The organism is Aeromicrobium sp. PE09-221, assembly GCF_002174305.1.
Taxonomy (GTDB): Bacteria; Actinomycetota; Actinomycetes; order Propionibacteriales; family Nocardioidaceae; genus Aeromicrobium.
In genome coordinates, this window is sequence record NZ_MIJB01000003.1 from 170659 (window position 1) to 226000 (window position 55342).

The 55342-nt window shown below is 67.8% G+C and carries 61 protein-coding genes, 3 tRNA genes and 1 pseudogene (2 of these 65 running past the window's edge); 28 read left to right on the forward strand and 37 right to left on the reverse strand.

Annotation, left to right across the window (positions count from 1 at the left end; translation table 11 throughout):
- The 3 genes in view from BHE97_RS01995 to BHE97_RS02005 are tightly spaced (at most 29 nt apart) and all read right to left on the reverse strand, a layout consistent with a single transcriptional unit that may run on beyond the window.
- Positions 1-146, reverse strand: the 5' portion of a protein-coding gene (locus BHE97_RS01995) for a class I SAM-dependent methyltransferase (RefSeq protein ID WP_170931200.1). 613 nt of this gene lie to the left of the window's left edge; 146 of the gene's 759 nt are visible here — the first part of the coding sequence; its start codon is at positions 144-146; its stop codon lies off the left edge, out of view.
- Between the two features lie 29 nt (positions 147-175).
- Positions 176-979 carry a crotonase/enoyl-CoA hydratase family protein gene (locus BHE97_RS02000; RefSeq protein WP_087622337.1) on the reverse strand — a complete coding sequence of 268 codons (804 nt, stop codon included), beginning with the start codon at positions 977-979 and terminating at the stop codon, positions 176-178.
- A 29-nt stretch (positions 980-1008) separates the two neighbouring features.
- Positions 1009-1968 (reverse strand): MerR family transcriptional regulator, encoded by a 960-nt coding sequence (locus BHE97_RS02005; protein WP_087622338.1) that lies wholly within the window; start codon positions 1966-1968, stop codon positions 1009-1011.
- A gap of 134 nt (positions 1969-2102) precedes the next feature.
- On the opposite strand from BHE97_RS02005, the gene BHE97_RS02010 reads away from it, so the two are divergent.
- The 6 genes from BHE97_RS02010 to BHE97_RS02035 all read left to right on the forward strand — a co-directional run bounded on the left by BHE97_RS02010 (position 2103) and on the right by BHE97_RS02035 (position 5025).
- On the forward strand, positions 2103-2387 hold the full coding sequence (locus tag BHE97_RS02010) for a WhiB family transcriptional regulator (RefSeq protein ID WP_087622429.1): 285 nt from the start codon (positions 2103-2105) through the stop codon (positions 2385-2387).
- 16 nt (positions 2388-2403) lie between these two features.
- Positions 2404-2958, forward strand: a complete 555-nt coding sequence (locus tag BHE97_RS02015) for a type 1 glutamine amidotransferase domain-containing protein (protein WP_087622339.1) — start codon at positions 2404-2406, stop codon at positions 2956-2958.
- Positions 2955-3269 carry a DUF4235 domain-containing protein gene (locus tag BHE97_RS02020; protein WP_087622340.1) on the forward strand — a complete coding sequence of 105 codons (315 nt, stop codon included), beginning with the start codon at positions 2955-2957 and terminating at the stop codon, positions 3267-3269. Before BHE97_RS02015 ends, BHE97_RS02020 begins: the two co-directional genes overlap by 4 nt.
- A gap of 46 nt (positions 3270-3315) precedes the next feature.
- Complete coding sequence (locus BHE97_RS02025) at positions 3316-3579, forward strand: GlsB/YeaQ/YmgE family stress response membrane protein (protein ID WP_201791269.1); 264 nt, start codon at positions 3316-3318, stop codon at positions 3577-3579.
- Positions 3580-3977: 398 nt separating this feature from the next.
- The gene (locus BHE97_RS02030) at positions 3978-4328 is read left to right on the forward strand and encodes a VOC family protein (RefSeq protein WP_087622341.1); all 351 of its coding nucleotides are present in this window, start codon (positions 3978-3980) and stop codon (positions 4326-4328) included.
- 217 nt (positions 4329-4545) lie between these two features.
- The gene (locus BHE97_RS02035) at positions 4546-5025 is read left to right on the forward strand and encodes a MarR family transcriptional regulator (protein ID WP_087622342.1); all 480 of its coding nucleotides are present in this window, start codon (positions 4546-4548) and stop codon (positions 5023-5025) included.
- On the opposite strand, the gene BHE97_RS02040 is transcribed toward BHE97_RS02035, so the two are convergent.
- The 7 genes from BHE97_RS02040 to BHE97_RS02070 all read right to left on the reverse strand — a co-directional run bounded on the left by BHE97_RS02040 (position 4994) and on the right by BHE97_RS02070 (position 10641).
- Positions 4994-5812: an ABC transporter ATP-binding protein gene (locus BHE97_RS02040; protein ID WP_087622343.1), complete on the reverse strand. Its 819-nt coding sequence runs from the start codon at positions 5810-5812 to the stop codon at positions 4994-4996. The genes BHE97_RS02035 and BHE97_RS02040 overlap by 32 nt on opposite strands.
- The gene (locus tag BHE97_RS02045) at positions 5809-6762 is read right to left on the reverse strand and encodes an iron chelate uptake ABC transporter family permease subunit (RefSeq protein WP_201791270.1); all 954 of its coding nucleotides are present in this window, start codon (positions 6760-6762) and stop codon (positions 5809-5811) included. Before BHE97_RS02045 ends, BHE97_RS02040 begins: the two co-directional genes overlap by 4 nt.
- 65 nt (positions 6763-6827) lie before the next feature.
- Complete coding sequence (locus tag BHE97_RS02050) at positions 6828-7826, reverse strand: iron ABC transporter permease (protein ID WP_087622344.1); 999 nt, start codon at positions 7824-7826, stop codon at positions 6828-6830.
- The gene (locus BHE97_RS02055) at positions 7823-8854 is read right to left on the reverse strand and encodes an iron-siderophore ABC transporter substrate-binding protein (protein WP_087622345.1); all 1032 of its coding nucleotides are present in this window, start codon (positions 8852-8854) and stop codon (positions 7823-7825) included. The genes BHE97_RS02050 and BHE97_RS02055 overlap by 4 nt, the downstream gene beginning before the upstream one ends.
- Positions 8855-9199: 345 nt before the next feature.
- Positions 9200-10021: a siderophore-interacting protein gene (locus tag BHE97_RS02060; RefSeq protein WP_087622346.1), complete on the reverse strand. Its 822-nt coding sequence runs from the start codon at positions 10019-10021 to the stop codon at positions 9200-9202.
- 121 nt (positions 10022-10142) lie between these two features.
- Positions 10143-10472: a hypothetical protein gene (locus BHE97_RS02065; RefSeq protein ID WP_087622347.1), complete on the reverse strand. Its 330-nt coding sequence runs from the start codon at positions 10470-10472 to the stop codon at positions 10143-10145.
- A gap of 83 nt (positions 10473-10555) precedes the next feature.
- A tRNA-Leu gene (locus BHE97_RS02070) sits at positions 10556-10641 on the reverse strand.
- A 140-nt stretch (positions 10642-10781) separates the two neighbouring features.
- Here BHE97_RS02070 and BHE97_RS02075 point away from each other — a divergent pair.
- From BHE97_RS02075 to pknB, 6 genes are read left to right on the forward strand one after another with little or no spacing between them, the layout of a single operon-like run.
- On the forward strand, positions 10782-11504 hold the full coding sequence (locus BHE97_RS02075; RefSeq protein WP_087622348.1) for a DUF3662 and FHA domain-containing protein: 723 nt from the start codon (positions 10782-10784) through the stop codon (positions 11502-11504).
- An 11-nt stretch (positions 11505-11515) separates the two neighbouring features.
- On the forward strand, positions 11516-12013 hold the full coding sequence (locus tag BHE97_RS02080; RefSeq protein WP_087622432.1) for an FHA domain-containing protein: 498 nt from the start codon (positions 11516-11518) through the stop codon (positions 12011-12013).
- Entirely contained in the window at positions 12014-13321 is a 1308-nt protein-coding gene (locus tag BHE97_RS02085; protein ID WP_087622349.1) for a protein phosphatase 2C domain-containing protein, read from the forward strand.
- Positions 13318-14691 carry an FtsW/RodA/SpoVE family cell cycle protein gene (locus BHE97_RS02090; protein WP_087622350.1) on the forward strand — a complete coding sequence of 458 codons (1374 nt, stop codon included), beginning with the start codon at positions 13318-13320 and terminating at the stop codon, positions 14689-14691. The genes BHE97_RS02085 and BHE97_RS02090 overlap by 4 nt, the downstream gene beginning before the upstream one ends.
- Positions 14688-16154, forward strand: coding sequence for a penicillin-binding protein 2 (locus BHE97_RS02095; protein ID WP_087622351.1), 1467 nt, complete (start codon positions 14688-14690; stop codon positions 16152-16154). Before BHE97_RS02090 ends, BHE97_RS02095 begins: the two co-directional genes overlap by 4 nt.
- Positions 16155-16200: 46 nt before the next feature.
- Entirely contained in the window at positions 16201-17922 is a 1722-nt protein-coding gene (gene pknB, locus BHE97_RS02100; RefSeq protein ID WP_087622352.1) for a Stk1 family PASTA domain-containing Ser/Thr kinase, read from the forward strand.
- An 84-nt stretch (positions 17923-18006) separates the two neighbouring features.
- On the opposite strand, the gene BHE97_RS20940 is transcribed toward pknB, so the two are convergent.
- On the reverse strand, positions 18007-18759 hold the full coding sequence (locus BHE97_RS20940; protein WP_343286109.1) for a DUF881 domain-containing protein: 753 nt from the start codon (positions 18757-18759) through the stop codon (positions 18007-18009).
- Between the two features lie 56 nt (positions 18760-18815).
- Between BHE97_RS20940 and BHE97_RS02110 the strand changes: the two are divergent.
- Positions 18816-19064, forward strand: a pseudogene (locus tag BHE97_RS02110) (cell division protein CrgA); the annotation flags it as partial.
- Positions 19065-19361: 297 nt separating this feature from the next.
- On the opposite strand, the gene BHE97_RS02115 reads toward BHE97_RS02110, so the two are convergent.
- Together BHE97_RS02115 and BHE97_RS02120 are read right to left on the reverse strand one after the other, a co-directional pair.
- Positions 19362-20210: a rhomboid family intramembrane serine protease gene (locus tag BHE97_RS02115; protein ID WP_170931201.1), complete on the reverse strand. Its 849-nt coding sequence runs from the start codon at positions 20208-20210 to the stop codon at positions 19362-19364.
- A gap of 82 nt (positions 20211-20292) precedes the next feature.
- Positions 20293-20811 carry a peptidylprolyl isomerase gene (locus BHE97_RS02120; protein ID WP_087622356.1) on the reverse strand — a complete coding sequence of 173 codons (519 nt, stop codon included), beginning with the start codon at positions 20809-20811 and terminating at the stop codon, positions 20293-20295.
- A 74-nt stretch (positions 20812-20885) separates the two neighbouring features.
- Here BHE97_RS02120 and BHE97_RS20945 point away from each other — a divergent pair, with 74 nt between their 5' ends.
- Together BHE97_RS20945 and BHE97_RS02125 are read left to right on the forward strand one after the other, a co-directional pair.
- Positions 20886-21008: a hypothetical protein gene (locus BHE97_RS20945; protein ID WP_272896889.1), complete on the forward strand. Its 123-nt coding sequence runs from the start codon at positions 20886-20888 to the stop codon at positions 21006-21008.
- Positions 21005-21778, forward strand: coding sequence for an enoyl-CoA hydratase/isomerase family protein (locus BHE97_RS02125; RefSeq protein WP_236757486.1), 774 nt, complete (start codon positions 21005-21007; stop codon positions 21776-21778). The genes BHE97_RS20945 and BHE97_RS02125 overlap by 4 nt, the downstream gene beginning before the upstream one ends.
- A 113-nt stretch (positions 21779-21891) precedes the next feature.
- Here BHE97_RS02125 and BHE97_RS02130 read toward each other — a convergent pair whose 3' ends face one another.
- Genes BHE97_RS02130 through ccrA form a run of 7 tightly spaced genes read right to left on the reverse strand, consistent with a single transcriptional unit; the run spans position 21892 to position 30473 of the window.
- Positions 21892-23481, reverse strand: a complete 1590-nt coding sequence (locus tag BHE97_RS02130; protein WP_087622358.1) for a thiamine pyrophosphate-binding protein — start codon at positions 23479-23481, stop codon at positions 21892-21894.
- Between the two features lies 1 nt (position 23482).
- Positions 23483-24562, reverse strand: a complete 1080-nt coding sequence (locus tag BHE97_RS02135; protein ID WP_087622359.1) for an ABC transporter substrate-binding protein — start codon at positions 24560-24562, stop codon at positions 23483-23485.
- Positions 24563-24589: 27 nt separating this feature from the next.
- Positions 24590-25432, reverse strand: coding sequence for an ABC transporter permease (locus BHE97_RS02140; RefSeq protein ID WP_087622360.1), 843 nt, complete (start codon positions 25430-25432; stop codon positions 24590-24592).
- Positions 25432-26250: an ABC transporter ATP-binding protein gene (locus BHE97_RS02145; RefSeq protein WP_087622361.1), complete on the reverse strand. Its 819-nt coding sequence runs from the start codon at positions 26248-26250 to the stop codon at positions 25432-25434. Before BHE97_RS02145 ends, BHE97_RS02140 begins: the two co-directional genes overlap by 1 nt.
- Entirely contained in the window at positions 26247-28352 is a 2106-nt protein-coding gene (locus tag BHE97_RS02150) for an acetate--CoA ligase family protein (protein ID WP_170931202.1), read from the reverse strand. The genes BHE97_RS02145 and BHE97_RS02150 overlap by 4 nt, the downstream gene beginning before the upstream one ends.
- A complete protein-coding gene (locus BHE97_RS02155; protein WP_170931203.1) occupies positions 28352-29164 on the reverse strand; it encodes an enoyl-CoA hydratase/isomerase family protein in 813 nt (270 codons plus the stop codon). Before BHE97_RS02155 ends, BHE97_RS02150 begins: the two co-directional genes overlap by 1 nt.
- A 34-nt stretch (positions 29165-29198) precedes the next feature.
- Positions 29199-30473, reverse strand: coding sequence for a crotonyl-CoA carboxylase/reductase (ccrA, locus tag BHE97_RS02160; protein ID WP_201791271.1), 1275 nt, complete (start codon positions 30471-30473; stop codon positions 29199-29201).
- A 180-nt stretch (positions 30474-30653) separates the two neighbouring features.
- Here ccrA and BHE97_RS02165 point away from each other — a divergent pair, with 180 nt between their 5' ends.
- Positions 30654-31457 carry an IclR family transcriptional regulator gene (locus tag BHE97_RS02165; RefSeq protein ID WP_087622364.1) on the forward strand — a complete coding sequence of 268 codons (804 nt, stop codon included), beginning with the start codon at positions 30654-30656 and terminating at the stop codon, positions 31455-31457.
- Positions 31458-31461: 4 nt separating this feature from the next.
- Here the strand turns inward: BHE97_RS02165 and BHE97_RS02170 are convergent, their stop codons facing one another.
- The 5 genes from BHE97_RS02170 to BHE97_RS02190 are packed head-to-tail and all read right to left on the reverse strand — an operon-like array spanning position 31462 to position 35707.
- Complete coding sequence (locus BHE97_RS02170) at positions 31462-31821, reverse strand: DUF3817 domain-containing protein (RefSeq protein WP_087622365.1); 360 nt, start codon at positions 31819-31821, stop codon at positions 31462-31464.
- Positions 31818-32543 (reverse strand): SURF1 family protein, encoded by a 726-nt coding sequence (locus tag BHE97_RS02175; protein WP_087622366.1) that lies wholly within the window; start codon positions 32541-32543, stop codon positions 31818-31820. Before BHE97_RS02175 ends, BHE97_RS02170 begins: the two co-directional genes overlap by 4 nt.
- A gap of 53 nt (positions 32544-32596) precedes the next feature.
- Positions 32597-33874 (reverse strand): serine hydroxymethyltransferase, encoded by a 1278-nt coding sequence (glyA, locus tag BHE97_RS02180; protein ID WP_087622367.1) that lies wholly within the window; start codon positions 33872-33874, stop codon positions 32597-32599.
- A gap of 49 nt (positions 33875-33923) precedes the next feature.
- A complete protein-coding gene (locus tag BHE97_RS02185; RefSeq protein ID WP_087622368.1) occupies positions 33924-34553 on the reverse strand; it encodes a response regulator transcription factor in 630 nt (209 codons plus the stop codon).
- A 26-nt stretch (positions 34554-34579) separates the two neighbouring features.
- Positions 34580-35707, reverse strand: coding sequence for a GAF domain-containing sensor histidine kinase (locus tag BHE97_RS02190; protein ID WP_201791272.1), 1128 nt, complete (start codon positions 35705-35707; stop codon positions 34580-34582).
- A 128-nt stretch (positions 35708-35835) separates the two neighbouring features.
- Between BHE97_RS02190 and BHE97_RS02195 the strand changes: the two genes are divergently transcribed.
- The 6 genes from BHE97_RS02195 (at position 35836) to BHE97_RS02220 (ending at position 40107) form a co-directional block, all read left to right on the forward strand.
- Positions 35836-36282 carry a universal stress protein gene (locus tag BHE97_RS02195; RefSeq protein ID WP_170931204.1) on the forward strand — a complete coding sequence of 149 codons (447 nt, stop codon included), beginning with the start codon at positions 35836-35838 and terminating at the stop codon, positions 36280-36282.
- Positions 36283-36310: 28 nt separating this feature from the next.
- Positions 36311-36850 (forward strand): hypothetical protein, encoded by a 540-nt coding sequence (locus BHE97_RS02200; protein ID WP_087622369.1) that lies wholly within the window; start codon positions 36311-36313, stop codon positions 36848-36850.
- 211 nt (positions 36851-37061) lie between these two features.
- A complete protein-coding gene (locus BHE97_RS02205; RefSeq protein WP_087622370.1) occupies positions 37062-37955 on the forward strand; it encodes an oxygenase MpaB family protein in 894 nt (297 codons plus the stop codon).
- A 73-nt stretch (positions 37956-38028) separates the two neighbouring features.
- On the forward strand, positions 38029-38622 hold the full coding sequence (locus tag BHE97_RS02210) for a YtxH domain-containing protein (protein WP_087622371.1): 594 nt from the start codon (positions 38029-38031) through the stop codon (positions 38620-38622).
- A gap of 70 nt (positions 38623-38692) precedes the next feature.
- Positions 38693-39844, forward strand: a complete 1152-nt coding sequence (locus tag BHE97_RS02215) for a benzoate/H(+) symporter BenE family transporter (protein WP_087622372.1) — start codon at positions 38693-38695, stop codon at positions 39842-39844.
- Positions 39845-39861: 17 nt separating this feature from the next.
- On the forward strand, positions 39862-40107 hold the full coding sequence (locus BHE97_RS02220; protein ID WP_087622373.1) for a helix-turn-helix transcriptional regulator: 246 nt from the start codon (positions 39862-39864) through the stop codon (positions 40105-40107).
- Between the two features lie 446 nt (positions 40108-40553).
- Here the strand turns inward: BHE97_RS02220 and BHE97_RS02230 are convergent, their stop codons facing one another.
- Complete coding sequence (locus BHE97_RS02230) at positions 40554-42002, reverse strand: MFS transporter (protein ID WP_170931205.1); 1449 nt, start codon at positions 42000-42002, stop codon at positions 40554-40556.
- Positions 42003-42080: 78 nt separating this feature from the next.
- On the opposite strand from BHE97_RS02230, the gene BHE97_RS02235 reads away from it, so the two are divergent.
- Positions 42081-42407: a hypothetical protein gene (locus BHE97_RS02235; RefSeq protein WP_087622375.1), complete on the forward strand. Its 327-nt coding sequence runs from the start codon at positions 42081-42083 to the stop codon at positions 42405-42407.
- Between the two features lie 134 nt (positions 42408-42541).
- On the opposite strand, the gene BHE97_RS02240 is transcribed toward BHE97_RS02235, so the two are convergent.
- Positions 42542-43018 carry a MarR family winged helix-turn-helix transcriptional regulator gene (locus BHE97_RS02240; protein ID WP_087622376.1) on the reverse strand — a complete coding sequence of 159 codons (477 nt, stop codon included), beginning with the start codon at positions 43016-43018 and terminating at the stop codon, positions 42542-42544.
- Between the two features lie 92 nt (positions 43019-43110).
- On the opposite strand from BHE97_RS02240, the gene BHE97_RS02245 reads away from it, so the two are divergent.
- The 4 genes from BHE97_RS02245 (at position 43111) to BHE97_RS19980 (ending at position 45296) form a co-directional block, all read left to right on the forward strand.
- Positions 43111-43758, forward strand: coding sequence for an NAD(P)-binding domain-containing protein (locus BHE97_RS02245; protein ID WP_201791273.1), 648 nt, complete (start codon positions 43111-43113; stop codon positions 43756-43758).
- A gap of 57 nt (positions 43759-43815) precedes the next feature.
- The gene (locus tag BHE97_RS02250) at positions 43816-44853 is read left to right on the forward strand and encodes an LLM class flavin-dependent oxidoreductase (RefSeq protein WP_087622378.1); all 1038 of its coding nucleotides are present in this window, start codon (positions 43816-43818) and stop codon (positions 44851-44853) included.
- A gap of 147 nt (positions 44854-45000) precedes the next feature.
- Positions 45001-45159 (forward strand): hypothetical protein, encoded by a 159-nt coding sequence (locus BHE97_RS19975; protein WP_170931206.1) that lies wholly within the window; start codon positions 45001-45003, stop codon positions 45157-45159.
- The gene (locus tag BHE97_RS19980; RefSeq protein ID WP_170931207.1) at positions 45156-45296 is read left to right on the forward strand and encodes a hypothetical protein; all 141 of its coding nucleotides are present in this window, start codon (positions 45156-45158) and stop codon (positions 45294-45296) included. Before BHE97_RS19975 ends, BHE97_RS19980 begins: the two co-directional genes overlap by 4 nt.
- A gap of 12 nt (positions 45297-45308) precedes the next feature.
- Here BHE97_RS19980 and BHE97_RS02260 read toward each other — a convergent pair.
- From BHE97_RS02260 to gyrB, 6 genes are all read right to left on the reverse strand, one after another.
- A tRNA-Ala gene (locus tag BHE97_RS02260) sits at positions 45309-45384 on the reverse strand.
- A gap of 10 nt (positions 45385-45394) precedes the next feature.
- Complete coding sequence (locus BHE97_RS20555) at positions 45395-45502, reverse strand: DLW-39 family protein (RefSeq protein WP_236757487.1); 108 nt, start codon at positions 45500-45502, stop codon at positions 45395-45397.
- Between the two features lie 20 nt (positions 45503-45522).
- Positions 45523-45597: transfer RNA gene (locus tag BHE97_RS02265), tRNA-Ile, on the reverse strand.
- Positions 45598-45652: 55 nt separating this feature from the next.
- Positions 45653-46648, reverse strand: a complete 996-nt coding sequence (locus tag BHE97_RS20560; RefSeq protein ID WP_236757488.1) for a DUF3566 domain-containing protein — start codon at positions 46646-46648, stop codon at positions 45653-45655.
- Entirely contained in the window at positions 46641-49190 is a 2550-nt protein-coding gene (gene gyrA / locus BHE97_RS02275) for a DNA gyrase subunit A (RefSeq protein ID WP_087622380.1), read from the reverse strand. Before gyrA ends, BHE97_RS20560 begins: the two co-directional genes overlap by 8 nt.
- An 80-nt stretch (positions 49191-49270) precedes the next feature.
- A complete protein-coding gene (gyrB, locus tag BHE97_RS02280) occupies positions 49271-51295 on the reverse strand; it encodes a DNA topoisomerase (ATP-hydrolyzing) subunit B (RefSeq protein WP_087622381.1) in 2025 nt (674 codons plus the stop codon).
- A 229-nt stretch (positions 51296-51524) separates the two neighbouring features.
- Between gyrB and BHE97_RS02285 the strand changes: the two genes are divergently transcribed.
- Positions 51525-52352, forward strand: coding sequence for a phosphatase PAP2 family protein (locus BHE97_RS02285; RefSeq protein ID WP_170931208.1), 828 nt, complete (start codon positions 51525-51527; stop codon positions 52350-52352).
- Between the two features lie 21 nt (positions 52353-52373).
- On the opposite strand, the gene BHE97_RS02290 is transcribed toward BHE97_RS02285, so the two are convergent.
- The 4 genes in view from BHE97_RS02290 to dnaN are tightly spaced (at most 56 nt apart) and all read right to left on the reverse strand, a layout consistent with a single transcriptional unit that may run on beyond the window.
- Positions 52374-52925: a DciA family protein gene (locus BHE97_RS02290; protein ID WP_087622383.1), complete on the reverse strand. Its 552-nt coding sequence runs from the start codon at positions 52923-52925 to the stop codon at positions 52374-52376.
- Positions 52922-54046 carry a DNA replication/repair protein RecF gene (gene recF, locus BHE97_RS02295; protein WP_087622384.1) on the reverse strand — a complete coding sequence of 375 codons (1125 nt, stop codon included), beginning with the start codon at positions 54044-54046 and terminating at the stop codon, positions 52922-52924. The genes BHE97_RS02290 and recF overlap by 4 nt, the downstream gene beginning before the upstream one ends.
- Positions 54047-54102: 56 nt before the next feature.
- The gene (gene gnd / locus BHE97_RS02300) at positions 54103-55017 is read right to left on the reverse strand and encodes a phosphogluconate dehydrogenase (NAD(+)-dependent, decarboxylating) (protein ID WP_087622385.1); all 915 of its coding nucleotides are present in this window, start codon (positions 55015-55017) and stop codon (positions 54103-54105) included.
- A 26-nt stretch (positions 55018-55043) separates the two neighbouring features.
- A protein-coding gene (gene dnaN, locus BHE97_RS02305; RefSeq protein ID WP_087622437.1) for a DNA polymerase III subunit beta crosses the window boundary here: on the reverse strand, positions 55044-55342 show its 3' portion. Its footprint extends 844 nt past the window's final position; 299 of the gene's 1143 nt are visible here — the last part of the coding sequence; its start codon lies beyond the right edge, outside the window; the stop codon is at positions 55044-55046.

The following is a 55342-nucleotide window of genomic DNA, read 5'->3' on the forward strand; positions in this document are numbered from 1 at the left end:
GCGGCGGCCTCGAAGCGCTGTCCGTCCAGCAGCCGACGGATCGCGATCTCCTCGGCGGCGTGCTCGTAGTCCCGGTTGTCCCAGTACTTGGTGTAGTCGTAATCGCGATCGTACTGGTCGGCGACCTTCTTGCGCTTCTCACTCACGGCTCCCACCCTACCGGGGCCCGGACGACTCAACCGAACGTGCGGGGACCGAAGACCGGAGCCTCCTTGGCGGTGCCCGCGCGCCGCGCCTCGCGTGTGTTGGCCGATCGCATCATCGCCTGCTGGAAGCGGCGTTCGAGACGGAACGCCCGACGTGGGGTGGACCGGCGTGTGCGGTCCATGAGCCGCTTGCCGGCCGCGACCGCGTCCGGCGAGCGCTCCAGGATCTGACCGACCAGCGCCTCGGCGGGGACCGCGGGATCCTCGTGGACCCCGGAGGCGATGCCGTAGTCGGCGGCCTTCTCACCGGAGAAGACTTCGCCGGTGAGCACGAGCCGCTTGGCGAGATCGGCGGGCACCAGCTCGCCGAGCGGGACGGTGCCGCTCATATCGGGGACGAGGCCCCACTTGGCCTCCATCACCGACCACTGACAGTCCGGCGTGGTGAAGCGGAAGTCCGCCGCGAGCGCCAACTGGATACCGCCGCCGAAGACATGGCCGCGGGTCAGGGCGATCACCGGGACCGGCAGTTCGCGCCAGGCCCAGAGCGGGCGCTGGAATCCGTTCGTGCCGCGGAAGGGGTTGGCGAGGAAGCGTCGGGCGACCTCCCGCTTGCGGGTCAGGACCGAGCCGAAGTCGAGACCGGCGCAGAAGGAGGCGCCGCGGCCTTCCAGCAAGACCGCCCGGACGCCGCGCTCGCGTTCGATCGTGGCGGCGGCGTCGACCAGTCCGTCGAGGATGTCGAAGGTGATCGCATTGAGCTTCTCGGGCCGATTGAGCCACACCCGCGCGATCGGGCCCTCGATCTCCGTCTCCACCTGTCGCTCGCTCATGCCGCCACCCTAGGCCGTGTCGCGGTCGGTCAGGAGGCCAGCACCCGTGAGAGAACGACCTCGACGGTGTCGTGCAGGCCCTTGACGGTGGCGACATCGACCGGCCACCCCGGCCCAGCGAGCACGACGGTGGTGTCCGCTGCCAGCCGGTCGAGCACCGCGATCACGGGGTCGCGGGGGGGCCTGGCCATCGATGCCCAGAGGAACAGCACCTGCGGACGCACCGTCGTCAGCACCGCCTCCAATGCCGAGGCGGGCAGTCGCGCGCCGAGCTCTATCGAGCTGATTCCGTGTTCGCACAGCGCGGCCTCGAGGGCCACCACGGGAAGCTTGTGCTGGTCGTCCTCCGCGCTCGCGACGATGACCGATGCGGGGCGATCGAGCTCGGGGAGCGTCTGACGGCGTGAGTGGGCACGCAAGGCGCTGAGGACGCTGGAGCTGGCGAGATGCTCGCCCTCCACCCCCAGTCGTCCGTCCGCCCAGCGCTCGCCGATCTCCACGAAAGCCGGGACGAATACGTCGTCCCAGGCTTCGACGGTGCCGAGGGTGTCCAGTGCGGTCGCCGCGACCTGATGCAGGGTGGGGGCGTCGAAGGACTGGGCCGCCTCGACGAACTGCTCGGCGAGGCGGCGATGGTCGGGTGTGGGGTCGTCGGAGGGGAGGATCTCCGGCGTGGCCGCCTGGTCGCCGACAAGGCGCTTGGCGACCTTGGCCGCCTCCTGTGCGGTGACTCCGCGTGCCAGCAGACGACGCATCAGGTCGACACGGTCGATGTCGAGGGCGGAGTAGCGGCGGTGCCCGCCGCTGGTGCGCAAGGTGGGGCCGAGGCCGTAACGCCGCTCCCAGGTACGGAGGGTCGAGGCGGAGATGCCGAGTCGCTCGGAGACCATGCCCACGCTCCAGGTCACGTCGGCAGCACCGCGCCATTGCGCCGTGGCCTCGGTCTCGTCGGGATCCGCGGGAGGGGGCGGGTCGGGGGTCATCACCATCTCGATCAGTTTAGAACTTGTTCACGGCCTTGCCATGTGAATAGGTTATGAGTAGGTTTATCGGCACGTCATCACTCGGGGTTGAGCAAGCAGCCGCGACGTCCCACAGTTCGCACGTGGAAGGCAGCAGCAGCATGGTGAACATCAAACGTCTCCCGTCCCCCATCATCGAGTCGTACGCCTGGCAGTGGGAAGGCGCCTGCATGGGTGCCGACTCCTCGGTGTTCTTCTCCCCCGAAGCAGAACGCGGCGCCAAGCGACATCGTCGCGAAGAGGCGGCAAAGGCCGTCTGCGCTACCTGCCCGGTCATCGATCAGTGCCGCGAGCATGCCCTGCGCGTCCAGGAGCCCTACGGCGTGTGGGGCGGTCTGACCGAATCCGAACGATCCAAGCTGCTCGAGCAGCGGATCGCCAGCTGACGACGAAGGGAGGACCATGTCTTTGGAAGGCAAGTCCATCGCGATCATCACCTCACAGGTCGGTGTCGAGAAAGTCGAGCTCACGTCCCCCCGCGACGCCATCATCTCGGCTGGGGGTCGGGCCGTCCATGTCGCCCCCGCCTCGGACGAGGTCCAGTCGATGGTCGGCGATGTCGACAAGGACGAGACGTTCACCCCCGATGCGACCATCGCCGATCTCTCGGTCGACGATTTCGACGCGGTGGTGATCCCCGGTGGCACGGTCAACGCGGACACCCTCCGCCTCGATGACAACGCACTCGGGGTCATCAAGGCCTTCGCCGCCGCCGGCAAGCCGATCGCGGCGATCTGCCACGGCCCCTGGGCCCTGGTCGAGACCGGTCTCACGCGAGGCAAGACACTGACCTCTTATCCGAGCCTGCGCACCGACATCGTCAACGCGGGAGGCCAGTGGGTCGACGAGACCGTCAAGCACTGCACCGCGGAGGGTTTCGATCTGATCACCTCGCGCAATCCCGATGACTTGGAGGCCTTCAACGCCACCATCGTGGACGTGGTGGGTCAGCGATGAGCGGCAAGGATTTCGCGGGAGTCGAGGCCGAGGCGAGCACCTCGGCCAAAATCCTCTACAAGCCCGTCGGCATCGTCAGCTCGATCATCGCCGGCGTGGTGGCCGGATTCGCCTTCAAGCAGATCTGGAAGCGGGTCAGTCCCAATTCCGCGGGCGACGCTCCCGGTCCTCTGGAGTCGGAGTTCCCGCTCAAGGAGATCCTCTTGGCCGCCGTACTGCAGGGGGCGATCTTCTCCGTCGTCAAGGCCCTCGTCCAACGTCAGGGCGCGCGTGCGTTCCAGAAAGCCACCGGCGAGTGGCCCGGCAACTGATTCCTCTTTCCTTCCTCCCCTTCCCCCATCACGAAAGGCAATCATCATGTGGAGTCTCCTCGTTTTCCTTCTCGTCGGCCTCGTCGCCGGTTTCATCGCGCGCGCTGTCGTCCCCGGTGACGACAGTATGGGCGTGATCGGCACGATCATCCTGGGCGTCGTCGGCTCCTTCGTCGGTGGTTCGATCGGCTCACTCATCAGCGGCGACGGCTTCGACATCGGCAACACCGCGGGCATCATCGGGTCGGTGATCGGCGCGATCATCGTGCTGATCGTGTTCAACGCGGTCACGGGTCGCAAGAAGGCCTGACCCGTACCAGGACAAAGGCCGCCGACCACCCGGTCGGCGGCCCCCGTCGTGTCCACCAAGAATTTCTCAAAAACTAGTACGCCGACGTTGCCTGCTCGGGTTGCGGTTCAGGCAGCCCCGCCGCCGGGATCAGGAAGCTGGCAACGGTCGCGGCGGCTGCACCATCGCGGTATCCGGCCGAGTTCTCGTCCCCCCACGCTTGCGAGCCCACGACTGGTAATGCCGCTGGAACGTCCGTCCCGTCACCAGCTGCGCCAACACCGACCCCACCGAGCCATGGGTCATCACCGAGGCACACCGCGGAAGATCCTCATGCCCTCTCATCACAGAAGGGCAGTCCGGGTTACGTGGGCTCTGCTCACCGCGATCTGTCGGTGGCGCGGCCTAGGGTTCCGTCCATGAGCCTGCGACCCGTGATGATCACCTGCGACTCCACCGACCCGCTGCCGCTCGGGCGCTGGTGGGCCGACCAGACCGGTGGCGAGGTCATCGCCGAGAACGACGGCTGGTTCTCGGTGGTGCAGCTGAGCAGCGGTCCCCGGTTGGCCTTCCAGAAGGTCGACGACCCCACACCCGGCAAGAACCGTGTCCATCTGGACCTGGAGGCCGAAGGCGATCTCGACGCCGAGGCCGAGCGGCTCGTCACGTCAGGCGCAGAGCGGCTGAACGAGCAGACCATGGGCGGTTTCCGCTGGATCGTCATGGCCGACCCGGATGGCAACCTGTTCTGCATCTCGAGCGCTCACTGACAGTGCGTGGGTGCAGACGGGGCGGGAGGATGGCCGGCTGCAGGTCCCCGTGAATCTACAGCGCGCCACCGGGCCCCATCGCCCGTCCTCGAGACGCACACTCACGGGGCCGATCAGCACAGGTCGCGGATCAGCGCTGCATAGACGCCCCCCAGCAGGCCACGATCACTGGGGAGCTGCGTCCCGTGAGGCGGTCACCGATGATCTAATCGAAGCTATGCACGCTGAGGTTCCAGGGGCGAGGAGAGAGTTCATCGAGCGTTTCGCCGATCACTGGGCGGCCGTCGGCGCGTCGCGGCTCGAAGGCCTGATCGCCGGATATCTGCTGCTCGACGAGTCGGACGGCGTCGGCGCCCTGGAGCTATCGGACGAACTGGGGATCAGCAGGGGCTCGGTGTCGACGTACACACGTCAGCTCGTGGAGCGAGGGTTCGTGCGGCGGGTGCGCAAACCAGGCGAACGGGCACATTTCTTCGTGATGGATAACGATGTGTGGGCGGGATTCCTGGCCGCGGAACAGGAGTACCTCCACAACCAGCGCCGCCTCGCGGAGACCACGCTGCCGCTGGTGCGGGAGGGCGGCCGTTCCTGGGAGCGTGTCCGCAACATGCGCGACTACATGACGTGGTTGATCGAGGCACGCCTGCCTAGCGCGTGGGAGCAGTTCAAGAAGGAACGCGACGATCCCGCACCGTGATCATCGGCGCACCGCTCTGGGAGTCCCGCTCGATGATGCCGTCGATACCGAACACATCGGCTACGACCTCCGCGTCGAGCACATCACCAGGCGCGCCCTCACGGACGATCTCGCCATCGTGCATCACGACCAGATGCGACGCATATCGGGCCGCCTGGTTGATGTCGTGGAGCACAGCGACCACGGTTCGCCCGTCGGCACGCATGTCCTGGCACAAGTGCAGCAATTCAACCTGATGCGCCAGGTCGAGGAAGGACGTCGGTTCGTCGAGCAGCACGTAGTCGGTCTGCTGCGCCAGGACCATGGCGATCCAGACCCGCTGGCGTTGTCCTCCGGACAGCTCGGTGAGGAGCCGGTCCGCGTAATCGGCGACCCCGGTCGCGGCCATCGCCGCATCCACGATCTCGGCGTCCCCGGGATGCCACTGCCGCAGGAGAGAGTGATAGGGATGCCTGCCGCGCGCGACGAGATCGCGCACGCGGAGGGACTCGGGCGCGACGGGATGCTGCGGGAGGGCGGCGATGCGGCGAGCGACGGCCTTCGGCCGGAGGGTGCGCACATCCACGCCGTCGACGATGACCTTCCCCGCCAGGGGCTTCAGGGTGCGGGCCAAGGCCTTCAGGAGAGTCGACTTCCCGCAGCCATTGGGGCCGATGATCGCGGTGAACTCGCCTTCTCGGACGCTGAAGTTCAACCCGTCGCTGACGATCCGGCCGTCGTAACCGAGCCGCGCGTCCTGAATCCGCAGCCCGTCGGCAGGATTCTCGAACCGGGTGGCGGTGGTCATAGTCGTCCTTTCGAGTGCTCACGCACGAGGAGGTAGCCGAGGTAGATGCCGCCGACGCCGAGGGTGAGCACACCGACCGGAAGCCCTTCGACGAACGGGACCTGCTGCGCGGCGAGGTCGGCGACGGCAAGGACGAGCGCCCCGGTCAGCGCGGCGGGGACGATACTGACATGGGATGTTCCGATAACTCGGCGGGCGATCTGCGGCGCGGTCAGAGCGACGAAGGAGACGGGCCCCGCGGCGGCGACCGAGGCGCCCGCGGCGAACACGGACAGGATCACCGCGATGGTCCGGGTGCGGTTCGGATCGATTCCCACCCCCGACGCCGTGTCATCGCCCATCTCCAGCATCGACACATCCCGGGAGAATGCGATGGCCGCGGGGAGAATGACCCCGAGGGCGATGCCGGTGACGACGACATCCTGCGCGTTCACGGCGTTCAGGGAACCGACCAGATAGGCGGCGAGCTGGGAAGCCGCGTCGCGCAGGTGCGTGCTGACGACATACTGCGTGATGGCGTAGGACAACGCGGCGACGGCGATGCCGGCGATGATCGTGCGTGCGGGTGAACGAAATCCTCTGCCCGTGCACACGTACACCAGAACGGTCGCGAGCCCGGCGCCCAGCACGGCTCCGATTGAGGACGGGATCAACGGGAAGACGAGGCTGATGACGGCGACCCCGGCACCCGCTCCGGCACCCAGGCCGATGACATCGGGGCTGCCCAGCGGATTGCCGGTCACCGTCTGGAAGAGCGCCCCGGAGATCCCGAGCAGCGCTCCGGCGATGATCGCGGTTGCCAGCCTCGGTCCGCGAAGCCTTTCGAGGACGAAAGCGGATGTGCCTTCCGCACCGCCCGATAGCGCGGAAGGGATCTCCGCGAGGGGGATGCCGAGTTCTCCGAGGGTGAGCGTGAGAGCGGAGACGAGGACCAATGCCGCCGTCGTCACCAGGCAAAAGAGGACGGCAGGGCGGTGCACCGGAAACGCCAGTCGTCCTACCCTGATCACCGTGCTCACCGCGCGGCCCATCCCTTGCGCACGGCGAACAACAGGAACGGCGCCCCGACGAGCGCGGTGACGATGCCGACCATGATCTCCTCCGGACGAGCCGCTATGCGCCCGATGATGTCGGCCACCACGAGCAGCGCAGCCCCGAGGATCGCGGCGACTGGCACCCGCCAGCGGTGGTCGGCGCCGATGATCGAGTGGGTGAGATGCGGCACGACGAGCCCGACGAAGGCGATCGGTCCGACCGCAGCGGTGGCCGCGGCGGCCAGCAACGCGGACGCGAGGATGCCCGCGGCGCGCACGAGCGCCACCGGGGTGCCGAGCGAGGTCGCGACATCCTCGCCGAGGGCCAGATTGTTCAGCGAGGGGGCCAGCAGCAGCGCGAGCAACATTCCCGCGATGAGTGCGGGGGCGATGGCGGCGGCGACCTCGGCATCCCGCCCGCTGAGCGAACCGATCACCCAGAACCGGAACGAGTCGAAGATGCCGGGGTTGGTGAGGATCATCGCCTGGATGTAGGCGGTGAGCACGGCCGACACGACAGCACCCGTCAGCAGCAGGGAGACGACGCTTCCCGAAGCCGAGCGTGCGCCCACCGCGTACACGATGACGACCGTGACCAGCGCCCCGGCGAAGGCGACCCACACGGAGCGGCCCCCGATCCCGGCGCCCGTGACGGCGGAGACCGAGACGACCGCGGCCGCCGAGCCCACGGTCACGCCGAGCAAACCCGGGTCGCCGAGCGGGTTGCGCGTGATCCCCTGGATGATCACCCCCGAGACGGCCAGGGCCGAACCGCACAGCACGCCCATCAGGGTTCGATCGATGCGCGCATCGAGCACTGCCTCCAGGTAGGGGTTCGCCGCGCCAGTGAGGACGGCCAGCACTTCACCGGGCCCGGTGACCTTGCCGCCGAGGAAAAGACTCGCGAGGGTGGCGAGCGCGAGCCCCGCTGCCGCGAGAAAGAGAATCCCCGCGCGGGCGAGGCTCGCGCCGCGTGTCACCGGTCGAGCTTCGCGACGGCCTCGTCGATGAGCGGGACGAAGCGCTCCAAGGTCCACGGCACGGTCAGCGGGTTGATGATGGACGAGCCGGTCACGAACGGCTGATCCGTCGGCGCGACCACCGAGCCGCGGGCGATCGCCGGAATCTGCCGGTACAGCTCCTGGCCCTCGATCTCCGCACGACTCTCCTCATCGGAGTAGAACGTGAAGATCAGATCGGAGCCAGCGAGTTTATCGGCATTCTCCAGACCGATGGACGCGGAGTCGGTGCCTTCGACCTCGTACTCGCGCAGCTCCTCGATCACCGGGTCGACCGTGAGTCCCAGCGCGCGGACCATCGCCACGCGCTGCTCGTCCTCGAAGAACACCCCGAGGGTTCCCGGGCCGCTGTTGTAGATATAGGAGAAGGTGATGTCCTCATACTCCTCGCGGGCAGCGGAACTCAGCTGCTCGTCGATCTCCTCGATCAGCGCCGCGGCCTCATCGGGTTGCCCCATCGCCTCGCCGATGACCTCGATCTGCTCCTGCCAGGTGATCACCCACGGCTCTTCCTCATAGGCGACCGTCGGCGCGATGTCAGTGAGGATGTCGAACTGCTCCTGTGTCACGCCCGACCACGGCGCGAGGATCAGATCCGGCTCCAGCTCGACGATCGCCTCGATATCGAGCTCGGTACTGCCGGTGAACTGCGCTGGCAAGTCCGCCCCTTGCTCCGTTACCGCTTCGTGGATCCACGGCAGATACCCGCTCTCATCGCTGCCCCAGGGGTACTCCTCGATGCCGACGGGAATCGTCCCCAAAGCGATCGCCGTCTCCGCCGACCCCTGGCCGAGCGTGACGATGCGCTCCGGCTTCTCGGTGACCACGGCCTCCCCGAGCGCGTGCTCGATCGTGACGGTCTCCCAGTCCTCATCCGAAACCGTCTCCTGCGAGGAAGTGGAACTCGTCTCCCCGCAGCCCGTCAGCGCGAACAGACCCGCCGCCAGGGCGGTTGCCGCCCAGGAGCGTGCCGATGATGTCTTCTGCATGCCGTGTAAGTCCTCTCATAGCGCAGTGCGGCGCCGTTGAAGTGCCTGAGTTAGGCCAAGCTTCCCTTAGCAAACTATCAAATTGTCTGAAAGTTCCCGATCGGGGGCCGCGCGCATCCCGGACGAGCTGCGCGAGTTCACGTTGCATGTCGTGGCTGTCGAGACGGAGCAGTGCGACAGACTCGGTGTACGTGCAACCGCGCGAAGAAGGCCGTCGAGGTCGCGGGAGAACGGATCGTGGTCGATGAGGCCCGGGATGCTCGACCAGGTACGTCGTCCGGCATCCGCGAACTGCGCAGCGAGTCACCCGTCAGGTCATGACACATTGGCCCGCCCAGGGCGGTCTCAGGTCGTCGCAGGTCGCCCGTGACGCCAGTAGCCGACGAAGTCCACGTGGCGCTTGGGCACGCCCCACTCCTGCACGAGATGGCGGCGAGCACCCGTGGCGAGACCGGACTCGCCGATGAGGTGCGCGTGGACGACGCCGTCCAGCGGGACGGTCGCCTTCAGGGCCTCGAGCGCGAGCTGTCCCGGCCGGTCGGTGCCCACGGACGACTCGTCGCGATGGATCCAGCGCACCTCCATCTCGTGCGGTACCCGCAGCTCCTGGCGGTCGCCGGCTGTAGGAACCTCGATGATCGCGATCCCCCGTGCCGTCTCCGGGAGCGAGGCACTGATTCCGGCCACGGCAGGCAGCGCTGTCTCGTCACCGACGAGCAGCGTCCAGTCGTGCGGGTGGTCAGGCGTGAAGCCGATGCCCTGGTCCAGGAATCCCACGCGGTCACCGGGGCTAGCAGCGAGCGCGAACCGAGCCGCCGGTCCCAGACCCCCTGCCTCGTCCTCGTGGATCACGAAGTCGATGTCCACCTCCCCCGTGCCAGGGCGGACGTCGCGCAGCGTGTACGCCCGGACCCAGGGGCGTCGCACCTTCGGCGTGGCGAGGTACTGCAGGTACCAGCCGATCTCGCTGGTCCGTGTCGGCAGCTGCAGCGCGTCCTGCCCTTCGCGCGCGAAGAAGAGCCGGCACCAGTGGTCGTGCCCACGCGGCACCAGCTCGTCCAGTCCGCCAAGGGTCAGGCGCACGAAATTCGGGCTGATGCGTTCGGCGTGGCGCACGTGCGCCACGGCGAACTGCCGATCAGTGGGCGTGTTCTTCTTTCTTCCCATGGACTGAGGATAGCCTTACCTGTCGCCGTCCAGCGTCAGTCCCGCCCACCCCGCGGGAGTCGGTAGACCATGGGTGCGCTTGCTGTTCGTGCCGAGACTGATGCGTTGTGTCTATGGCGCATCACTGGAGCGGCGGGCACTCCAGGACTTCGATCGCGTTCCCCTCGTCCAGGGTCAGGTGCGGGTGCGCGGAGAAGATCCGTGCGGCCTCGTCATGCGAGCCGGCCTCGACGATCGCGTACGCAACCTTGCTGTCAGTGAAGTCCTCGACCCCGGCCTGGGTCACCATCTTCTTCCTGAACAACGGGGCGCCGGGATCGACCAGGGCGCTCTCATTGGCCTGGGCCCATGCGGCCCATGCCGCCATGAATCCTGCCTGCTGATCGTCGCTGAACTCGCTCATGGACTCGTCGTCCGCGGCACCGTTCAAGATCGCGAGAAATCTGCTCATCCCGTCACCCTAGGCCCCAGAATCACCAGATTCGTTGACCCCTCTCGGATCTCCGCTTCGTGGAGATTCCACTAGAGCTCTCGTGGTGCGCGAGGGGGGATTTGAACCCCCACGCCCTTGCGGACACTGGCACCTGAAGCCAGCGCGTCTACCATTCCGCCACTCGCGCATGTGGCCGTCCGTCACCGACGCTACGACCGAGGAATGAGTCTAGCAGCGTCCTTCGGCCAGTCGCGTACCGGCCCGCCTCCACCGGACCGATACGATCTAGAGGAGTCACTGCCCGGTCCCCAGCGAGAGGAGTGCACCATGGCTGGCGTCCTGAGCCGCTTCGAGCGACGCCTGGAAGGCGCGGTCACCGGTGCGTTCGCGCGGGCTTTCCGCAGCGCGGTGCAGCCGGTCGAGATCGCCGCCGAGCTGCAGCGCGAGATCGACAACTCCACGAGCATCCTCAGCCGCGACCGCATCCTCGTCCCGAACGACTTCACGGTACATCTCTCCCCGGCGGACTACGAGCGGCTGACCCCCTTCGGCTCCACGCTCGCCGAGGAATTGGCCACGCTGGTGCGTGAGCACGTCGAGGAGCAGCGATACACCCTCGCCGGCGGGCTCGCCATCACCTTCGAGCGCGACGACACACTGCGCACGGGCCGCTTCACCGTCGACAGTCGTACTAATGCGACCGTGCATGCCTCCCCGGCCGAGCGACTGACCGACACGTCCGTGCGCTCGGCCGCCGTCGTCCTGGAGGTCGGCGGGATGAAGCATCCGGTCAGCCCACCCGGTCTCGTCATCGGCCGCGGCTCCGACAGCGACCTCAAGATCGACGACCCCGGCATCTCCCGGCGGCACGCCCGCATCCACGTCGGTGGACTCGCCGATGCCCCCGCCGTCGCGGTCGAAGATCTCGGTTCCACCAACGGCGTGGTCGTCGACGGACGGCGCGTCGAATCGTCCCCGGTATCCGACGGGTCGCAGATCCGGCTCGGAAACACTACGCTCACCGTGCGCATCCCCTCGTCCACTCGGTGATCCGGAGCACCATGAGCGAACTGACCCTGACCCTCATCAAGTTCGGCTTCCTGGCCGTCTTGTGGATCTTCGTGTTGTCGGCCGTCTCGGTGATCCGCACCGACATCTTCGGCACCCGCGTCCCCACCCGCCCGGTCGCCAAGGCGGCCAAGGCGGGCAAGACCCCGACACCCGCGACGCCCAAGAAGAAGGCGCCCAAGAAGCGCGGTCTGCGCGGGCGGCCCTCGGTGCTGCAGATCGTCGAAGGGCCCAATGCGGGGCAGAGCGTGCCGCTCGGCGACGAGCCGCTGCTGCTCGGCCGCGGCACGGACGCGGCGATCCGGCTCAACGACGACTACGTCTCGACCCGCCACGCCCGCTTCGCCAGCAACGGCGAGCAGTGGTTCGTCGAGGACCTGGGTTCAACCAATGGCACATATATCGGCAGCCAGCGGATCACCTCACCGGTCCCCGTACCGATCGGCACCCAAGTGCGGCTCGGCAAGACGATCGTGGAGCTGCGCAAGTAGATGGCACTCACCTATCGCTACGTCGCGCTCACCGACACCGGACTGCGACGCTCGAACAACCAGGACTCCGGCTACGCGAGCAGCCGGCTCCTGTTGTTGGCCGATGGGATGGGTGGCGCCGCCGCCGGGGACCTCGCATCCTCGCAGGCTCTGAACGTCATCCGCGGCGAGGTCGAGCGGGACCTGCCCGAGGACACCGATGCGCTGAGCGTCCTCGGCGCCGCGGTCGACGATGCCAACGACCGTCTCGGTCAGCTGATCGCCGACGACCCCGCCGTCGAGGGCATGGGCACCACGCTCGAGGCTCTGCTCTGGGACGGCGAGAAACTCGCCTGGGCGCATATCGGCGACTCGCGGGTCTACCGCCTCCGCGAGGGTCGCCTCGCCCAGATCAGCACCGATCACACCTTCGTGCAGAGCCTCGTCGACGAAGGCCGCATCACGCGTGAGGAAGCCCGCGTCCACCCACACCGGTCGCTGCTGCTGCGCGCCATGCTCGGCCGCGACGACAACGAGGCCGATCTCTCCTGGCTCCAGCCCGCCGCGGGCGACCGCTATCTGCTGTGCAGCGACGGCCTTTCCGACATGGTCGATGACGACGGCATCGAGCAGGCCATGCGTCTGGAGTCGATCGATGCTGCCGCGACCGAACTGGTCCGGCTGGCACTCGAGGGCGGAGGTGTCGACAACGTCACGGTCGTGATCGGCGAGTTCGTCGATGCCACCGCCGAGGACGCGACGGATGCCGAGCTCGCCTGCGCCGACGGCAAGCCGCAGATCGTCGGCGCCGCTGCCGATGCCCCGCGACCCCGGCGGTCCGATGAGACCGGCCCCGTGGCCGCCGTCGCCGCCCCGGCCGATACCGACGGTGAGCATCCCTCCGCGCGTCGCGATCAGCAGGATCCCGAGGAGCTCCGCTACGCGCCCCGTCCGCCGAGCCGCTGGCGGTGGGTGCGCTGGACGATCGGCGTCCTCCTTCTGTTCGGCCTTGCCGGAGGCGTCGCCTACTGGGCCTACGAGTGGAGCCAGCAGCAGTATTACGTCGCCGAGGACGACGGCCGGGTCGCCATCTACCGCGGCGTCGACGCCTCGCTGCCGGGCATCACCCTGCAGCGCATCGACGAGCGCACCGATATCCAGGTCGAGGACCTGCCCGACTACCAGCAAGGCCGGGTCGAGGCGGGCATCAGCGCCGCCAGCCGCGAGGATGCCGACCAGATCGTCGAGAACCTGCAGTCCTCGCTCCCCGATCCCTCGCCCTCCCCGAGCGCGACCCCCGAGCCGTCGCCGACGGAGGCGACGCCATGAGCGACACCTCCCCCCTCGCGCCCCGCAAGCGCCGCGGCGCCGAGTTGGTCCTCACCCTGATGGCCGTGGTCATCGGCGTCTTCGGCTATATCGCCGTCGGCCTCGGCACGACCGGCGCGATCCCCACCGACACCTACCGGCTCATCGGCGGGCTGATCCTGGCCGCGGTCGGCGCCCACCTGGCGGTCCGCCGCTTCGCGCCCTATGCCGACCCGGTGCTGCTGCCCCTCGTCCTGTGCCTCAACGGGCTCGGCCTCGCGATGATCCACCGCCTCGATATGGGCCGGCAGGCCATCAACCCCGACCGCGCCGCCTTCGCCACCGGTCAGGTCATCTGGACCTTCGTCGGGATCATCGCGTTCACCGCCGTACTCGTCCTGGTGCGCGACCACCGCCGGCTCCAAGGCTTCACGTATACCTTCGGGCTCGTGGCGATCGGGCTGCTCCTGCTGCCCCTGATCCCCGGTATCGGACAGGAGATCAACGGCGCCCGCATCTGGATCCGCCTCGGCCCCTTCAGCTTCCAGCCCGGTGAGGCCGCCAAGGTGTGTCTGGCGATCTTCTTCGCCGGCTACCTCGTGGTCAAGCGCGATGTCCTCGCGCTGGCCGGCAAGCGGCTCCTCGGCATCGATCTGCCCCGCGGTCGCGACCTCGGTCCGATCCTCCTCGGCTGGCTCATCAGCGTCGGGATCCTGGTCTTCCAGCGCGATCTCGGCTCGTCACTGCTGTTCTTCGGTCTCTTCGTGGTGGTGCTCTTCGTCGCCACGGAGCGTCCCGGCTGGCTGGTCGTCGGTGCACTGCTGTTCGCGGTCGGGGCCTGGTTCGGCTACACGGCCTTCGGACATGTGCGGGTGCGTTTCGAGGCGTGGCTCGACCCGTTCAGCAATCCCGACCAGAACGGGCAGATCATCAGTGCGCTGTTCGGGCTCGCCCACGGGGGCGTGCTCGGGCGCGGCTGGGGTCTCGGCAGCCCGGAGCTCACGCCCTTCTCCTTCTCCGACTTCATCCTCGCCTCGCTCGGCGAGGAGCTCGGCCTCACGGGTCTGATGGCGGTCCTGCTGATCTACGGCCTGGTCGTCGAACGCGGCCTGCGCATCGCGCTGACCTGCCGCGACGGCTTCGGCAAGCTGCTCGGCATCGGCCTGACGATGTCCTTCGCGATCCAGGTCTTCATCGTCGCCGGGGGTGTCACGCGGCTCATCCCGCTCACCGGCCTGACGGCGCCTTTCCTCGCCCAGGGCGGCTCGTCCATCGTCATGAACTGGGCGATCATCGCCCTGCTGCTGCGCATCAGCGATCAGACCCGGCGCCCCGCGCCGAAGACCTCCCGCGTCGACGCGGATGACCAGACCCAGGTGGTGAAGCTGTGAACAAGCCGATCCGCATCCTCGCGGTGGCCTGTCTCGTGATGTTCGTGGGGCTGCTGTTCAACGTCAACTACATCCAGGCCTTCGAGGCCGATGATCTCAACGGCCGGGACGGCAACCGTCGCGTCATGGACGAACAGTTCAGCCGCGAGCGTGGCGCGATCCTCGTCGACGGCACGGCGATCGCTGAGAGCGTTCCCTCGAATGACCGCTGGCGATTTCAGCGCCAGTACCCCGAGGGCGCGCTCTATGCCCCGCTGACGGGCTATTTCTCCTATATCTATGGCCAGAGCGCGATCGAGCGGAGCCAGAACGACATCCTGTCCGGCGACGACAACCGGCTCTTCGTCAACCGCGTCGTCGACCTGCTCGGCAACCAGGAGCCCCAGGGCGGCAGCGTCGAGCTCACCATCGACCCGGTGGCCCAGCGCGCGGCCGCCGAGGGCCTGCGGGATCTCGGCGAGGGCACGCGAGGTGCCGTGGCCGCCATCGATCCGCAGACCGGAGCGATCCTCGCCCTCGCGACGCAGCCGAGCTACGACCCGAATGTGCTGGCGAGCCACGACCTCCAGTCCACCCAGGACGCCTGGGACCAGCTCACCGCTGACGCGAACCAGCCGATGACCAACCGCGCCACCCAGGCCACACTCCCGCCAGGCTCGACCTTCAAGCTGGTCACCGCCGCCGCGGCGATGGAGAATCTCGACCTCAACCCCGATTCGCAGGTCAAGGGCGGAGCGGCGCTCACCTTCCCCGGCAAGACGTACACGCTGCCCAATCAGGGCGGCGGCAACTGCGGCGGCGATCCGATCACACTGCGTCAGGCGCTCGAGGTCTCCTGCAATGTCAGCTTCGGTGACCTCGCCAATCAGGTCGGTGAGGACGAGCTCGTCGAGCAGGCCGAGAAGTTCGGCTTCGGCACCGATCCCATCTCCGGGATCGCCGCCAACGAGAGCCTGGTGACCGGCGAGAGCTCTGATCTGGAGGACACGCAGCTCGCGCAGACCGGCATCGGTCAGTACGAGGTCACCGCCACGCCGCTGCAGATGGCGATGGTCGCCGCGGGGATCGCCAACGACGGCGCCGTGATGAAGCCCTATCTCGTCGACACCGTGCGTGCGCCCAATCTGGAAGTCCTCGAGACGACCGAGCCCGAGCGTCTCAGCGAGGCCATGAACGCTGGCAAGGCCGGACAGCTCAAGGACATGATGGTGTCGGTCGTCGACTCCGGCACCGGACGCCCGGCCGCGATCCCGGGTGTCCAGGTCGGCGGCAAGACAGGTACCGCCGAGTCGGCCGAGGGCCGCCCGCCCTATGCCTGGTTCGTCGGCTTCGCCCCGGCGAACGACCCGCAGGTCGCCGTCGCCGTCATGGTCGAGTCCTTGGAGGGCAATACCTCCGACATCGGCGGCGGGCGCCTCGGCGGCCCGATCGCCCGCGCCGTCATGGAGGCGATCCTGCGATGACCAAGGCCCCCGTCACCACCCAATACCGTCTGGGAGACTGAACAGCATGACCGAATCGGACGAGACCCCCGTTCCGCTGGGAGACCGCTACCAAATCAGCGGCCTCCTCGGCCGCGGTGGCATGGCCGACGTGCGCGAAGGCCGCGACCTGCGTCTGGGACGCCCCGTCGCGATCAAGCAACTGCGCGCCGATCTCGCAGCCGATCCGACCTTCCAAGAGCGATTCCGTCGCGAGGCACAGTCCGCGGCGTCGCTGAACCATCCCTCGATCGTCGCGGTCTACGACACCGGCGAGGCCGAGGACATCCACGGCAACAACATCCCGTACATCGTCATGGAGCTCGTCGAGGGCCGGACGCTGCGCGACGTGCTGCGCGATGGTCGCAAGATCATGCCGGAACGCGCGCTCTCGATCACGGCGGACATCCTGAGTGCCCTGGACTACAGCCATCGCGCCGGCATCATCCACCGCGACATCAAGCCGGCCAACATCATGCTGACGCCGGCCGGCCAGGTGAAGGTCATGGACTTCGGCATCGCTCGGGCGATCGCCGATTCCTCGACCGCCATGACGCAGACGGCCGCTGTCATCGGCACCGCCCAGTATCTGTCCCCGGAGCAGGCGCGCGGTGAGACGGTCGACGCGCGCAGCGACATCTACTCCACCGGCTGCGTGCTCTACGAGCTGTTGACCGGTCGTCCCCCGTTCGTGGGCGACAGCCCGGTCTCGGTCGCCTATCAGCATGTGCGCGAGGAGGCCACGCCCCCCTCTCAGCTGAACCCCGAGGTCAGCGTCGAGATCGATCACATCGTCGCCAAGGCCCTCGCCAAGCGGGTCGACGACCGGTACTCCAGTGCCGCCGACATGCGCAAGGACATCGAGCGCGTGCTCGCCGGTGGTCACGTCGATGCTCCCACCCAGGCCACGCAGGCGATCGGTGCGACGGCGGTCGCACCGGCCGCAGCCGCAGCCCCCGTGGCTGCCGACGAGGACGAGGAGTCCTCATCGAAGAAGAAGTGGTGGATCGCTCTCGCGGTGCTCCTCGTAGCGCTCATCGCCGCGCTCGGCTTCGGCTACTTCGCGGGTTGGTTCGATGATGGCGCCGAGACGGTGGCTCAGACCACGGTCCCGGCGGTTGCCGGCATGGACGAACAGACCGCGACCCGAGCGCTCGACAACGCCCAGCTGCAGGTCGGCGATGTCATCGAGGAGGCCAATGCCGATGTCGATTCCGGCCAGGTGATCCGCACCGAGCCGGGCGAGGGGGAGACCGTCGACGAAGGAACCGCCGTCGATCTGGTCATCAGCACCGGACCCGAACAGGTCGAGGTCCCCAATCTGAGGGACTATGACGCCGATTCGGCCGAGCAGCTCCTCCGCGACGCTGGATTCGAGGTCGAACGCCAGGAGAACGACAACGAGGCTACCGCCGGTACGGTGCTGAACACCAACCCTCCGGCCGGCACCTCCCTGCCCAAGGGCAGCACCGTCACCTTGATCATCTCGCGTGGCCAGGTGTCGGTGCCGAATGTCGTCGGCCAGCAACGTGACGAGGCCCAGAGGACTCTCGAGGACGCTGGTTTCGAGGTGAGCGTCACCGAAGACGCGAATGCCGATGCCCCCGACGGGCAGGTGGTGTCGCAGAACCCGGGCAGCGGCACCCAGCTGGCTCCCGGCACGACCATCACCATCACGGTGTCGACCAATGATGATGACGACGACGAGTCACCCTCGCCGTCCCCTTCAGGGAGCGCATCGCCTCGGTGAACGGCCCGCGGGTGGTGATGGGGTCGATGTCATCGCGCGCCCGATGAGATTGACCAGCTACCCCACGGTCGGGGCGGGCTGGGGTTAGCTGTCCTCACTGACCTGGGCGTGTTCGAGGTTGAGGGAGCCCTCATAGGCCGGGGCCACGAGGGAGTCGACCATGGTGCGCTCGTAGCCGAGTTGGTACCGCGCCGCCCAGTCCCGGTAGGTGGTGACCTCCGGTGACTGGGACAATGCGAGCGACATCTCGCTCGGGTCACCGATCGCCTCGATGACATAGGGCGGGGAATAGGGCACCCCGTCGAGGACGACCGTGTTGCCGACACACTTGATGCCGGTCGTCGAGATGAGCCGTTGCCCCTGTAGCGTGACGGCCTCCGCGCCCCCCGCCCACAGGGCGTTGACGAAGGCCTGGATGTCCTGTTGATGGACCACCAGGAAGTTCGGGTCCACCCCGTCGGGAGCGATCTCGCGGGGCGCATCGGTCAGGGTGATCCGCATACCGGGTCCGGTGAGCTCGGAGAAGCCGCTCACCGGCTCCAGAGCACGGACCCGCTCGCGGGCCTCGTCGAGCGCCGACGAGCTGGTGGCCTGTTCGGTGTAGCGATCGATCTCGCGCTGGAGCGCGGACGCATCGGACTGACGCTTCTCGACCGCTCGCGCCCGGTCCGAGAGCAGTGTCGATATGTCCCCGCCGGCGGGGCGCAGGTCCAGACCATCGGACGTGACATTGGCGGCGACGAAGGCATAGCCGCATACGATGCTGACGCCCAGCACAGCGAGGTGCCAGCCACGCCGGACGCGCCGATCGCGCCCGGACTCCTCATGCCTCGCCACGCGCACTAGGCTAGTGCAGAACACCGAACCGGCCGCGTGGCCGCCGAACCCATCGGAGTACGACCGTGCCCCTTCGCAAGAAGAACGAGTCCCCCGGACCGAAGCCTCAGAAGATCGGCAATCGCTGGGCCGCGCCCGCCATGGTCATCTCAGCCGTCATCGGCCTGCTGTGGATCGTGGTGTTCTACACGATCAGCTCCACCGATATCACGATCCCCTGGTACTCCGATCTCGGCCAGTGGAACCTGGCGATCGGCATGGGCTTCATCGTCGCGGCCTTCGGCTTCGCCATGAAGTGGGAGTGAGCGAAACACCGACTCCGACCGACGCGCCGGGCGCCGGCCCTGTGGACACAGCCTCCCAGGGACCGACGCCGGCGCGTTCGTCGTCTCCCGCTCCCGTCCACCTTGTCCACGGCTGGGGGTAACCATGTGAATAACACCGGTGTAACTCTCCACATGTGTGTACATACCTGTGGATAACTACACGGATGTCATTCGTGCGCCGGGCTCGGCGTGATGGGCGGAAAGGCCGCTGACGCACCGCCGAGGGGACGGGACGGACGCCTATTCACCGCCCCGGGGGGAGGGGGGTCGGACGGGTCAGAGGCCGAGAAAGGCGGTGGTGAGCTCAAGCGAGCGCAACGCCGTGGCACCGATGATGAGGATCCACAGGGCGGCGAAGACCAACGTCTGCCACAGGATCCGGCGCTCGCGCGGCGCGAAGGCGAACACCAGCCCGAGCAGCACGCCGGTGACGAAGCCCCCCAGATGCCCCTGCCAGCTGATGCCCGGCTGCAGACTGATGAACGCGTTGATGCCGAGCAGTACCAGCATGCCGGTGACATTCTGCCGCTGCCGGATGAGGAAGACGAGCGCGAGACCGAACATCCCGAACACCGCGCCGGAGGCGCCCACGGTCGCCCCGCCCGGCGCGGACAGCCAGAACACGAAGACCGAGGAGGCGACCGCGAGCGTCAGATAGGTCAGCACGAAGCGCACGCGCCCGAGGATCTGCTCGATGAAGGGACCGAACAGGTACAGGGCGAACATGTTGAAGCCCAGATGGAGCCAGGTCGAGTGCAGGAAGGCCGCCGTCAACAGGCGCCAGTACTCGTCGAAGAAGGCGACCCGGACGCCCGACATCGCCCCCTCCTGGCTGAGCGGGCTGGACCAACCGCCCGTCAGGAAGACGATGACGTGGATCGCGACATTGATGCCGATGATGGCGAGCGTCACGGCGCTGGTGTTCAGCGAGATGGCGCCGCCCGCGACGGTGCGCGGCTGGCGGACCGAGGCACGCCCCTCGGCGACACACTCCGGGCACTGGAATCCCACCGATGCCTCGCGCATGTCCTCGGGACAGATGTACCGGTCACACCGCTGGCACCGGATATAGGCCTCGCGATCGGGATGCCGATAGCAACGATGGTCCTCGGCGGGCTGCGTCACATCGCCACCCGCACTCGACCACGGAGAGAGCGAGAACGAGCGGGCGGCATCATGCCGCCCGCTCCGCTCTCGCTGCACGGGGTCATGACCGGTCGATGGTCACCGACTCGATCACGACGGGCTCGGTAGGCCGGTCGAAGCGATCGGTCGGAGTGGTCGCGATGGCATCGACCACGGCACGGCTCTCGTCACCGGAGACCTCACCGAAGATCGTGTGACGCCGGTTCAGGTGCGGCTGGGCACCGACGGTGATGAAGAACTGCGAGCCATTGGTGCCCGGTCCGGCATTGGCCATCGCGAGCAGATAGGGACGGTCGAACTGCAGGTCCGGGTGGAACTCATCGGCGAACTCGTAGCCGGGGCCGCCCGTGCCATTGCCCAGCGGGTCACCGCCCTGGATCATGAAACCGTCGATCACGCGGTGGAAGACCACGCCGGCGTACAGCGGCTTGGTGGTGACCTGCTGTGTTTCGGGGTCCAACCATTCCTTGCCGCCCTCGGCAAGGCCGACGAAGTTCTGCACCGTGACCGGGGCCTGGTGCTCGAAAAGGTCGACGACGATGTCGCCGCGATTGGTGTGCAAGGTCGCGCTGAGGGGCACTGCTGGTCCTTCTTTCGGGGGGCTTTCTCCTATCTTCCCACGAGCCGGCAACCGGGACCGTTACGGTGGTGGGCATGTCTGTTCGTCGTCTCGTCGTCCTGGGCGTACTCGCCGCCGCCGCTGTCATCGGCTACCGCAAGATCACGGCCGACAGGGGCGGGTCCTTCGACCCCTCCTCCTCGGCCGGTCTGCGGTGAGCGTCGAACTGACCCGCGACGGCGGGATCGCGACCGTCACCTTCTCCGACCCGCCGGTCAACCTCTATTCACTACGATTGCACGAGGAATTCGACGCCGCGCTAGAGCAGGTCGAGGCCGAGCTCCCCCGAGTGCTCGTCATCCGCGCCGAGGGCAGGATCGTGTCCGGCGGTGTCGATGTCTCGGAGTTCAACTCCCGCACCAGCCGCGAGGTCACCAAAGAGCTCTACGATCGGATGCTCGAACTGCCCGACCGCGTCGAGGCACTGCCGATCCCCACCGTCTTCGCGGCACACGCGCTCACACTCACCTGGGCCTTCGAGGTGGCGCTGGCCTGCGATCTGCTGCTCACAAGCGAGAAGGCCCGTTTCGGTCTCGTCGAGCGGGTCATCGGCCTGACCCCCACGATGGGCGGCACCCAGCGGCTCGCCGCCCGAGCGGGGGTCGCCCGCGCCAAGGAGCTCGTCTTCACCGGCGCGCAGTACGACGCGGCGACGCTCGAACGTTGGAATGTCGTCAACCGGGTCTACGCGGCGGACGCCTTCGAGGAGGAGGTCCGCTCCTTCGCCGAGGGTCTCGCGGATGGGCCGACGAAGGCCTTCGGCGCCGCCAAGGACATCCTGCGCCAGTACGAGGCCGGGGGAGTGCCGGCGGCGAACGCGGCCACCACGTCCATCGCCTCGGCCCTCTTCGACACCGAGGACCTGCGCCACGGCATGGAGTCCTTCCTCACGGACGGACCCGGCAACGCCACCTTCCACGGCCGCTGACCCCTCGGCCTACCTCGTGAGCGGTGAGTCAGGCACCTCATCCGCCCGTGAGCGGTGGGTCAGGCACCTCTCGACACAGTTGAGAGGTGCGTAACCCACCGCCCACGGGACGGTCACTGCGCGACCATGGCCTCCGGATCGACGACGACATCGATCAGCACCGGGCCCGGGGGCACGGCTGGCAGCTGGCTCAGCACGTCTCGCAGCTGATCGAGATCGGTGACCGTGTGCGCCTCGGCTCCATAGCCGCGGGCGACATCGGCGAAGCTCGGCCACGAGGTCCGGGCGTAGCCGGTGTCGAGGCCCGCCTGCCGCAGCGCATGATGTTCCATACCGTACGACCCGTCGTCGACGATCACGATGAGCAGCGGGAGCCGTTCGCGCACGGCCGTGGTCAGTTCGCCCAGGCCCATCATCCCGCCGCCGTCGCCGGCGACCACCACCGTGAGGCGATCTGGATGCGCCGTCGAGACTCCGATACCGGTCGCGACGCCCAACCCGATCGACGCGAAGTTGAGGGTGTGGACGAAGGACATCGGATGTGCGACACCGAGGCGGCGCCAGGCGGTGTACACGAATCGTCCGGTATCGGTGACCAGGAGCCGTTCCGGGGGCAGGAGTCGGTCCAGCTCGTCCATCGCCGCTCCCGCCTCGACGGTTCCGCGTGCGACCACCGGCGGTGCGGTCGTTGACGGCACCGGTGCCCCCGGGTGCCAGTCCTCGCGCTCGAAGCCCGCCTCGGCGAGGAGCTCGTCCATGGCCCGCGCCACCTGTGCGGCATCGCCGTGGACCACGGCATCCGCCCTGACGTGGCGTCCGAAGGCGTCCTTGTCGAGATCGACCTGGACGATGCCGCGCCCCGAGGCCAGGGCTCCTTCGGCCATGGTGAAGGGATTCAGGCTCGCTCCGAAGGAGACGATGCAGTCCGAACACAGCAGCAGATCCAGGGTGGCCGGATCGCTGAGCGTCCCCGCGATGCCGAGATCGCGCGCATCCCCCGCGAAGTACTCCCGGCCGAGCAAAGAGGTCGCGACCGGTGCGCCGACCCGGGCGGCGAGGTCCAGCAGCGGCTCACGCGCCCCGGAGAGCACCGCCCCCCGCCCCGCCAGGATCAGCGGCCGGCGCGCCGACGCGAGGATGCCGACCGCCGCATCGAGGGCGTCCTCGTCCAGGACGGTCCTGTCGATACCGCGTTCCGGTAGGACCGGCGCGGGTCCACGGAGCTCCCGCCCCCCGACGGCGACAGGGACATCGAGCACCACCGGACCCGGACCCGTACGGACCTGTTCGAGCGCACCCGCGATCTGGCCGGCGGCCCCCTCCTCGGTGACACGCACATAGCGCGCCCCGGTGAGCTCGGTGGCCGACCGCAGATCGAAGCGCTGCAAGTGCTCGCTGCCCTCGGGCGTATCACCGGTGAGGAGCAGCACCCGGCTGTTCGCTCGCGCCGCCTCCGTCAGGGCGGTCAGGGTATTGGTGAATCCGGGACCGTGGGTGACCGATGCGACACCGATCGCGCCCGTCGTCCTCGACCAACCGTCGGCCATGCTGACGGCCCCACCCTCGTGCAGCACCGGGACGAATCGGCCGCCGTCGGCCATGAAGGTCACGACGTGGTCGAGGTTCCCGTCCCCCATGAGGCCGAAGACCGTGTCGACCCCGGACGAGCGCAGCGCTCGGACCAGCTCCGCGTAGATCCTCATCTCACCGCGATTCCTTCGAGATCCGTTCGACCTCGCCGGCGATGTCCTCGTTGTAGGCCTTCACGAAGCTGTTGTCCACATACTCGTCGGCGGGCAGGGCCTCGGGCAGCAGGTCGTTATCGGCGAGGAAGGCCGAGGTGACATCGGTGCGGTCCTTCGGCGTATCACCGAAACCCGACTGCGTGCTGCCCTCGGGGTCGAACTGCTCCAGTGTGAACTTCAAGATGGCCAGGTCGCGCTCACGCCCCTCCGCATCGGAACGGGCATTGGGGAACTCGTCGTAGAACATGTCGAGGGCCTCCTCCAGGTTGTCCTTCGCCCAAACCTGGGCGACTGCCCCCGCGCGACCCAGCTTCCCCAGGGCGTCGCTCTTGTTCTCGATCGCATCGCCGCTGGCGTACTGGACGAAGTCGAGCAGCTGCTCGGCCTCGGGGAAGACATCGCTGATGACCCGCAGGTCGGTGCCGCCGAGTTGGATGGACTGATAGGCGGCGTCCCAGAGATACAGGCCGTCGACCTTGCCGGAGCTCAACGCGCTGGCGGCCTGGGCGCCCACGCCGACGGCGACGAACTCCACCTCATCGCTGAGACCCGCCTCGGCCGCCATGGCCTGGGCCTCGGGGAGGCGCGAGGAGGACAGCGATGCCACGCCGATCGTGGTACCGGCCAGATCGGCCGGGGACTCGATGGCACTGTCAGGGAGCACCGCCAGACCCGAACCGTACTCGGGGATGATGTTGTAGGTGATGGCGATGTCGACATCCTTGTTGATCGCCGCCATCACCGAGGACGGGTTGCCCTGACCGAGGTCAGCCTCACCGGCCTGCACCAACTGGATGGCGACCGCCGAACCGGCCGTGGGCTGGTAGTCCACGTCGATGCCGTAGTCCTCGAACAGGCCGAGGCCCTTGGGGATGGCGTACATGACGGCCTCCTCGCCCGGGTACGGCGCCTCGTGACCCATGGCCACGACGAGGCTCTCGTTCTGGTCCCCGCCCGATGACCCGCCGCAGGCGGACAGGGCGAGGACGGCCGTCATCGCGACGGCGGTCGAACAGGTGACTTTGGACAGTGCGTTCATGGATCTAACTCCTGAGGGGGACGGGTGTTACGCGCCGCTGGAGACGGCGTGGACCTGGGTCCAGAAGACGACGCGCTTCTGGACCATGACGAGGATGAGATGCAGCAGGAACCCGATGACCGAGAGCAGGATCAGCACCGCGAAGGATCCGGCGATGTCCAGCACCGAGTTGAAGATGAGGATCTGATTGCCGAGTCCGGCCCGTGAGCCCATGAACTCACCGACCACCGCACCGAGCAGGGAGAGCACGATCGCCGCGTCCAACCCGGCGAAGATGTACGGGAGCGCCGATGGCAGCTTCACCCGGCGGAAGGTCTCGAAGCGTCCCGCGCCCATGGCCCGGATCATGTCGATCCGCTGATGGTCCGTGTTCTGCAGACCCTCGATCGTGTTGACGATGACCGGGAAGAAGGCCACCGTCACGGCGACGATCACCTTGCTGGTCATGCCGAAGCCGAACCAGATGACCAACAGCGGGGCGAGGGCGATCTTCGGCACCGTCTGGAAGGCGACGATGTACGGGTAGATGGCTCGGCGTACCCAGCGGATCTCGGCCACCAGCGCGCCGAGCGTGATGCCGAGCACCGCCGCTATGGCGAAGCCGAGCACCGTCTCGGTGAGGGTGTAGCCGAGATTGGGCAGGAACGTGCCGTACACGATGCCGTCGTAGAGCTTGACGGCGATGAGCGACGGAGGCGGGAGCACGATCGCCGAGATATCGGCGATCCGCACGACCGCCTCCCATCCGCCCACGACCACCACGAAGGTGGCGATCACGGCGAACCAGTCGCCCGAGCCCTTGCTCCGGCGGCGTTTGCGGGGTGCGGCCTCGCGAGTCTGGGCCGCGACCGTGGCAGTGTCGACAGACATCAGTCGATCCCTCCTTTGGCATTGAGCAGATGACGGATCTGCGAGGTGAGCTCGGCGAAGGCGGGGGTCGCGACATCGTCGAGGGTCCGGCGGCGGGGAAGGCCCACCGTGAAGTCGCCGACGATCCGGCCGGGACGCTCCGACATCACCAGGACGCGGTCGCTGAGATAGACCGCCTCCGGGATGGAGTGGGTGATGAAGAAGATGGTCTTGCGCTGCTCGGCCCAGATGGTCTGCAGATCGTCGTTGAGCTGCTCGCGCGTGAGGGCGTCGAGGGCGCCGAAGGGCTCGTCCATGAGCAGGATCTCCGGGTCGGGCACGAGAGCGCGCACGATGCCCACCCGCTGCTGCATGCCTCCGGAGAGCTCCGAGGGATAGCGAGACTCGAAGCCGTCGAGGCCCACCATGGAGAGCAGCTGACGTGCACGCTCCCGGTACTGGTCCACATCGCGCTTCTGCACCCGGATCGGCAGCAGGACATTGTTGAGGATCGTCAGCCACGGCAGCAGCACCGGCTGTTGGAAGACCACGCCGACGTGGGGTGACGGGCCGGTCAGCGGGGTCCCGCTCAGCGTGACCTCGCCCTCGCTCTGCCGCAGCAGTCCGGCCAGGATCTTGAGCAGCGTGCTCTTGCCGCATCCCGATGGGCCGACGAGCGAGACGAAGGCCTCCTTCGCGACATCGAGGTCGATCGGATTGAGCGCCTGCACCGGCTCGCCGCTCGCCGTCGGATAGGCGAGGGTCGCCCCGCGGATCGAGATGAGCCGGTCGTCACCGGACCGGTCGAGCTGCGATGGATCTGTGGATACCACTCTCATGACTCCTCCTTCACGAACAGGGCGTCGACCGCGACCGCCCCGTCTCCTTCGGCACCTACCAGGACGGGATTGAGCTCCGCCGCCGCGAGACCGGGCCCGCATCGGGCGGCAAGCCGGCTGAAACGCTCGACCAGGTCGACCAGTGCCGAGCGATCCTTGGCCGTCGCGCCGCGGTAACCGCCGAGCAGCGTGGCCAGCGGCGAGGAGTCGATGAGCTCCTCGATGTCCTGCCGCGCCGCCGGAATCGGCACCGTGGCGGCGGGGCCCATCAGCTCTGCCAATACTCCTCCGGGTGCGACGGTGAGCACCAGCCCTACCTGCGGGTCCCGGACGACGCCGACGATGCACTCGACCGTGTCCGCCTGAACCTGCTCTTGGAGCAGGAATCCGTCGACGACGAGTTCCGGCGCCCGAGTCAGCACGGTCTCGCGCATGCGCGAGACCTCTTCGAGCAGCTGTTCACGCGATCCGATCGAGGTGACGACACCGCCGACCTCGGTCTTGTGGGAGAGGCCGGCCGCCTCTAACTTGAGCACCACCGGCGGGGTGAGCGAGTCCCACGCTTCGGCGGCCTCCGTGGGGGAGGAGACGAGGATCGATGCCGGGATCGGCACACCTGCCTCGGCGAGCAGATCCATGGCCTGGGCTCCCGCGGCGACGGGACCGCCGTCCCAGGACACGACCGCTTCGGTGCTCTGGGTGCCGAGCGGCAGCGGACGACCACGGCGATGCCAGTCGAGCCAGGCGGTGATCGCCGCGATCGAGGGCCGGGCGCCGGACAGCACCGGTACCCCGTTGCGCGTCAGCGTGTCGACGACGACCTCGTCGGCTGCTCCGGTCGTCAGGCTCATGGCGAGCACCGGAGCCCCCGGGTTCGCGGCGCACTTCGCGAGCACATCGGCCTGCGCGCGGTAGAGCGACTCCTGGCCCGCGGATCCGCATAGGACGTTCAGTGCGAGGACCACGACACCGACCCCCGGATCGGACTTGAGGAGATCCAGGGCCTCAACGGCGATGGTGGGGTCCTCGACTGAGGCGCCGGTCAGGTCGAGCGGGTTCGCAACGGTGGCGAAGCCCGGCAGAGCCGCGGCCAGGCTCTCGCGGGAGTCGGCACTCAGATCGGCGACCGGGAGCCCGATGTCCTCGGACAGGTCCGCGAGCAGCCCCGTGCCACCGCCGGAGATCGAGGTGATCGCCGCGGCCGGGGCAGAGGGCACCAGACCCGCGGAGAAGAGCAGGAGCGTCTCTCGGAACTCGTCGAGATCGTCGACCTGGGCGACACCACACCGCCGCAGCAGTCCGGTCAACGCCGACCCCTGTCCGGCGATCGCCCCGGTGTGGGCGAGTGCGGCCTGTTGTCCCAGAGCCGACCTGCCGACAGTGAGGGCGACCACCGGCTTGCCCGCCTCTGCGGCCTCGATCGCCGCGGAGCTGAACTCCTCGACATCGCGCAGCCCCTCGATGAACAAGCCGATGACGCCGACGCTCTCGTCGTGGGCCAGCGCGCGGACATAACGCCCGAGCCCCACACCGGCCTCATTGCCGGTGGTGATGAGGTGGCTGAGGCCGAGGCCACGGCCGACGGCCGAGTCGGTCACCGAGTGCGTCAGCGCCCCGGACTGCATCACCAGGGCGATGTTCCCACGGGTGAACGGTTCGACGAGTTGTCCGCTGTAGGCCGCGAATCCGGTCGTGGCGTTGAGGATCCCGTAGCAGTTCGGACCGCAGAGGAGGAATCCGGACTCATTGATGATGGCGTCCAGGCGTCGCCGCTGTTCGGCGCCGCTGCCGCCCTCCCCGAATCCGCTGGCGATGAGGGATCCCGCCCGCGTGCCGGCGGCCACGAACTCCTCGAGCACGTCGAGGGATCGGTCGGCATCGAGGGCGATGGCGACGAACTCACAGGTCTCGGGCAAGGAGGCCGCGTCGGGATAGGCCGGCAGTCCGGCGATCGTGGTCTCCCGTGGATGCACCGGGTAGATCCGCGCCGACGAGCCGAAGCGCTGCAGGTTCTCGATGATCTGCAGTCCGCGGTTCCCGCGAGGCGAGGCGCCCACGACCGCGATGGACACCGGGTCGAGCAGGGTGCGCAGGTCGTCCATCATCGCTCCCCGTACGGCGTGTCCCTCGCCCGGAGGAAGGCGCCCATGCCGTCCTCGGCGAGCACTGACATGATCCGTTCCTTCTCCACGACGCCCTGCGAGCCGAGCAGGATCGTGTCGATATAGCGGTGCGCGTCCTGCGCGGCCTTGAAGCCCTGGATGTCGAGCGTGAGTCGCACGGCGCGCTTGGCGAGGGTGAGCGCGTACATCGGGGCATTGGCGACCCGCTCGGCCAGGCGCTGCGCCTCGCGGCCGAGGTCCTCGGGGGCGACCACGTAGTTGACCAGGCCGACCTCGCGGGCTCGGGCGGCGTCGAGGCGGTCCCCCGTCAGGTAGAGCTCGTTGAATCCCTTGAAGCTCATCAGCCAGGGAAGCATCAACAACGGGGAGAGGGCGCCGTGCCGGATCTCCGGCTCGGAGAGGAAAGCGGTGTCGGCGGCGATCGTCAGATCACCGACCATCGCGAGATTGCAGCCGCCGGCGATGGCGCCGCCGTTGAGGGCGGTGATGACCGGCTTGTCGCAGTACCAGATGCTCCGGATCACATCGGCATTCCCCTTGGTGTGGTCGTCCCACTCCTCGGTGGTCGCGGGGAGACCATCGGCCTCGAGGTCGATGCCCGAGCAGAAGATCCGCGATCCGGCGGCGGTCAGGACGATGACGCGCGTCTCCCGGTCGGCACCCGCCGCGGCGACCGCCGCGCCGAGCTCGGCGAAGGTCTGCTGACGCAGTGCATTGTGCTTCTCGGGGCGATTGATCGTGATCGTCGTGACGCCGTTCTCGCGGGAGACGGTGAGGTCGTCGTAGTGCATGGGTCGTGCTCCGTTCGTGCGGGGGAAGAGGGGGTCAGGCCGAGCGGCCGTCGTGCTCGTCGACTGCTCCGACGAGGCCGACGACATTGCCGAAGACCTGTTCGCCGCGGCCCATGGCCGCGTGGGCCTGTGGCAGCTCATCGAAGCGGACCGTCCGCCCGAGGCACGGGGAGATCTCACCGGCGCGGAGGAGGTCGTTGTAGGCCTTGGCCTGCTCGTCATTGGTGCCGTGGCTGCCCTGCAGGCGCTTCTGACGGGTCCAGTGGTAGCGCAGATCGACCATCGCGTCGTAGCCGCTGGTGCCCGCACAGATGACCACCATGCCGCCGGACTCGCAGACGAAGATGCTGGTCGGCACGGTCGCGCCGCCGGGGTGCTCGAAGACGATGGCCGGGTCCTTGCGCTCGCCGGCGATCTCCCAGATCCGCTTGCCGAAGCGGCGTGCCTCGGCGGTCCACTCCTTCTGCCCGGCGCGGTCGTCGACGAGGGGAGGGACACCCCAGTGCCCGTAGTCGTTCCGGTCGATATAGCCGATCGCCCCGATCTTCTCGGCGTAGCGGCCGCGCTCGTCGTCCGAGACGACGGCGACCGCCTGGCCGCCGGCCTGGTTCACCAGCTGGATCGCCTGCGTGCCGAGTCCACCCGAGCCGCCCCATACCAGGACGAGGTCCCCGGGCTGGACGGTGTTGCCCTGCCAGCCGTGCAGCATCCGATAGGCCGTAGTGCCGACCAGCGTCGGTGCGGCCGCCTCGGCCCAGGAGAGGTGGGCGGCCTTCGGCAGCACCTGATGGGCCTGCACCCGCGCGAACTGCGCGAAGGACCCGTAGTTCGTGTTGTAGCCCCAGATCTGGGCACTGGGGGCGATCATCGGATCTTTGCCCGCGGCGATCCACGGGTCCTGCTGGTCCCAGTAACCCGGGTGCACGATGACCTCGTCTCCGATCTCGATGCCGTCGACCTCGGAGCCGGTGGCATGGACGATGCCGGAGGCGTCCGAGCCGCCGATGTGGAAGTCCTCGGGCTCCCCGCCACGCTGCCGGGCTCCGATCACGTCGACCGGATAGCCGCGGGCGGCCCAGACGTTGTTGTAGTTGACACCGGCAGCCTTGACACCGATCAGCACCTCATGGGGGCCGAGGGTCGGCACCGGGACCTCGGTCTCGACCTGGAAGGCCTGCTCGGGATCGCCGAAGCGTTCCGCCCGCACCACGAGTGCGGTCATGGTGCTGGGAACCTCTCCGGGTTCAGGCAGCTCACCGAGCGGTACTGAGCCGGTGAAGGTCGATACAGGGCTTCGGACGTCGTCCACGGGTTCTCCTTGGTTGCCGCACCATTCTGTGGCGCGTGTCACATCACTGATCTGGCAAATATCAAAGCACGAGTATCACTGGAAGGAAATGTCATCTGCGTTAATTCTTTACAACAGAACATTGGCAGCCGGCCGCGAAACGTTCTGGTAACAACAACATCGACGGTGTAGTGTTCTGCTATGCGATACGTAGAGGGGGAGAGTGCTGGGCGACCGCCCTATCTCGTGGAGTCGGCCGAGAACGCCCTGCGCATCCTGTTGTGGCTCCGTAATTCACCTCGACTGCGTGTCACCGAGGTCAGCGACCGGCTCGGGGTGGCGCGGTCCACGGCGCATCGCCTGTTGTCGACCCTGACCTATCTGGGGTTCCTGCGCCACGACCCGATCAAACGGGTCTACCTGCCCGGTGAGGTGCTCGTCGAGATCGCACTCGCGTCGACCGATCATCAGGAGCTGCGACGCGCGAGCATGCCGCACATCGAGAGACTCGCGAATACCCACGGATGGACGGTCCACCTGTCCGTCCTGGAGGGCACGGACATCCGCTTCATCGACGGCTGCGAGAGTCCGCAGCCGGTACGGGTGAGCGTCCGGATCGGCTCACGCTCGCCGGCGCACAGCACCAGCAGCGGCAAGGTGCTGCTGGCCGCACTGCCGCCCCATCACCTCGCCACCCTGTACCCGGAGGACCCCCCCAAGGTCACCGAGCACACGATCGCCGACCTCGGTGAGCTCGAGCGACAGCTCGAGGAGGTCCGTCGCCGGGGCTATGCGACCAATCTGGGCGAGAACGAGGTCGGCCTGCACGCCGCCTCGGTGCCGATCCACCACGATGGACGGATCGTCGCGGCTATCGCCGCCGCCCGCCCGACGATGGTCGCGGCTCCCCGCGACTTCTCCGAGATCATCGAGAAGCTCCGTGCCACCGCCACGACGATCGAGGGCCAGCTCGAACGGCAGGCCGATGACACCACTCGGCCGTGAGAGGCTAGGCCGTGTGGGAGCGGTCGCGCTGCACCCGGTGCGTGGTGCGGCGCTCGGACCAGAACGAGACGAGCGGGATACAGGCCAGCAACAGCACGCTGACCATGTAGAGCCAACTCCACTTCTGGCGCAAGGTCAGCTTGGCGACCAGCACGACCAGCACGATGAACAGCACGCCGTGGAGCTGGTCGATCACCAGGAAGACATCGGCGTAGTCGTGGAAGAAGCCGTATTCCGTGACGAGCTTGCCGATGAAGCCCGCCATGACGAGGATCAGGTTGATGCCGACGATCGTGGCCATCACCTGATAGGCCCGCAGGAGCCCGTCGGTGGCCGGCGCTGTCGTCTGCGGCTCGGAAGTCACGTCGTCAGCGTATCGCCGCGATCCAATGCCTCCCGCGCGGTCTCGACCGACTCGCGGCCCATGCGCCACCACATGAACACGACGAAGGCGCCGAACACCCACCACTGCAGCCCGTAGCCGAGGTTGCGACCGCCGGCGGTCCAGGAGACCTCGGGCTCGGGGATGTCGGGCGCCGAGAATCCGGCCGGGACGATCGTCGCGTCCTCGCCCAGCGCATACCCGGACCACAGGTCGTAGGGCAGCTCGTTGATGAGCGTCTGGACCCGCACCGAGCCGATCGTGCGGGTATCGGCATCGAACCGGCCCGCCGGGGTATCGCTCGGCTGAAGGACCGCATCGAAGGAGATCTCCCCCTGCGGAACGGCCGGGAAGGCGTCCGGCTGCTCTGCCGTCCAGCCCCGCACCACGAGGAGCGCCGAATCCTCGACCATCACCGGGGCGACCAGCCAGGCGCCCTCGCCCTCACCGGCCTGCTCCTGTCCGGTGACCCAGATCTGCTCCTCGGCCGGACGGAACTGCCCGGTGACGGTCACCGGCCGGCGCTGTTGCACGGAGGTGAAGACGTCATCGGGCCCCCACACCTCGGCCAGGGGAGCCGTAGGGACCTCCTGGACGTCGGCACGCTGCTCGGACTGACGGGCGTCGTACACCCCGAGCTGCCACGAGCCGGCGACCACGCAGACCGCGATCGCGAGGATCGCGAAGGCGTGCAGCCCGATCATCGACGGCCGGAACCACAGCCGCCACGTCGACAGAGGGCGTTCGCCGGACAAGGTCAGGCCGTGAAGGGCTTGATGCCGGGGTACAGCGGGAAGCGATCAGCCAGCGCGGCGGTCCGCTTGCGTAACCCGTCGATGTCGACATCACCGGGCTGGAGCGCCTCGGCGATGATGTCGGCGACCTCACGGAACTCATCGGCGCCGAAGCCGCGGGTGGCCAGCGCCGGCGTGCCGATACGCAGGCCCGAGGTGACCATCGGAGGCCGCGGGTCATTGGGCACCGCATTGCGGTTGACGGTGATGCCGACAGCGTCGAGGCGGTCCTCGGCCTGCTGCCCGTTGAGCTGGGAGTCGCGGAGGTCGACGAGCACGAGGTGCACATCGGTGCCGCCGCTCAGCACCTGGATGCCCGCGGCCTTGGCGTCATCGGCCAGCAACCGTTCGGCCAGGATCCGGGCACCGTCGAGCGTGCGCTGCTGGCGGTCGGTGAACTCGGGCTCGAGGGCCATCTTGAAGGCGACGGCCTTGGCCGCGATCACATGCTCGAGGGGACCACCCTGCTGGCCTGGGAAGACCGCCGAGCGCATCTTCTTGGCGACATCCTCGTCGTTGGTGAGGATCACGCCGCCACGCGGGCCGCCGAGGGTCTTGTGCGTGGTGGTGGTGACTAGATGCGCGTGGGGGATCGGGCTGGGGTGCAGGCCCGCCGCGACCAGGCCGGCGAAGTGCGCCATGTCGACCCACAGCTTGGCACCGACCTCGTCGGCGATCGCACGGAAGGCGCCGAAGTCGAGCTGACGCGGGTAGGCGGACCATCCCGCGATGATCACCTTGGGCTGGTGCTCGATCGCGAGCGCGCGGACCTCGTCCATGTCGACCAGGCCGGTCTCGGGGACCACGTGATAGGGGACGACATGGTAGAGACGCCCGGAGAAGTTGAGCTTCATGCCGTGCGTGAGATGGCCGCCGTTGGCGAGATCGAGGCCGAGGATGGTGTCACCGGCGCTCGCCAGGGCGTGCAGCGCGGCCGCATTGGCGCTCGCACCAGAGTGGGGCTGCACATTGGCGTACTGGGCGTCGAAGAGCTGCTTGAGCCGGTCGATCGCGATCTGCTCGACCTGATCGACGAACTCGCAACCGCCGTAATACCGCTTGCCGGGGTAACCCTCGGCGTACTTATTGGTGAGCACGCTGCCCTGCGCCTCGAGGGCGGCGACGGGCGCGAAGTTCTCCGAGGCGATCATCTCCAGGGTGCTCTGCTGGCGGTCCAGCTCGGCATCGAGGAGCGAGGCGATCTCGGGATCGAAGTCGACGAGGTGCGCGTCATGGCTCATATCCCTAGAGTATCCGGCCCCGACGACAGGCTCGTCCCGGCACCGTGTCTCAGATGCCGTGCTGCTGGGCGAAGACGACCACCTGCGCCCGGCGCTCGAGCCCGAGCTTGGCGAGGATCGTCGAGACGTAGTTCTTGACCGTCTTCTCCGAGAGCACCATCGCCGCCGCGATCTCCCGATTCGACAGGCCCTCGCGCAGATGCGCGAAGACGCGGCGTTCCTGGTCGCTGAGCTCCGCGAGCGGATCGACGGGGGCGGAACGCAGGCGCTCGAGGACCGCATGGGTCACGGCCGGGTCCAGGAGAGACTGTCCGGCAGCGACCCGGCGCACCGCATCGATGAGGTCGGTGCCGCGCACCTGTTTGAGCAGGAAACCGGCGGCGCCCGCGCTGATCGCCTCGAAGAGCGCGTCGTCGTCCTCATAGGACGTGAGGATCAGCACGGCCACATCGGGTTGACGGCGGCGGATCTCGCGGCAGACCTCGACACCCGACCCATCGGGGAGCCGTGCGTCGAGCACCGCGACATCGGGGGCGACGGCCGGGATGCGGGCGAGAGCATCGGCCGTCGTGCCCGCCTCGCCGATCACCGTCAGATCGGGCTCCTCCTCCAAGAGATCACGAATCCCACGACGCACCACCTCGTGGTCGTCGAGCAGGAAGATCCGCGTCGTCTCCACAGCCCCAATCTAGGCCATCCCTGGGGTCAGGGACGCCCGACTACGGGCACCCGCCAGATCAGCTGGGTGCCGCCAGGAGCCAGCGGCGTCACCGCCACCGAGCCGCCACGGGCCTGGGCGCGCTCGCGCAGATTGCGCAGACCGCTGTCGCGTCGTGGTCGTGCGACGATCCCGCGGCCGTCGTCGACCACGCGCACACTCACCTCGCCCCCGCCGACGCGGATCTCGACGGTCGCGTGCTCGGCCCGCGCGTGGCGCGCGACATTGGCGAGTCCCTCCCGGACGACCGCCAGGACGTGCTGGCCCAGCGCCGGGTCCAGGGCCTCCAGGTCGCCCTCGATCTCGAGCTCCGGCGGATGCTCGAGGGACTCACTCGCCGTCTCCACGACCCGATGGACCGCGCTCACCAGATCGGTCCGGTCGCCGAGCTCGAAGATGGTGCGGCGGATCTCACGGATCGTGCCGTCGATCTCCTCGATTGCCTCGGCGAGCCGCTCGCTCGCGGACGGATCCTCGATTCGTCGCGACGAGCGATCCAGGGAGAGCCCAGTGGCGAACAGCCGTTGGATCACGACATCGTGGAGATCGCGAGCGATCCGGTCGCGATCGGCGTAGACCGCCAGCTGGGCATGCTCCTCGCGGGCATCCAGTACCGCCGCGTAAAGCTGGGCATTGGCGATCGCGACACCGGCGGCGGCCGCGAGGGCGATGACCAGCCGCTCATCGGCGGCGTCGAAGCCGGAATCCTTCCCGGCGAGGTAGAGGTTCCCGTACACGGCATCGCCGACATGCACCGGCACCCCCAGGAAGCTCGACATCGGCGGGTGATGTGGTGGGAAGCCCACCGAGGACGGGTGATCGCGAAGATCGTCCAGGCGCAGTGGGTGCGGATGGTCGATGAGATGGCCCAAGAGGCCGTGCCCCTCCGGGGGGTCGCCGATCCGCGCACGGGTGTCGTCATCGATCCCATGGGTCGTGAACTGCGCGAGCCGGTGTTCGCGGCCGGCCGGATCGATGACCCCGAGCGCACCGTACCGGGCACCGGTGACCTCGCATGCCCGCTGGACGGTCGATCCGATCAACTCGTCGAGGTCCCGACCGGCTGCCAGATCGGTCACCGCTCCGAGCAGGTGCTCCCATCGCTGATCGTCCACGGCCTCAGCCTATGGCCGGAGGTCCCGATCGCGCCGGGACCTTCGTCCCGTGCAGACACATCGCTCGGCCCTGCCGCCGTGGCTCAGCGGAGAGGAGAGTGGAGGTGTCAGGAAGAGGAGGACACATCATGAGCACCACAATCGTCGTCGGAGTCGACGGAAGCGCGGCCGGTGCCGCGGCCCTGCGGTGGGCCGCGCAGGAGGCCGATCTGCGTGGCGCCGAGCTCCACATGGTCCACAGCTGGCAGATCGATGCCGCCGAGGCGATGGGCGGCTACGCGATCCCCTGGCTGGCCATGGAGAACGACGCCCGCGCCACCGCACAGCAGTGGGTCGAGGATGTCATCGGACCGCTCGACCAGGCCGACAGCCCTCGCAAGCTGTCCGTCGTGAGCGGGATGCCTGGACCCGTGCTGGTCGAGGCCGCACGCGGTGCCGCACTCCTCGTCGTCGGCACCCAGGTGCACAAGGGCTTGAGCCGGGTCTTCCAAGGCTCGGTGAGCCACTACTGCCTCACCCACTCCACCACCATCGTCGTCGCCGTCCCGGCACCCGCCGAGGATGTCGGCTCGTAGATCACCTGAGGAAAGGAAGGCGATCATCATGAGCACCACCTACCAGCACGATGTCCCGTCCCACGCGGACACCACCACGGCCATGCGGCCCGTTCACGTCCTCCTCGGACTCGCCCGTCTGAGCATGGGGTGGATCTTCCTCTGGGCCTTCCTGGACAAGACCTTCGGGCTCGGCTTCTCGACCGAGCGAGCGGACTCCTGGCTCAACGGCGGCAGTCCGACCGCAGGCTACCTGGGACACGCCACGACCGGACCGCTCGCGGACTTCTACCAGGGTCTCGGCGGCCAGGCCTGGGTCGACTGGCTGTTCATGATCGGGCTGCTGGGTATCGGGCTGGCGCTGATGCTCGGCATCGGGGTCAACATCGCGGCAGTCTCCGGAGCCCTGCTGCTGGTCCTGATGTGGTCGGCGACGCTGTGGCCCGCGACCAATCCGTTCATGGACGAGCACCTCGTCGAGGCGCTGCTGCTGGGGATCCTCGCCCTCACCGCCTCGGGCCGGTATCTCGGACTCGGCCGGATGTGGGAGAGCCTCCCCTTCGTCACGAAGAACCGCTGGCTCGTCTGACAGCCCATCGCGAAGGCCCCGGCCCCGGCCGGGGCCTTCACCCATGCCACAGGACTCCCGCCGGGCGGTGGGTAGGCGTCCATTCGCCCTCCTCACCGGTCACACAGCGTCCTTCCGCGCCTAGGAACGGCCGCTGACGCGCCGCCCCGCAGCCCGGCTCCGCGTGTTCGTTCACCGCTCGCCCTCGTCCGTACCCGCCTATGCTCGATCCATGGATCCGGTGCAGGCCGCGCGCACCCGCCTCGGCGAGGTGATCTTCGCGCGTGTGGCCGGACCGGAGGGCGCGGGGCGTCGTGAGCGGATTCACGGCGCCGAGGGCCCCCGCCGGTTCGGGCCCGAGGAACCGATCTGGCGTGTCCACGCCGATTCCTCCATGTTCGTGGGGGGTATCCGCGCGCTATTGCTGCAGTCCCTACACCCCCTCGCGATGGCAGCGGTCGACGAGCACTCAGGATTCCGCGGCGACCCGTGGGGACGCCTGCAGCGCACGAGCACCTTCCTCGCCGAGACGACCTTCGGGACCATCCAGGACGCCGACCGGGCCGTGGCCGTGGTTCGCGCGGTCCACGAGCACGTCCGAGGCACGGCACCCGATGGGCGCCCTTATGCCGCGAGCGATCCCGAGTTGCTGCGCTGGGTGCACGTCGCCGAGGTCGATTCCTTCCTCCGCGCCCACGACCGGTACGGGTCCAGCCGTCTCGCGGCGGAGGAGCGCGATCTCTACGTCGAGCAGGCCGCCGTGACCGGTGAGGCGCTCGGCGCGACGGAGGTACCACGCTCGACCGCCGAGCTCGCGGAGGCGATCGCGGACTTCCGTCCTCGGCTGGCCTCCACACCGGCGGCACGCTCGGCAGCGCGGTTCCTGCTGATCCACCCACCCGTGCCGATGACCCTGCGGGCACCGTACGGGGCCCTCGCCGCCGCGGCAGCCGGTCTGCTGCCGCGTTGGGCGCGGCTACCCTTGCGACTACCGTGGTTACCCATCACCGAGAACACGGCGATTCGTGGGGCGGGTATCGTCGCCACCTCAGCCATCAGATGGGCGATGAGCCCTCCCGAGCCCTCTGCGGACTCGGGCACCGGCCCGCGGTTCGAGGCCGAATGAGCCTCGAAGTGAGGAATCGTCCAGAGCGCGACACAATGGTGATCTTCCCGTATCTCATAAGGAGTGAACGACCGTGAAGAAGCTGACCTTGCTGGCGGCCGCCGCCGTCGGCTACGTGCTCGGCACGAAGGCCGGGCGGGAGCGCTACGAGCAGATCAAGTCGCAAGCCGACAAGCTGTGGAACTCCGAGCCCGTCCAGAGCACGGTCGACACCGTGCAGCACAAGGCGGCCGATGTCGCCACCGAGGCGGGTCACAAGGCCGCCGATGTCGCGAGCGATGTCACGGACAAGGTGTCCGAGCGGGCGAGCGAGGCTGCGAACGCCATGACGGCCAAGGTCAAGAGCGCCGCCGACTTCGCCGCCGAGGACGAGGCCGATGCCAGCGCCGCGAAGGCGAACGAGGCATGGAACCGTTCCGATGACCTCGCCGACGAGTCCCAGCGGCTGAACGACCGCGCGGACGCGACCGAGGCCTTCGGCGACCAGACCGATGACGAGGCACGCCAACAGTCCAATGAGGCCCAGACCCTCGCGGACGACCTCGCCGCCGCGGCCCAGTCCCTCGACGACCGGGCCGATGCCACCGCCGCCTACACCAAGGACGCGATCGACGAGCAGCTCGAGGAGACCATCTCCGACGAGCCGCGCCCCGGTTCCACGTCCTGACCTGAGGATCTCGGCGACGCCGCCGTCTCCATCGGGGACGGCGGCGTCGTCGTGCCGATACGCTCCGGCCATGCGTGAGGAGACCCGTACTCCGGTGGTCGCCGGTCTTGTCACCGCCGCGGTGGGCTTCACCAGCTCCTTCGCCGTGGTGCTCGCCGGTCTCACCTCGGTGGGAGCGAGCCCCGCGCAGGCGGCATCGGGGCTGATGGTCCTGTGCGTGACCCAGGGAGTCGCCGCGATCCTGCTCGCCCGTCGCTACCGGATCCCGGTCACGATCGCCTGGTCGACGCCAGGGGCGGCCCTCCTGGCCACGACCGGGGCGGTATCCGGAGGATGGCCGTCGGCCGTCGGTGCCTTCCTCGTCGTCGGCCTGCTCATCATCGCGACCGCGGCGATCCGGCCGCTGGCCGATCTCGTGCGAGCCATCCCGGCATCGGTGGCGCAGGCGATGCTGGCCGGTGTTCTCGTGCCACTGTGTCTCGTGCCGGTCACGGCGACGGCCGAACGTCCCGGGCTCGTCGGTCCGGTCGTGCTGATCTGGTTGGCGCTCATAGTGCTCGCGCCACGATGGGCAGCGCCCGCGGCACTGGTGGTCGCCGTCGTGGCGGCCATCGTCTTCGCGGAGGCACCGCTGCAGGGCGAACTGGTGCCGGCCCTCTCCTGGACCACGCCGACCTTCTCCATCCAGGCCTTGGTGAGCATCGCGCTACCGCTCTACCTCGTGACGATGGCAGCCCAGAACGTCCCGGGGGCGGCTGTGCTCACGAGCTTCGGGTACACGCTTCCATGGCGCGCGAGTCTCATCGTGACCGGCCTGGGCACGGCGGCCGGGGCACCCGCGGGTAGCCATGCGATCAACCTCGCGGCGATCAGCGCGGCGCTCTCGGCATCGCCCGAGGCAGGACGCGACCCCTCCCGTCGCTGGATCGCGGCCGTCACCACCGGCGGGAGCTATCTCGTCATCGCTCCGCTGGCCGCCCTGTTGACGGCGGTGGTGGTCGCCGCTCCGGCCCAGCTCATCGCGGCGGCCGCCGGCCTGGCGCTGCTGGCGACCCTGGCGAGCTCGTTACGGACCGCGCTGACGGGTGACGACCGCGTCGAACCGGCGATCATCACCTTTCTCGTCGCCGCGTCCGGGGTGAGCGTCGCGGGAATCGGTGCGGCCTTCTGGGCGCTGGTCGCCGGGATCACGGTACATCTCGCGCTACGGCTCCGTCGTTGAGTCGCCGCGGAGATCTCATGACTCGGCAACAAGCCCGCCTGCGGGCTCCCGGTGACATCGGCCTCGCGATCCAGCAGGCCCGGGTGGCTCGCGGGATGACGCAACGCGATCCCGCCGACGAGCTCGGCGTCACCCAGAGCACGATCAGCGCCATCGAGAGCGGCGGATCGACCATCTACCTGCGGCGCATCCTCGACCTGGCGCGCCTCACCGGTATCGAGCTCACGGCGACCTGGGAGGATGACGATGAAACGGGCCGTTGAGCTCTACGACCACATCATCGGAACCCTCGAAGGGGACGCTCGGCGCGCTCCAGATCTGGGATCTCGACGACCCGACAGAGCCGAGAACACCCGGGCTGAGACCCGTCGATGACTCCGCGATCCGTGAGCTGCTGACCGACCCGCTCCTGTCGCCCCTCGGCAACGACACCTTCACCGGTCGGTCCTCGCTGGGTGGTGTGCAGCCGAAGATCGTCCTCGTGCGCACCGAGCACGGCTGGGCGCAATCCCTCGGCGGACACCCGACGACCCATTCCCCAAACCACGCGACGTCACTCGGGCCGATCTCGACGCGGAGTTCTCTCGGTGGGGACTGTCGGCCAAGGCGACCGCGGTCGACGAGACCTTGGATGCCATCGCCGACATCGTCGAGAGCGAGACACCCTTCGAGGGTGCGTTCCCTCAGCTGCGAGAGCAGATCCTCGGCTTCATCGCCGCTCTTCGTTGAGGCCGTCGCGGAGGAGAGCGTCCTCGAGTTCCTCCTCCGATCGGACCGGGATGGTCAGCGCACAGAGGGTCGCGATGGCGAAGGCGCCGGCGAGCGCGAGGAATCCGATCGTGTAACCGGCTTCGACGGGCAGCCCGTCCGGGGTCGCATGTGCCGTGACGATACCCCCCATGACGGCGGATCCGATCGCCCCGCCGATCGTGCGGATATTCGCGTTCATACCCGAGGCGATGCCGGTCTGATCCACGGGCACCGCGGCGACGATCAGGGCGGCCAGACAGGCGAAGGCCAGGCCGATGCCGAGACCCGCGAGGCCGTTGGCGACCAGCATCTGCCAGCGCTCACCGTGCCACAGCGCCTGCATGAGCAGTCCGCCGCAAGCGATGGCGGATCCGCTGGCCACCACGGCCTTGGGACCGATCCGATCGGCGATGCGTGAGGCGATGACACCGGCGACGAAGGTCATCGCCGCCGCCGGGAGCATCAGCAGGCCCGACTCCGTGACGCTGGCGCCGAAGCCGTAGCCCGCGGACGGGGGGGTCTGGTTGAACTGCGGTGTGAAACCGAAGCTCGCGTACATGCCCATGCCGACCAGCAGGGCGACGAGGTTCGTGGTCCAGACCGCGGTGCGACGCATCATGCGCATGTCGACGAGCGGCACCCGCACCCGCGTCTCGGTCAGCACCCAGCAGAGTGCGAGGAGGACAGCGCCCCCGAACAGCGCGACGACGGTGACCGACGACCATCCCCATTGGCCACCCTGACTGACCGCGAGCAAGAGGCAGACGAGCCATCCCGAGAGCAGCACGGCGGACACGAAGCTGACCCGGCCCGGACGGCGGACCGGCGACTCGGGCACGACGATGACCGCGATGAGCGCAGTCAGCGCAGTCACCGCGCACGGCAGCCAGAACAGCCAGGCGTAGCCGAGGTAGTCCACGAGGGGACCGGCGACGACGATCCCGATCCCCATGCCCACGGCCATGAGGGAGGAGGTCACGCTGATGGCACCGGCGACCTTCTTCTCCGGGAACTCGTCGCGGATGATGCCGAAGGAGATGGGCAGCACGCCGCCCCCGATGCCCTGGATCACCCGCGCGGCGATCATGACCTCGATCGTGGGAGCGAGTGCCGCGACGAGGGATCCGAGCGCCAGAGCACCGACGGAGAAGACGAGCATCTTCTCCTTGCCGACGGCATCGCCGAGTCGCCCGACGATCGGTGTCGCCACGGAGGCGGAGAGGAGATAGGCCGTGAGGACCCAGGTCGAGGTGGCCTGGGTGGTGGAGAAGTGGTCCTGGATCTGCGCGATGACGGGAATGGTCATCGACTGCACGAGCGAGAAGGAGACCGTGGCGGCCGCGAGCACCGCGAAAGTGACTCGGTAGGTGGTCCGGTCCTCGCTGCGGGCTGAGATTCGACGGACCACGGAAGCCAAGATTACCTCGCGGGCGCCTGCTCTCGTCGTCCGCACCCGCACATAGTCCGGATCTGTGATCATCGAGACATGTCATCGCCGGGAGTGCCCGGCGCGCATCGGATGATCCGGATCGTCCTGCGCGTTCTGGCGGCTGCAGCGGCAGCAGTGTGCGGAATCGCCTTCGTCGTGCTGGTCGCACTGGTGTTGGGCAGCCTCTTCGGTCCGGTGTCCCGGGACCCTCATGGTTACGCGATGATCTTCGGTCTCATCACCGCCGTCCCGGCCGGTCTGTTGACGGCCGTCTTCCTCCCCCTCGCGTTTCCTCCACGTCAGCGCAGGAGAGTGACCCGTCTCGGGACGTGGATCGTCGTGGCGATCCTGATCGCCCTCTTCGCGATCCTGTTCACCGCCTGAGACAGCTTCTCGGTGTCAGGGCGCGATCCACTGTGGCGCGGATACGGGTCGAGGTCGTCGGGAGCATGCCTGCCACGTGGCGCCCTGACCGTGACGAGTCGAACCGCGGCAGAACGTGGCCGAAGCGCCGTCGGTCACGGGTGACCGGAAGGAGGAAGCTCATCTGGCGTATCGAGGATGATGGCATCGGCGAGACTGACGACCTGCGACCGCTGCGCCGAGGTCAGGATGTCACCGAACACCCGGCGAGCGAACCTCTGCTGGGCGGATTCGGCTTGCTCGGCGAGGAGCCGGCCCTTCTCCGTGATCGCCACCGCGGAACCGCGACTGTCGTGGGGCCACTCCTCACGGGTGAGGAGACCTCGTTGGTCCATGCGGCGCAACTGGTGCGACAGACGACTCTTCTCCCACTCGAGTCCGCAACGCACCTCTAACGCCCGCACCGTCTTCTTACCGCTGCTGGCGAGGAAGCACAGGACTTCGGCGTCTGCTTCGGACAGTCCGGTCGCGGCGCCGAGTTCTCGAGCCCACGCCGCACCCAGCCACGCGCTCAGCCGCCGGTGTGCGCGCCACACCTCCACCGGCGAGGTGTCGGATCCGTGAGCAGTCATGCCCCCATCATAGTTGACGTGTCATCCTTATGCGAGTTATGGTTGACGTATCACCCATCAATTCGATGGGGTGGCAGGCAGATGGAGGACACGTGGACACGATTGCCGTTCTGGGCACCGGCCGGGTCGGTACCGCGGTTGCTCGGATCGCACTCGATGCGGGATATGCGGTGCATGTCGCAGCCTCTGGCGCCGCGTCCGAGATCGAGTTGCTGGCAGAGATCATGACACCCGGTGCTCGCGCGATGACCGCGGCGGACGCCGCACGAGAGGCGGACATCGTCGTCCTGGCCGTGCCCCTGCACAAGTATCGGAACGTGGATCCCGCACCGCTCGCGGGGAAGATCGTGATCGACGCGCTGAACTACTGGGCGCCCGTGGACGGTGTGATCGACGAATTCGAAGGTCGTGGCCTGTCGACTAGCGAGATCGTCGCCGAGCACTTCACGCACTCTCGGATGGTGAAGACCCTCAACCACATCGGTTACCACGAGATGGAAGAGGACCGGCTGCCCTCGGGCATGCCCGGACGGCGGGCGCTCGCGGTCGCGAGCGATGACTCCGAGGCCGCAGAACAGGTCCGGGGGATGCTCGATCGCTTCGGTTTCGACGCGCTGCACAGCGGTCCCCTCGTGACCGGTCGTGCGTTCGAAGCCGGTACCCCGATCTTCAACGGCTCGTTCACCGCCGAGGAGTTGCGGAAGGAGCTGTCGACGAGCGTCGCTGCGCTCGCGCGGTGATGCGGAAGACAATCGATTCCCAGGCACGGAACTCACGAACAGGCAGGCAAGATCCTGATGCAACTCGGCGCTTATAGCTTCGGTGACACCCAGAGAAATCCCGACGGAACCCTCCGCTCGACCGCGGAAGCCATCCGGAACCTCTTCGACGCGATCGTGCATGCCGACACCGTGGGGCTGGACTATTTCGCCATCGGCGAGCACCACACCGTGGACATGCCCGCTTCCTCGCCCGCGTCCCTGGTCAACGCGGCAGCCGCCGCAACACGACGGATTGTGCTCTCCAGCGGCGTATCGGTGATCAGCACCGACGATCCCGTACGCGTATTCCAGCAGTTCGCGACCGCCGACGCCGTCTCCGGTGGCGGACGGATCGAGATCACCGCAGGACGCGGCTCATCGGTCGAGTCGTACCCCTTGTTCGGCTACGACCTTCGCGACTACGAGCAACTCTTCGAGGAGAAGATCGACCTGCTCCTGACGATCAACCGTGGCAGTCCCGTCACCTGGTCCGGCACCATGAGACCGTCGCTCGACGGCTTGGACGTGGTGCCCCGGCCGGTGAGCGGTTCCCTGCCGATCTGGATCGGCACCGGCGGTAGCGCCCCTTCGAGTGTCCGCGCCGGTCGGCTCGGCGTCCCGGTCTCCTATGGCATCATCGGCGGCGCACCCCATCGTTTCGCGCCCCTCGCGGAGCTCTACCGCAGAACCGCCGCACAGCACGGACACACCGGCGAGGACATCAAGGTCTCCGTCGCCGCGCTCGGACTCGTCGCGCCGACGAAGCAAGAGGCTCTCGACCGGTTCTACCCCGGCTGGGTGAACCTGAACATGGAGATGGGGAAACTCCGCGGCTGGCCCGCACCGGACGATCGTGCCTATCTCGCACAAGCCCACGCACCCGGCGCCTACTATGTCGGCGACCCCGACGACATAGCCGAGCGCATCGTGCACCTCCACGGCCACCTGGGACACATGCGACACTTCCTCCAGATGGATATCGGCGGGCTGCCACAGGAACACCTCATCGAATCCCTCACCCTGCTGGCCACCGAGGTCAAACCCCGAGTGGAACGACTGCTCAGCAAGAAGTAGTGAACCCCGATCCGAAACACGTGACCGTCATGGTTCTGATCGGGGGGCGCGGCCACGTCGCGTCACCCAGCCCAGGGGTACAAGGCAGAACGGGACGCGCTCGGCGATGAACGGCAGAAGCTCTTGCAGACCCACTACGCCGGAGCCGTGCCCCTCGACTTACTCGCTTCTGAGCAGGACCGCATCGCCCGTCGGCCCGCGTTCCTCGACGCGCAGATCAACGCCGGCGACAGCGAGTACGAACAAGCCAAGGCCCACCTGGACGACTACCTCGCCCTCGCCGGGACATGCACGCGATCTACATGAGCATCGACGACTCGCTCCGCCGGATCGCCAACCAAGCCTTCTTCGACAAGGTCATCGTCACCGATGACGACACCATCCACGGCGAACCCGGCGTGCCGTTCAACGTGTTCCTCGAACCGGTGATGTCGTTGGTTTGAACAACGACCTTCTGGTGGAGCTGAGGGGACTCGAACCCCTAACCCCCTGCTTGCAAAGCAGGTGCGCTACCAATTGCGCCACAGCCCCCGGTGGGGAATCAGACCGTGTCGCTGGCCTGAGCCCAGGCGTCCTGGCCGCCGGAACGGCGCCGCCAGCACAGGAACGCACCCGCGGACACGGCAATGAGAGCGATGATCTTCTTCATGGTGAACCTCCAGGGTGCGGTGGGCCTAGCTGGACTTGAACCAGCGACCTCTTCCTTATCAGGGAAGCGCTCTAACCAAGCTGAGCTATAGGCCCGCAACAGCGTTGAACTTTACCCTACGTCCACGACGTGCGGAGCATCGGGGTGCGCTCAGCGCTGATCCTCCAGGAAGGTCACCTTCACGCCACCCAGGATCGACGCGGACAGGTTGTACAGATGAGCGGCGATCGTGGCCAATGCGGTCATGAACACCACATTGAGAGCCGAGAGCACGAGCGTGAGACCCACCAGACGACCGAAGCCGAAGTAGTCGGTGACATCGAAGGAACCGGCATCGTCGCTGAGGATATTGGTGACGCTGTCGTTCAGCGCCCCCCACACCCCGGTCACCTGCAGAACGACCCAGAACACCGCCATGGCCACGACGGCCACGATCATCAGGGCCACCGAGATCACGAAGACCAGCCGGGTCACGGACCACGGCTCGATATAACGCAGGCGCAGCAACGCCCGCCCCGGCTCGGTGGCCTCCTGCTCGACCTGCGTCGTGGCAGTGGCCGCCTCGGCCTTGCCCTTGACGGTACTGGTGCCCGCGTCCTTCGCCGGGTCCGACGTCGGCGCGGGCTTGTCGTCCTTGACGGCCGGGATCACCGCGGTGGCATCCGGGCTGGACGTCGTGGTGCGCGTGTACTCGTCCTTGCTCAGCCCACTCATCGGCTTGCGCGGGCCGCCGGAGACCGCACCCCCCGCGGGGCGGCTCAACGGCTGACGCGCCGACACACTCGGCTTCTCGCCCCCACCCGGCTTCTTGCCGGGATCGGGCTTCTTTCCCTGATCGGGCTTGGCCGCCGCCGGCTTCTTGGCCGCGGGCGTCTCGGAACCGCTCGATGAGGACGGCTTCTTGGCTGCCGCGGCAGGCTTCTGCGGTGCGGCACCACTGCCGGTCGCCGGCTTGGGGCCACCGGCAGGAGCGGACGTACCCGAGGACCCAGCCGCTGCGCCGGCGGCGGACGACTCGGTGGACTCCGGCGTCTTCTTCGCGTCATTCTCAGGCTTCTTCGACGCGTCCTTCTCCTCGACCCGCGGCATCTCCTGGGTCGGCGAGTCACGCTTGCCCTGGCCGTCTCCCGGCGACTTCTCAGTCACTGCTCTGCCCCTCGTCGCTCGTCGTGCCTGATTCGTCCGTCGCCGCGTCGTCCTCGGGAGCGACCGGCTCGTTGTTCCGTGCGATCGTCACCACCCGGTCGTCCCCCTTGAACTTGACGAAGCTGACTCCCATCGTGCCACGACCCTTGGCGGGAACGCCGGAAACGAGGCTGCGTGTGATCTGCCCGGATGCCGTCACGCTGATGACATCGTCGCTGTCGCGCAGCACCAGGCCGCCCACGAGCTCTCCACGATTCTCAGTGATCTGCATGGCACGGATGCCCAATCCACCGCGGCCCTGCACCCGGTACTCGTCGATCGGCGTCTTCTTGGCGTAGCCGCCGTCGGTGACGGTGAAGACATAGAGCTGATCTGACTCCTCGTCGGCACCGGCCTTGATGACGCTCATCGACAACAGCTCGTCACCGTCGCGGAACTTCATGCCGGTCACGCCCGAGGTGGCGCGTCCCATCGGCCGGAGCTGCTCGTCATCGGCGTGGAAGCGGATCGACTGCGCCTTGCGGCTGATCAACAGGATGTCGTCCTCGGCCGACACCAGCTCGGCACCGATCAACTCATCGTCGTCGTCCCGGAAGTTGATCGCGATGACACCAGCCTGGCGCGGGCTGTTGTAGTCCGCGAGCCGCGTCTTCTTGACCAGGCCCTTCTTGGTGCCCAGCACCAGATAGGGCATCGACTCGTAGTCGCGGATCGCTAGCACGCGGGCGATCTCCTCACCCGGCTGGAAGCTCAGCAGCCCCGCGACGTGCCCACCGCGCGCGTCCCGACCGCCCTCGGGCAGGTGATACGCCTTGGCCCGGTAGACGCGGCCCGCGGTGGTGAAGAACAGGATCCAGTGATGGCTCGTGGTGGCGAAGACATGCTGCACCGAGTCCTCACCCCGCAACGACGCTCCGCGAACTCCCTTGCCTCCGCGATTCTGCACCCGGTAGAGGTCGGTCTTGGTGCGCTTGGCGTAACCACCCCGCGTGATCGTGACCACGACCTCCTCATCGGGGATCAGGTCCTCATCGGACAGATCTCCATCGGCGGGGATGATCTGCGTGCGGCGGTCGTCGCCGTACTTGTCGACGATCTCGGCGAGCTCGTCGCTGATGATCTGCCGCTGACGCTCCTCACTCTCGAGGATCGCCTTCAGCTCGGCGATCTCGGCCTCGATCTTGGCCAGATCGTCGATGATCTTCTGCCGCTCCAGGGCCGCCAGACGACGCAGCTGCATGTCGAGGATCGCGCCCGCCTGGATGTCGTCGATGTCCAGCAACGACTTGAGTCCCTCGCGAGCCTCGTCGACCGTGGGGCTGCGACGGATCAGCGCGATGACCTCATCGAGGTGATCGAGGGCCTTGGCCAGACCGCGCAGGACGTGGGCGCGCTTCTCGGCCTCCCGCAGGCGATACCGCGTACGCCGCTGGATGACGTCGATCTGGTGGTTGATCCAGTTGACGACGAAGCCGTCGAGGGTCAGCGTGCGCGGGACATCATCGACCAGCGCGAGCATATTGGCGCTGAAATTGCTCTGCAGCTCGGTGTGCTTGTAGAGATTGTTGAGCACCACCCGGGCCACCGCGTCACGGCGCACCTCGACAACGATGCGGCGGCCCACGCGCGAGCTGGACTCGTCGCGCAGGTCCGCGATGCCCTGCAGCCGGCCGGAATTGACCAGCTCGGCGATCTTGCGCATCAGCGCATCGGGGTTGACCTGGTAGGGCAGCTCGGTGATGACGAGCTGCATCTTGCCCTTGGTGTCCTCCTCGATGCTGACCACGGCGCGCATCGTGACCGACCCGCGACCGGTGCGGTACATGTCATCGATGCCCTTGGTGCCCACGATGAGACCGTGGGTGGGAAAGTCGGGACCCTTGATGCGCTCCATCAGCGCCTCGAGCAGCTCCGCGGCCGAGGCCGTCGGATGCTTCAACGCCCACTGCACGCCCTCGGCGACCTCGCGGAGATTGTGCGGCGGGATATTGGTGGCCATACCGACGGCGATACCGGCCGAGCCATTGACCAGCAGATTCGGGATCCGCGACGGCAGGACGGTGGGCTCCTGCGAACGGCCGTCGTAGTTGGCTTTGAAATCGACCGTCTCCTGGTCGATATCACGGACCATCTCCATCGCGATGGGCGCGAGCTTGCACTCGGTGTACCGCATCGCGGCGGCCGGGTCATCACCCGGGGAGCCGAAGTTGCCCTGCCCGGAGACCATCGGCGCGCGCATGACCCAGGGCTGCGCCAGGCGTACGAGGGTGTCATAGATCGCGGTGTCGCCATGTGGGTGGTATTGACCCATGACATCGCCGACGATGCGGCTGCACTTGCTGAAGCCCCGATCGGGACGGTAGCCGCCGTCGAACATCGCATACAGCACCCGCCGGTGCACCGGCTTGAGGCCGTCGCGCACGTCCGGGAGCGCGCGCGAGACGATCACGCTCATCGCATAGTCGATATACGAGCGCTGCATCTCATCGTGCAGCTCGACCGGCTCGATGCGATCGGCGGGGGGAGGGGGAATCTCAGTCACTGTCGAAGAACCTCGTGTCGAGAAGGTGGCGAGTGACCGTCAGCCGATCCTGGATCAGGCAGGCGACGGAGCCGGGACGGTCAGATGTCGAGGAAGCGGACGTCTTTGGCGTTGCGCTGGATGAACGAGCGGCGCTGGTCGACGTCCTCACCCATCAACACGGTGAAGATCTCATCGGCCACGGCCGCATCCGCGAGCGTGACCTGCCGCAGCAGTCGCCGCTCCGGGTCCATGGTGGTCTCCCACAGCTCGGAGTCGTTCATCTCACCGAGACCCTTGTACCGCTGCACCGGCGCCTCCTTGGGCAGCCGGTGACCGGCCTCGTCGCCCGCCGCGAGCAGCGCGTCGCGCTCGCGATCGGAGTAGGCCAGCTCGTGGGGGGCATTGGTCCACTTGATCTTGTACAGCGGGGGCTGCGCGAGGTACACGTGCCCGGCATCGATGAGCGGCTTCATGAAGCGGAACAACAGAGTCAGCAGCAGCGTGGTGATGTGCTGACCGTCGACATCGGCATCGGCCATCAGGACGATCTTGTTGTATCGCAGCTTGGCGATGTCGAAGTCCTCGTGCACGCCGGTGCCGAGGGCGCTGATGATTGCCTGCACCTCGGCGTTCTGGAGGATCTTGTCGATGCGCGCCTTCTCGACATTCAGGATCTTGCCGCGCAGAGGCAGGATCGCCTGAGTCCGCGGATCGCGTCCGCCCTTGGCCGAGCCCCCGGCGGAGTTGCCCTCCACGACGAAGACCTCGCACTCCTCGGGATTGCGGCTCGAGCAGTCGGCGAGCTTGCCGGGCAGCCCGCCGCTACCGAGGAATCCCTTGCGGTTGCGGGCGAGATCACGCGCCTTACGGGCCGCGAGGCGGGCCGAGGCGGCGTCCATCGACTTACGCACGATGGTCTTGCCCTCGCTCGGATGGGCCTCCAGCCAGGCGCCGAGCTCGTCGTTGAGCATCTGCTGCACGAAGGTCTTGGCCTCGGTATTGCCCAGCTTGGTCTTGGTCTGCCCCTCGAACTGCGGCTCGGTGAGCTTGACCGAGATGATCGCGGTCAGCCCCTCGCGGATGTCATCGCCCGTGAGCCGGTCCTCCTTCTTCTTGATGAGGTTGTTGTTCTCGGCGAAGCGGTTGACCGTGGTGGTGATGGCAGCGCGGAAGCCCTCCTCGTGGGTTCCGCCCTCGTGGGTGTTGATGGTGTTGGCGAAGGTGTGGACCGACTCGCTGAAGCTCGCATTCCACTGCATCGCGAGTTCGAGCGAGAGACCGCTGGCCTCGTCCTCACGCTCGATGCTGATGACATCGGGATGGATGGGCTGGCGGTTGCCCGTGTTGATGTGCCTGACGTAGTCCACCAGGCCGCCGTCGTAGTGGAAGGTCACCTCGCGCTCGATCTCGTCGACCGTGCCCTCGGTGGCCTCGGGGTTGGAGTCGCCGGGGAGCTCGCGCTCATCGCGCAGGGTGATGGTCAGGCCCTTGTTCAGGAAGGCCATCTCCCGGAAACGCGTCTTGAGCGTCTCGAAATCGTAGGTCGTGGTCTCGAATATCTCATCGGAAGCGTAGAAGGTGGTGCTCGTGCCGGTCTCTTCGGTGGCCTCGTGACGCTCCAGGGGAGCATCGGGCTCGCCATAGGTGAAGGACTGCGTCCAGCGATAGCCATCGTTCTTCACGTCGACATACAGGCGGGTGCTCAGCGCGTTGACGACCGAGACACCGACGCCATGCAGACCTCCGGAGACCTTGTAACCGCCGCCGCCGAACTTGCCGCCCGCGTGCAGCGAGGTGAGCACGAGCGTGACCGCAGGGATCTGCTCGGTGGGATGGACGCCCACCGGGATGCCGCGGCCGTCGTCCACGACCCGCACACCGCCGTCAGCCTGCAGGACCACCAGGATCCGGCTGGCGTAGCCGGCGAGGGCTTCGTCGACGGAGTTGTCGACCACCTCGTAGACCAGATGGTGCAGGCCACGCTCACCGGTGGAGCCGATGTACATGCCGGGCCGCTTGCGCACGGCTTCCAGGCCTTCCAGGACCTGGATGTTGCTGGCGTCATAGGACTGCGGCTGACCATCCGCGGGGAGGTCGCTGTTGCTCTCAGGCGCTGGAGTCACTCATTAAGTATACGGGCAACCTCGTGGCGCTCAGCGCATGCGCGGCGCAAAAGTGGATGTCATGTCTACGCCACAGTGTGGTTGTGCGCGACGAGAAGGGCCCTAGAACGCACTGCCGCCCCCTCCTCCAACCACCACCATGGCGGAGGGGGTATTCATCGTTCCAGCGTGGCGGTTGACACCGCGGTCGCTACGACAGGGGATTCACCGCATGGGGCACAGTGGAGTCATGACCGCTCCGCTCGTCGCCGACCCGACCCGATCGGCTGCCGCGCGAGGCCGCGTCACCGGACCGGCGGTGGCCGTGGCGATCGCCGGCACCCTCGCCCTGGCCGGCCTGGTCATGGCCGCCCTGAGCTCCTCGACCGGTCAGCTCGTCGACGATGCAGCGATGAACGCGGTCACGGCCAGCAACACCGCCGAGATCACGCTGCTCAGCGTGCTCGGCCGGGTATCCGTCGGCGCCATCCTCGCGGTCGCCGGCTTCTGCGTCGTCATCGCACTGCTGCGACGGCGTTTCGCACATGCCGTCGGGGCCCTCGCGATCATCGGGGGAGCCAATATCTCGACCCAGGTGCTGAAGGCGGTGCTGGACCGGCCGGACCTCGGCGTCGGCCTGCACCTGGCCAACAGTCTCCCGAGCGGCCACACGACGGTGGTGGCCAGCGCGGTCGCCGGACTGGTGCTGGTGCTGCCCGCCGCGATCCGCCCGGTGATGGCGGGCGTCGGCACCGCGGCGATCGGACTCACGGGCCTGAGCACCATCGTCGCCGGGTGGCACCGTCCCGCCGATGTGGTCGGCGCGTTGCTCATGGTGGTGATCTGGACGAGTCTCGTCGCCGCCGTCCTGGGCGGCCACCGCGGGCGGACCTGGGCGTCGGCCCTCACTGGGCTGCTCGGCGCCGCCGCCTCGGTGGTGTTCCTCGGTGCCGTGGGCGTCCGACCTGCCTCGTCGTGGACCGATGTCATGCTCGCGACCAGCGTGCTGGGAGCGGTGGCGGCGTTGACTGCGGCCGCCGTCACACTCTTCGTCGCGGTCACCCCGGCTCACGACTGACCGCGTTGTACCGGGAAGTGATCAGCCGTAGGTGTCGCGGGGGCCCCGGCCCCCGCGGACCGAGCGTCGGCCGCGGGTCCACGACGGCGCCTGCGGACCACGGATATCGAGCCGGATCACCGAACCGTCGCCGAGCAGCTCGTTGAGCTTCGCCACCAGGCGAGGTGCGAGGAGGGTCAGCTCCCGCGCCCACGCGGTCGACGTCGCCTGGATGCGCACGATGCCGTCCTCGAAGCCGACCACTTCGCTGTGCTGCGCCACCTCCGGGCCCACGACTGAGGCCCAGTCCGTGAACACGCGCGTCGCGGCCAGTTGATCGGCCCACCCCTGCTGGTGCACCAGCTCTCCGACGAAATCACCGAGGGGTGTCGCATCCTCGCGCTGGGGACGGGTGGCTCGGCGCCGAACACGTCCGCGCCGACGCTGGGGAGCGGCCGGAGCACCGCTCGCGCGATAGGAGTCGGCGATCTCACGCGCCATCTTGACCACGTCGTCGGCCGAGTGCCACGGCACCTCGTCCTCCGGCTGTGTCTCCTCAGGCCACTCCTCATCGCCTGGCTTCGTCTCGCTCATGCCGGCGTCACCTTGCCCGCCTGGACCGCGAAGCGCTCGTCGCCCAGCCCCGCGGGGACGTCGGCCTCGACCGCCGCGGTCACGAGCACCTGCTCCGCACCGCTCACGAGGGTGGCGAGGTGGTCGCGTCGGCGCTGATCGAGCTCGGCGAAGACATCATCGAGGATGAGGATCGGATCATCGCCCTCGTCGCGCAGTAGGTCATAGGAGGCGAGCCGCAGGGCGAGCGCGAGGGACCACGACTCGCCATGACTCGCATATCCCTTGGCCGGGAGGTCTCCGATGCCGAGCACTACCTCGTCGCGATGCGGGCCGACGAGGCTCACGCCGCGCTCCAACTCGTCGCGACGGCGACGGTCCATCTCCTCGAGCAGCGCATCGGCGAGCGCCTGCGGGGCTCTTTCGCCGCGATCGATCGCTGCCGCGGCCGGCCGATAGACGGCGCTCACTTCGCGCCGATCGGGAGACGCGGCCGCGGCGACGGATTGATAGGCCACCGTCGCATAGGGAGTGAGCTCGTCCAACAGAGCGAGGCGCGCAGCAGTGAGCTCACCCCCGTTGCGAGCCAGCGACTCATTCCACACATCCAAAGTCGACAAATCGACTTGTCGCTTTCTCGCTGTTTTCAAGAGTGTGTTGCGCTGCTTCAGCGTCCGATCGTAATCGGCCTTGACGCCCGCGAGCCGCGGAGCACGCATCACCAGCAGACCATCCAGGAAGTGCCGGCGATCAGACGGATCACCCTTCACCAACGCGAGATCCTCGGGGGAGAAGATCACGCTGCGCACCATGCCGACCAGGTCGCGCACCCGCGGCACCGCATTGCGATTGACTCGCGCACGGTTCGACCTCCCCGGCGTGATCTCCACCTCGACCAAGGCCGGACGATCATCCTTGACCACCTCGGCGCGCACGATCGCCTGGTCGGCCCCCGCACGCACGAGGGGAGCGTCTGCGGACACCCGATGCGAGGTCAGGCGCGAGATGTAATCGACGGCCTCTACCAGATTGGTCTTGCCCTGGCCGTTGGCTCCGACGAACGCCGTCGCCCCCGGGCGCAGGTCGATATCGACGCTCTCATACGAGCGGAAATCGACGAGCGAGAGGCGACGGACATGCACGCGTCCACCGTAACCGGTGCGGTGGCCTCATGGCCGCCCCACCGGAGGGCTGCGCCTCAGTGGGCGGCTGGGGGGACGTCGGGGGATTCCTCGGTGGCACGCACCGCATGGCCGCCGAACTGCTGACGCATCGCCGCGACGGCCTGCATGGCCGGGGACTCGTCCTGACGAGACGTGAAGCGCGCGAACAGCGCGGCCGCGATGGTGTGCACCGGTACCGCATGGTCGATGGCCGCCTCGACCGTCCAGCGACCCTCACCGGAATCCTCGGCGTAACCACGGATCTGGGAGAGACCCGGGTCATCCTGGAGCGCCTTGACCAGCAGATCCAACAGCCAGGACCGCACGACCGTGCCGACCCGCCAGGAGTCGAAGACCTCAGTGACATTGTCGACGATGTCGGACTTCTCGAGCAGCTCGAAGCCCTCGGCATAGGCCTGCATCATCGCGTACTCGATGCCATTGTGGACCATCTTGGAGAAGTGCCCGGCGCCCACACGTCCGGCGTGGACGAAGCCCTCCTCAGGACCGGGCCGCAGCGCATCGAAGGCCGGCCGGACCTTCGCGATGTCCTCCTCAGAGCCGCCGGCCATCAGCGCGTAGCCGTTCTCCAGACCCCAGACTCCGCCGCTGACCCCGCAGTCGACATAGCCGATACCTCGCTTGGAGAGCTGGTCGGCGTGGAGTTCATCGTCGGTCCAGCGCGAATTGCCACCATCGACGACGACATCCCCCTCGCCGAGCAGCTCTGCGAGAGCCTCGACCGTCGCATGCGTGGCATCACCGTGCGGCACCATGATCCACACGACTTTCGGCGCATCGTCGGGCAACTGCTGCACGAGGTCGGCGAGCGAGGCGACATCGCTGAGCTCCTGGTCGCGGTCGTAGCCGACGACCGTGAGCCCGGCATTGCGCATGCGGGTGCGCATATTGCCACCCATCTTGCCCAGACCGACGAGTCCGATGTGCATCGAGGTCACTTCCTTGGAGATCGGGTTCAATTTTGCAGACGAACCGGCATGATCAGGTAGCGGAACGCTCCGTCGGGGTCGTTGCCGACCTCGGAGACGCCCGACATCGCCGCCGGCTTGGTGTGTTGCGTGAACGCCAGGTGGACGACCGGCTCGGACATGACACCGAGGCCCTCCAGCAGATAGGTCGGGTTGAAGCCGATCGAGATGTCCGGACCGTCGAGGGTGGCCTCGATGGTCTCGGAGGCCTGGGCCTCGTCGCCGCTGCCGGCCTCCAGGAGCACCTGCCCCTCGGAGAAGCTCAGGCGAACCGGGGTATTGCGCT

Coding starts and splice junctions, on each gene's coding strand:
- BHE97_RS02235 (WP_087622375.1), top strand. CDS start 42,081: ATGTCATCGCCGGGAGTGCCCGGCGCGCATCGGATGATCCGGATCGTC.
- BHE97_RS02080 (WP_087622432.1), top strand. CDS start 11,516: ATGAGCGAACTGACCCTGACCCTCATCAAGTTCGGCTTCCTGGCCGTC.
- BHE97_RS02055 (WP_087622345.1), bottom strand. CDS start 8,854: ATGCAGAAGACATCATCGGCACGCTCCTGGGCGGCAACCGCCCTGGCG.
- BHE97_RS02075 (WP_087622348.1), top strand. CDS start 10,782: ATGGCTGGCGTCCTGAGCCGCTTCGAGCGACGCCTGGAAGGCGCGGTC.
- BHE97_RS02165 (WP_087622364.1), top strand. CDS start 30,654: ATGCGATACGTAGAGGGGGAGAGTGCTGGGCGACCGCCCTATCTCGTG.
- glyA (WP_087622367.1), bottom strand. CDS start 33,874: ATGAGCCATGACGCGCACCTCGTCGACTTCGATCCCGAGATCGCCTCG.
- BHE97_RS02085 (WP_087622349.1), top strand. CDS start 12,014: ATGGCACTCACCTATCGCTACGTCGCGCTCACCGACACCGGACTGCGA.
- BHE97_RS20945 (WP_272896889.1), top strand. CDS start 20,886: ATGTCTGTTCGTCGTCTCGTCGTCCTGGGCGTACTCGCCGCCGCCGCT.
- BHE97_RS02040 (WP_087622343.1), bottom strand. CDS start 5,812: ATGACCACCGCCACCCGGTTCGAGAATCCTGCCGACGGGCTGCGGATT.
- BHE97_RS19980 (WP_170931207.1), top strand. CDS start 45,156: ATGAGCATCGACGACTCGCTCCGCCGGATCGCCAACCAAGCCTTCTTC.
- BHE97_RS02025 (WP_201791269.1), top strand. CDS start 3,316: ATGTGGAGTCTCCTCGTTTTCCTTCTCGTCGGCCTCGTCGCCGGTTTC.
- BHE97_RS02240 (WP_087622376.1), bottom strand. CDS start 43,018: ATGACTGCTCACGGATCCGACACCTCGCCGGTGGAGGTGTGGCGCGCA.
- BHE97_RS02030 (WP_087622341.1), top strand. CDS start 3,978: ATGAGCCTGCGACCCGTGATGATCACCTGCGACTCCACCGACCCGCTG.
- BHE97_RS02060 (WP_087622346.1), bottom strand. CDS start 10,021: ATGGGAAGAAAGAAGAACACGCCCACTGATCGGCAGTTCGCCGTGGCG.
- BHE97_RS02020 (WP_087622340.1), top strand. CDS start 2,955: ATGAGCGGCAAGGATTTCGCGGGAGTCGAGGCCGAGGCGAGCACCTCG.
- BHE97_RS02200 (WP_087622369.1), top strand. CDS start 36,311: ATGAGCACCACCTACCAGCACGATGTCCCGTCCCACGCGGACACCACC.
- gnd (WP_087622385.1), bottom strand. CDS start 55,017: ATGCACATCGGACTCGTCGGTCTGGGCAAGATGGGTGGCAATATGCGC.
- BHE97_RS02010 (WP_087622429.1), top strand. CDS start 2,103: ATGGTGAACATCAAACGTCTCCCGTCCCCCATCATCGAGTCGTACGCC.
- BHE97_RS02150 (WP_170931202.1), bottom strand. CDS start 28,352: ATGGACGACCTGCGCACCCTGCTCGACCCGGTGTCCATCGCGGTCGTG.
- BHE97_RS02220 (WP_087622373.1), top strand. CDS start 39,862: ATGACTCGGCAACAAGCCCGCCTGCGGGCTCCCGGTGACATCGGCCTC.
- BHE97_RS02195 (WP_170931204.1), top strand. CDS start 35,836: ATGAGCACCACAATCGTCGTCGGAGTCGACGGAAGCGCGGCCGGTGCC.
- BHE97_RS02135 (WP_087622359.1), bottom strand. CDS start 24,562: ATGAACGCACTGTCCAAAGTCACCTGTTCGACCGCCGTCGCGATGACG.
- BHE97_RS02205 (WP_087622370.1), top strand. CDS start 37,062: ATGGATCCGGTGCAGGCCGCGCGCACCCGCCTCGGCGAGGTGATCTTC.
- BHE97_RS02215 (WP_087622372.1), top strand. CDS start 38,693: ATGCGTGAGGAGACCCGTACTCCGGTGGTCGCCGGTCTTGTCACCGCC.
- pknB (WP_087622352.1), top strand. CDS start 16,201: ATGACCGAATCGGACGAGACCCCCGTTCCGCTGGGAGACCGCTACCAA.
- BHE97_RS02130 (WP_087622358.1), bottom strand. CDS start 23,481: ATGAGGATCTACGCGGAGCTGGTCCGAGCGCTGCGCTCGTCCGGGGTC.
- BHE97_RS02285 (WP_170931208.1), top strand. CDS start 51,525: ATGACCGCTCCGCTCGTCGCCGACCCGACCCGATCGGCTGCCGCGCGA.
- BHE97_RS02145 (WP_087622361.1), bottom strand. CDS start 26,250: ATGAGAGTGGTATCCACAGATCCATCGCAGCTCGACCGGTCCGGTGAC.
- BHE97_RS20555 (WP_236757487.1), bottom strand. CDS start 45,502: ATGAAGAAGATCATCGCTCTCATTGCCGTGTCCGCGGGTGCGTTCCTG.
- BHE97_RS02140 (WP_087622360.1), bottom strand. CDS start 25,432: ATGTCTGTCGACACTGCCACGGTCGCGGCCCAGACTCGCGAGGCCGCA.
- BHE97_RS02035 (WP_087622342.1), top strand. CDS start 4,546: ATGCACGCTGAGGTTCCAGGGGCGAGGAGAGAGTTCATCGAGCGTTTC.
- BHE97_RS02000 (WP_087622337.1), bottom strand. CDS start 979: ATGAGCGAGCGACAGGTGGAGACGGAGATCGAGGGCCCGATCGCGCGG.
- BHE97_RS02015 (WP_087622339.1), top strand. CDS start 2,404: ATGTCTTTGGAAGGCAAGTCCATCGCGATCATCACCTCACAGGTCGGT.
- BHE97_RS02090 (WP_087622350.1), top strand. CDS start 13,318: ATGAGCGACACCTCCCCCCTCGCGCCCCGCAAGCGCCGCGGCGCCGAG.
- BHE97_RS02250 (WP_087622378.1), top strand. CDS start 43,816: ATGCAACTCGGCGCTTATAGCTTCGGTGACACCCAGAGAAATCCCGAC.
- BHE97_RS02065 (WP_087622347.1), bottom strand. CDS start 10,472: ATGAGCAGATTTCTCGCGATCTTGAACGGTGCCGCGGACGACGAGTCC.
- BHE97_RS02155 (WP_170931203.1), bottom strand. CDS start 29,164: ATGCACTACGACGACCTCACCGTCTCCCGCGAGAACGGCGTCACGACG.
- BHE97_RS02290 (WP_087622383.1), bottom strand. CDS start 52,925: ATGAGCGAGACGAAGCCAGGCGATGAGGAGTGGCCTGAGGAGACACAG.
- BHE97_RS02175 (WP_087622366.1), bottom strand. CDS start 32,543: ATGATCGGGCTGCACGCCTTCGCGATCCTCGCGATCGCGGTCTGCGTG.
- BHE97_RS02005 (WP_087622338.1), bottom strand. CDS start 1,968: ATGGTGATGACCCCCGACCCGCCCCCTCCCGCGGATCCCGACGAGACC.